The organism is Acinetobacter brisouisimilis (assembly GCF_000368265.1).
GTDB lineage: Bacteria > Pseudomonadota > Gammaproteobacteria > Pseudomonadales > Moraxellaceae > Acinetobacter.
Window position 1 is genome coordinate 485947 of sequence record NZ_KB851219.1, and the last position, 57671, is coordinate 543617.

Sequence of the window (57671 nt, forward strand, 5' to 3'; positions counted from 1 at the left end):
CGTGGTTGCAGATGGAAAATTTGCTGAAGTTTGCACAGGCATAATTACTGGAGCCATCACTACATCCTTAACAGGTCAACATCCTGACCTTGAATCTGAAAAATAAACAATAAAACGATCAAGCAGATGCAGGCTTATAGCGCTACAGTTAACTCTTCAACTTCGGCTTGTGCTGCACCACGAAATGCAGTCACTTCAAGTTCCATTTTATAAACGGTTGAACCGAGGGGTGGGCAAGTCACGGTTGTTGCAGGGTTAATGCCTCGGAATTTCTCACCGACAATATCCATTACCGTTGGGACATCTGCTGGGTCTTGAATATAAACACGCGAGAACACCACATCAGCAAGACTTGAATTGACTGCTGCTAAAGCCTGTTCAACATTGGCAAACACTTGCAAAGTTTGCTCGGTTAAATCTTCAGGAATTTCTTTGGTTTGTGGATTACGTCCTGCTGTATTTGATACATAAATCCAGTTATCCACCGCAACTAAACGTGAATAGCTGGCTTTCTCTTCAAATTTTGAACCTGTTTTGAGTTTGACAATCTTGGTCATGGGATTACCTATTTTGAAAATGTGGGAAGACAAAAGAAGCTTGGCGAGAAGGGCAGTACCTTCCCGCAGCGTGAATTAACGTAAAGTTGGCGTGTCCCAAAGGTTTAATTTGACACCAATGCCTTGTTCAACCGCATTGCGATACACCACAGTTGCCCATGCCACATCTTCAACGGGCATACCGCCAACCGACATGATGATAATTTCGTCATCATTTTTACGGCCTTGAGCTTCACCGACAATCATTTTGCCAATGTCTTCAAGCTCGTCATGCTGCATTTTGCCTTCAGCAATCATGTCCATGAAACGCACGCCAATCAGCGGAATGGTTTTGTGCGCAGGTTTTGGCACTTCTTCGTACCATGCTTCGTACATGCCAAGATTGTCGACCACTTTACGCACGTCAGCTTGTTCCATACCTGCATCAATGTTGCAAAGTGCAGGCATTGCAAGGAATGCACCTGCTTTGACCCATTCACGTTTTACGATTGGGTAAGTGTCAGGATCGCCCACTTCACCCGAGTTACAGTAACTGACGATGTCTGAATCGCGTACCAAAGCTTCGATGCTGTCGACCACTTCAATATTGGTAATTTGCGGATAGTTAGCTTTCACCCAATTGATAAATTCATCAATACTTTTTTGACCACGACCTTTGATTTTAATGGTGTCGATTTGTGGACATACCGCGATAAATGCAGCAACGGAAGTACGTCCCATCACGCCTGGACCAAGTAAACCAATCACTTTAGAATCTTTACGTGCCAAATAACGTGCGCCAACACCCGGAATCGCACCTGTACGATAAGCCGATAGTAAGTTGGCTGACATATGCGCTAAAGGTGCACCTGTCACTACATCATTCAGGGTGAACATCAAAATTGAACGAGGTAAACCTTTTTGACGGTTTTCAATGTTGGAGCAGTACCACTTCACCCCAGCCGTACCGAAGCTGCCACCGAGGTACGCAGGCATTGCCATTAAACGACGGTCTGCGGTCGGTTTTGGCATGGTCGAAAAAGGCGAGTTTTCAGGAAATGTCACCATAGCGCCGTGTGAGTCGCTATTTGGACCTGCCATGCGATAGTCGCCTTTGTACAGTAGACCAAACATTTCCTCCATCGTATCCACGCAAGCGGGCATATCAGTTACGCCTGCTTGGATCATGTCCTGTTCAGAAAGATAAAGAAAATCAATTTTTGTATCGTAGACCATGTCACCTAACCTCTAAAACGTGTATTTGTGCTAAACCGTTGAATTCACCTCGGTGATTGCGAGATTTTTATGACAAATACTTTGGCATCCTTTTGTATTAACAAGATTTTTAAAAATATTGTTAATTTTCAAATACATTATTCGGTGTAATATAGGTGAAACAATGGGTGATGCCTATCGTTCGCGAGGATGATTTTTTTGGGAAATTAGGTACATCAGGCTTTGCAAGAGATTTTTGGTGCAGAGCAGTTGTAGCAGTTACGTGATATAGTGTGTTATCGCCTTGACGTGTATTAAGTTTTAGTTGATTGATTGCTAGAGAATCAGATGTTCTCTAGCAATTTAAATATTAATGTTCTATATAGACAGTGCCTCTTCGGCATACATGTCCGCAATAATTCTCCAGCCCTGCATTGTTTTTCCAAACAAACAGGCTTTTCATGCTAAATCTCGAGCCTGAAGATGCCAGTTGGCCCAACTCAGTATAATTTCAGGGCTAGGCTGTGAGTAACTGACCAGTTCCAATTTTGCTGTTTCAGCATGTTCCAATAAAGATTGTACTAACTCCAACAGTTCACTCTGACCCGAAAAAAGCTGGATTGTACCCTGACCGCTAATCTGTGTCGTTGCATTATAGAGCTGATGATAAATTTCAGTCCCTTGCTTTTGTATCCATAGTTGCTCGAGTGTTTGCAGTTTTTGATGAAGCATCTGCTGGGTTTGATTAACGTCTTCCCTTGATAAATCCTTGTAGTTGATGTGAAATCTTTGTAGCGGTGAGTAAGAGTGTTTTAAAGTGCTCTTTACCTCAAACATTGGCTTTGGGAATTGAACTAATCACACCCCAATATTTCGAGCCTTCCAGCATGCCATCAGCAATCACATGGCTTGGCGTGATCCAAAAACCTGAATAACCCTGAACATAAAACACATTTTATGCTCAGGATGATTGCCCATTTGCGGGAACAAGGTTGCCGAGCATTCCATTGGTCCTCCCCAAGCCAGATCGATGTGAACATCTTTCAAATAGGGAAAAACTTTGAGCATTAATTTCCGATTCCATTGTTTTAGGTCAGTTGGAACATATTCGGAATATGCAGTGGCTGAGCCGAACAGCAGCCGATTTTCATTGGTTACGCAGTAATAATCGATGACAGGGCGAATGTCGCTAAATGCACCACGAATCGGACTAATCCGATGAATCATCTCTTCAGATAAAGGTTCAGTCACCAGTTGAAAAGCATAGGTATTAATGGTTTTTTTATGTAGAAATGGTTCTAGTCGATTGAGAAATGCACCACAAGACCAGAGCAGTTTTTTAGCACTGATTGAACCTTTTGCTATTCTGACACGGATCTGATCGCCGTATTCAACTTCAACAGCAGGCGAATATTCATAGATTTCCACCTTGCTGCAAAAATGCCTGTGTAGAGCCAAGCAGCATGTTTAATGAGTGAAAATGCCCGTTACCCATATGTTTGAGGGCACAGCTATAAGCATCTGAACCCACAATATTTTTAACTGCCTGGCCCTCTAAAAATTCAATTTCGATATCAGGGTTAATGCTTTTGTATTCGTTTTCCCACTGCTGTAGCAGGCGTGTCTGTCGCTGGTTAAAAGCCAGCACTAAAACAGGAATGAGCAAGAACGCGCCCATAAATTTGGAGACCTTGACCGCCACATCAATGCCTTTTCGGTTGAGTATCCAAAAGAACAGAATAATGATGATGGCAAAAATCTGGGGTAGTTCGATATGCGACAGACCAAAACCGATCTGAAACTCTGAATGGGCAAACCACTGTGCCTGAATAATCGAGCCTGCACTGACACCGACAATAAGTACTGCCGACCAGCCGATCCAGTAGCCGAAGGAGGCAAGCGGCCCTGCCAGTGCAAATTTGTCTTTCCAGCCTTCGGTGGCAATCAGGGCGATCCCGCCTGGCTTGTCGGGAAACATCGTGGCAGCTTCCAGAAAAAACCAGTTCTGAAAGCATCCGATAATTGCAGCAAAAACCCAGACGAAAATTGCAGTAATTGCACCCAGATACCCAAGTGCAAAGCCAAAAGAAGCGAAAATTGCGCCCGACACACTCATTGAAAGTGCGAAGGCATCTGTCCATTTTAGGGTTTTTTCCAAATGCATATTTTTGTCCTTTAAAAAACGCATCCGGTTATTTAATCCTAGTCTTCCAATAAAAAAATCACCCCGATGGGTGATTTTATATTTTGATTATTAATCATTATCTTAATTTGAATCATGGAAATTTTTTAAGTCCATTCTGGATTTGATATTGAGTTTTGAATAGATTGAACTGGTGTGCGTTTTAATGGTATTCAAACTAATATGCAGTCGCTCAGAAATGTCATAATAAGAATAATCTTGCTTGAGCAGATTAAAGACTTCATGCTCGCGTCGGGTTAAATGAAAATCCCGAATCGGGCTGAGCACTTTAATATTGTTCATACGGTTAATTTCATGCAGAGAGATGTACCTTGAAAGACATTCCAGCATCTTCATGTCCGCGGAGCTTAAGTTGTTGTTCAGAAAATTAATTAAGCCAAAGATATGTTTTTGATAGGAGCGATGCGGCGAAATAATGTTGTAGGCATCGATTTGCTTGAGAAAATTTTTATAATAAAAACTGTTTTCATAACTGCGCTGGTCAACCAGATCCAGCTCGAAAATCACATTGCGGGTCATCTGATGCTGAATCTTTTTGGGATGCATTACATCCAGATTTTTAAATTTCTGATTATATACAAGGACATAACTGGCATCTGTTTCTAAGCTATGCACATATTGCAAATCGCCATGATCTGTAACATCCCAGTAAATCATCGGGACGTCATAGACTTCCTTCTGCATGAACTGTAAGAGTTGGGATTTATTGAGTGAATCAGATGCATATAAATCATCTAATCCACTGATTATATAATCAAAATCGAATTTTATACCCATATTTACATCCTTCAAATTCCTTGCATTTTTCTGGTCGAGAAAAATGGATGTGCTGTATTTGAATCCTTTCATACTAAAACAAAATCAGGACGACGCATTACCCATAAAGAGGTAAGGGAAACGTTACGCTATTGAGAAATCTCATGTGTCTGACGTAGCTCCGAAGGGCGAACGCCTGCATGCCGCTGAAAGAAGCGACTAAAATAGGCTGGGTCTTTAAACCCGAGCTGATAACAAATATGGTTAATTGGAATATCAGTAAAAATCAGTAAACGCTTGGCTTCTTGCATTAAGCGATCATGAATAATTTTTTTAGATGATGTATTGGCAATCCGACGACAGATTTCATTCAGCCGCATTTCAGTGACTGCTAAAATTTCGGCGTACTGGGTCAGTGACCAGTGCTCGGTAAAGCGCTGCTCGATCAGTTCATTAAATTTACGAAAAATATGCAAATCGCTGCTTATGTTTTTCTGGAAGGGCTGATTTAAATGCGAAAGTTGCACAATATGAATAAAGATCAGATTGAGTAAATTCTTCAGGGCAAAGTCACGAAACTCTTGTGTCGATGCAAACTCCTGCTTGATTTTATTTAAATAGTCCTGAATCTGTATCAGGCTGTATTGGTGCTGTTCTTGCTGTAACTGACTCATTTGAATACAGATCGGATTGAGGTGCTGGACTTTTAGATGCACCTGTAGCAGTGGCCAAATCAGGCCTTGCTGGATAGTTAAAACATGCCCTTCACAATTGGGATCGGTAATAAATGTATGTGGTACAGAAGGTGGGGTGAGAAAGAATGCGGGCGCGCTACAGTTAAACTGCACGTCATCTAAAAAGACCCGCACATTGCCCTTTGTAATGAAATGTAATTGAAAGAAGGCGTCATGGCGATGCACGGCAACATGCTCACCAAAAAAAGATGCCATCTTATTGATTGATTCATAATGAATTTCTGCATCGATATATTTTTTGTCATAAATCTCACCGATTCGCAAATCGGGGATATTCAAAGTTTTCATCGGTTTTTTTTATCCATAAAACGCATTTTTTTATTTTGCCAAACGCAAAACGGCTTGCTTTTAGTTAATAAATTAACTATAAAGTTAATATATTAACTAATGTGCTTGATGTCTAGCTGTTCCCTAGCTAAAAACATCATCGAGAGTGTCTATGAGCAGTTTAGCTAAAATCAATAGCCAAGGAAATATTTTTGGCGTAGCGCTGAATTATCAGTGCCTATATGCAACTTTACAGCAAGGTTTTCAAGAAAAACCGTATGTTGCAGAACCTAAAAATGTGGTGTTGTTTGTCAAAACGCCAAATACCCGCAGTGTCTCAGGTCAGACGATTTTTAAACGTCAGGGCGACGTGGTTCAGGCAGGACCGTGTGTGGCTGTCGTGATTGGAAAGACCACAACGCGTGTGGATGTGGCACAAGCCGAACAGTCGATTGCAGGTTTTGCTGTGGTGAATGAACTGAGCTTGCCAGAAGAAAGCTATTACCGCCCAGCCGTAAAAGCCAAGTGTCAGGACGGTTTTTGTGTGATCGGCGATGTGGTTGCAAAAGCCGACGTGACTCAGCCAGAACAGCTTGAACTACGTGTGTTTGTCAACGGTGAATTAAAGCAAACAGGGACAACCGCAAACTGGGTACGCTCACCTGCACAACTGATTTCAGAAATTTCTCAGTTTATGACTTTGCATGAAGGTGATGTGATTTTGACAGGTACGCCATTGGATCGTGTTGAAGTGCAGTCGGGCGATGAAGTCCGCGTCGAAGTTGACCAATTGGGTTCAGTGACCAACCGTATTCAAGCAGAGGAAGTGGCAGCATGAAAACCGCACGTATTCGTCATCAGGGGCAAGTGCTCACGGTTCAGGTGAATGATCAAGATCAAGTGATTTTGGCAGATGGTAGTGTTTTGACAGAACAGGATGTGGAATGGCTACCGCCTGCTGAAGGCACCATGTTCGCCTTAGGCTTGAACTACGCTGATCATGCGCGTGAGCTGGCATTTGAACCACCAAAAGAACCATTGGTATTTGTGAAAGCCAATAACACTTATACAGGTCACAACCACAACACATGGCGTCCAGACAACGTCGACTATATGCACTATGAGTGCGAGTTGGTGGCGGTAATTGGCAAGCCTGCAAAAAATGTAAAACGTGAAGACGCGCTGGGTTATGTTGCGGGTTATACGCTGTGCAATGACTATGCGATCCGTGACTATTTGGAAAATTACTACCGTCCGAATTTACGTGTGAAAAACCGTTTAGCAACCACACCAGTTGGACCATACATTGTTGATCGTGCTGATGTGCCTGAGCCAAATAACCTGACTTTACGCACTTGGGTGAATGGTGAGTTACGTCAGGAAGGCACAACTGCAGACATGATCTTTGATGTGCCATTCTTGATCGAATACTTATCTTCATTCATGACCTTACAGCCAGGCGACATGATTGCCACAGGGACACCTGAAGGTTTGTCGGATGTCGTACCAGGCGATGAAGTGGTGGTAGAAATCGAAGGCATTGGTCGCCTGCGTAACTACATTGTTTCTGAAACAGATTTTTTTAAGACAGCATAAGAAAGGGATTGACTCATGATTAAGCATTGGATTGATGGTAAAGAAGTTGCGAGTGACGAAAGCTTCACTAACTATAACCCTGCAACCAACCAAGCAATTGGTGAAGTGGCGAGTGGCGGACAAAAAGAAATTGATCTTGCCGTTGCTGCTGCGAAAAAAGCCTTCCCGAAATGGGCAAAAACCCCTGCTAAAGAACGTGCGCGTTTAATGCGTCGTTTGGGTGATTTGATTGATCAGAACGTGGGGAAAATTGCTGAGCTTGAAACTTTAGATACAGGTTTACCAATTCACCAGACCAAAAATGTGTTGATTCCGCGTGCATCGCACAACTTCAACTTCTTTGCGGAAGTGTGTACCCGTATGAACGGACATACTTACCCAGTTGATGACCAAATGTTGAACTACACCTTGCATCAGCCAGTAGGTGTTTGTGGCCTGGTATCACCTTGGAATGTTCCGTTTATGACGGCTACATGGAAAACAGCACCATGTTTGGCACTCGGCAATACTGCAGTTCTAAAAATGTCAGAGTTGTCACCACTGACTGCCAATGAACTTGGTCGTTTAGCATTGGAAGCGGGTATTCCTGAAGGCGTATTTAACGTGGTTCAAGGTTATGGCGCAAATGCAGGCGATGCTTTGGTGAAACATCCTGACGTACGTGCCATTTCATTTACAGGCGGTACGTTGACTGGTCGTAAGATCATGGCAAATGCAGGATTGAAAAAGTATTCAATGGAATTGGGCGGCAAATCTCCAGTGGTGATTTTTGAAGATGCTGACCTTGACCGTGCTTTGGATGCTGCGCTATTTACCATTTTCTCGTTAAATGGCGAGCGTTGTACTGCGGGTAGCCGTATCTTTATTCAAGAATCTGTGTATGACGAATTTGTGAAAGAGTTTGCACGTCGTGCTAAAAATCTGATCGTTGGCGATCCGCAAGATCCAAACACTCAAGTTGGTTCAATGATCACTCAAGCACACTATAACAAGGTGACAGGTTACATCAAGATCGGCATTGAAGAAGGTGCGAACTTGGTGGCAGGTGGTTTGGAGCGTCCAGCCAATCTTCCAGAACATCTGAAAAATGGTCAGTTCATTCAGCCAACCGTATTTGCTGATGTCGACAACCGCATGCGTATTGCCCAAGAAGAAATCTTTGGTCCAGTCGTGTGTCTGTTGAAATTTAAAGATGAAGCTGACGCTTTACGCCTTGCGAATGATGTGGAATATGGCTTGGCATCGTATATTTGGACACAAGACATTGGTAAAGCACATCGCATTGCCGCAGGCATTGAATCAGGTATGGTGTTTATTAACAGCCAGAACGTGCGTGACTTGCGTCAGCCATTTGGCGGCGTAAAAGCATCGGGTACAGGTCGTGAAGGCGGCGAGTACAGCTTTGAAGTGTTTACCGAAGTTAAGAACGTTTGTATTTCAATGGGTTCACATCACATTCCACGTTGGGGCGTGTAAGCCAAAATAAAAAATTAGGGAAGAAAGCATATGGGTAAGTTGGTTCTTGCAGCAAAAATTACACACGTACCATCGATGTATTTGTCTGAATTACCAGGACCTCATCAAGGTTGCCGTCAGGCAGCCATTGATGGGCATATTGAAATCGGTAAACGCTGCCGTGAACTCGATGTTGACACCATTGTGGTGTTTGACAGTCACTGGCTGGTAAATAGTGCATTTCACATTAACTGCGGTGAACACTTTGAAGGCGTGTATACCAGTAATGAATTACCACACTTCATCAAAGACATGCCATTTGAATATGATGGCAACCCAGTTTTGGGTCAGTTGATGCAAGAAGAAATTGCCAAAACAGGCGTACGCATCCAAGCCCATAACATCAAGAGTCTTGAGCTGGAATACGGCACACTGGTGCCAATGCGTTATATGAACCAAGACCGCCGTTTCAAAGTGGTTTCGGTGTCTGCATTTTGTACCTCGCATTCATTGCAAGACAGCCGCAAGCTTGGTGAAGGCTTGATCAAAGCCATTGAACGTTACGAGGGCAATGTTGCGATTTTTGCCAGCGGTTCATTGTCACATCGTTTCATTTGGGACTGGGAAGCACATCGCGGTATGGACTCTTATACCCGTGAATGGGATCGCCAAGTGGATAAGCATGTGGTGAAAATGTGGGAAAACGCTGAGTGGCCAGAGTTCTGTGCCATGTTGCCTGAATATGCCGAATACTGTTTCGGTGAAGGTGGTATGCATGACACAGCAATGTTACTGGGTGCAATGGGGTGGGACAGCTATAACCAACCTGTTGAGATTATTACCCCAGCATTTCCAAGTTCAGGCACAGGGCAAATCAATGCAATTTTCCCACTGATGCCAGCCGCAGAATAAGGAGCAGTCCATGCCACACTTTATTGCAGAATACAGCGCCAACTTGCAGGACTCGGTCGATTTTCAAGACCTGTTCGAACAAGTAAATGATTTTTTGGGCAATACGGGCGTGTTTCCTTTAGGTGGAATTCGTAGCCGTGCCATCCGTTTAGATCAATATCGTGTGGCAGATGGCAAGCATGATTATGCCTTCGTGCATATGACCCTCAAGGTCGGTTCGGGACGGGATCTGGAAACACGGCAAAAGGTGGCTACCGAGTTGTTTGCTGTGATTGAACAATTCTTTCAGCCACTCAAAGCTGAGCGACTGTTGGCAGTTTCCTTTGAAATGACCGAACTCGATCCTGTGCTGAATTTCAAATCCAACAATATACACCAGTTTTTAAAAAATCAGGCTTAATGCAGGGAAGTCATATGTTAGATCAAGCAAAAGTACAAGAGTTGGCATTACAACTCGATCAGGCTGAAAAAACAGGGCAGCAAATGCGCCAGTTTTCTTTGCAATATCCTGAAATTAGCATTGAAGATGCCTATGAAATCCAAAAAGCATGGGTAAAACATAAAATTGCGGAAGGACGTAAGTTGGTTGGACACAAGATTGGTCTGACTTCACGTGCCATGCAGGTGTCATCCAATATTACTGAACCTGACTATGGCGCATTGCTGGATGACATGGTGTTTGAAGAAGGTTCAGACATTCCAATGTCACGTTTTATCGTGCCGCGTGTCGAAGTTGAGCTGGCATTTATTTTAGAAAAACCTTTATCAGGGCCGAACTGCACTATTTTTGATGTGCTGGATGCAACTCGTTATGTCATTCCTGCGATTGAAATTATTGATGCGCGTTTACATAACGTTGACCCTGAAACTCAAATCACTCGTAAAGTATTTGACACCATTTCCGACAATGCCGCCAATGCAGGCATTGTGCTCGGTGGTCGTCCAATCAAAGCAACCGATTTGGACTTGCGCCGTATTTCTGCAGTGTTGTATCGCAATGGCGTGATTGAAGAATCAGGCGTGGCTGCGGCAGTCTTAAACCATCCTGCCAAAGGTGTGGCATGGCTTGCCAACAAATTGCACCCATACGGTGTGACCCTTGAACCAGGACAAATTATCTTAGGTGGTTCATTTACCCGTCCTGTGGCTGCGCGTGCAGGGGATACTTTCCATATTGATTACGATCAATTGGGTTCAATTGCATTCCGTTTTGTTTAAGGGAGAAAGCGTGTGATCGATACAGTCAATTACTTTAAACAAAAGTTAAAAACCGAGCAGCAAATCGGGATGTGGGTCGGTCTGGCAGACAGCTACTGTGCTGAAATTGCTGCCAATGCAGGCTATGACTGGTTACTGATTGATGGGGAACATGCCCCAAATGATGTCCGTAGCATTTTAGGGCAACTACAAAGTGTCGCGGCTTATCCAAGTCAGGCTGTGGTGCGTCCTGTAACGGGCGATGTGGCTTTAATTAAGCAGTTATTAGATATTGGTGCACAAACTTTACTGATTCCAATGGTGGAAACTGCTGAACAAGCTGAACTGATGGTGAAAGCAACACGTTACCCACCTGAAGGCATTCGTGGTGTGGGCGCAGCTTTGGCGCGTGCCTCGCGTTGGAACAACATTAGCGACTATTTACAAACTGCCGATGAACAAATTTGTGTATTGGTGCAAATTGAATCTAAACGTGGTTTGCAAAACCTAGACGAGATTCTACAAGTCGAAGGGGTCGATGGTGTTTTCATTGGTCCTGCGGACTTGTCAGCAGCACTGGGTCACTTGGGCAATCCAAATCATCCTGATGTTCAAAAAGCTATTGTAGAAAGTATTCAAAAAATTCGTGCTGCAGGTAAAGCCGCAGGGATTTTATCTGCCGATGAAACACTGGCAAAACAATACTTGGCGCTTGGCACTGAGTTTGTTGCGGTTGGGGTGGATACTTCATTGCTGATGAAGTCAATGAAACAGCTATTGGCAAAATATAAAGACGTGGATGTCACCACGACCACACAATCTAGCGTCTATTGAGGAGTGCTATAGATGCAACTGAATAATTCCAGTTTATTGCAACAACATGCGTATATTGATGGTGCTTGGGTCGCAGGCGAAAAAAGCTTTGCAGTGACCAACCCTGCAACAGGTGAAGTACTCGGTGAAGTGGCTTCAGTGTCACGTGAGCAAGTGAAACAGGCGGTCGATGCTGCACAAACTGCATTTGAAACATGGAAACTGACCACTGCCAAAGAACGCTCAGCGTTGTTGCGTAAATGGTATCAATTGATTTTAGATAACCAAGAAGACTTAGCGACCATTTTGAGTTTAGAACAGGGTAAACCACTGGCAGAAAGTCGTGGTGAAATCTTGTATGGTGCAAGCTTTATTGAATGGTTTGCCGAAGAAGCGAAACGTACTTATGGCGATGTCATTCCGCACGACAAACAAGGTCGTCGCTTGGTGGTAATTAAGCAACCTGTGGGTGTAGTCGCAGCGATTACCCCATGGAACTTCCCAAATGCCATGATTACCCGTAAAGCAGGCCCTGCTTTGGCTGCAGGCTGTACCATCGTGATTAAACCTGCATCGGAAACCCCATTGTCTGCACTGGCTTTGGTGGCTTTGGCAGAACAGGCAGGCTTCCCGAAAGGCGTGGTCAATGTGATTACAGGCAGTGCACGTGACATCGGTGCGGTATTGACCGAGCATCCTGCAGTACGCAAAGTATCATTCACTGGTTCAACCGAAATCGGTAAGTTGTTGATGCAGCAAAGTGCTGCAACCATGAAAAAAATCAGTATGGAACTTGGGGGCAATGCACCATTTATCGTGTTTGATGATGCTGATCTCGATCAAGCGGTAGAAGGGGCGTTGGGATCTAAATTCCGTAATAGTGGTCAAACTTGTGTCTGTACCAACCGCGTCTTGGTACAAAGAGCAGTCTATGACACCTTTGTGGAAAAACTAGCGGCTGCGGTTGCTAAACTCAAAGTGGCTCCTGCCTTTGAACAGGGTGCACAACAAGGGCCATTGATCAACGTCAAAGCGGTTGAGAAAGTCGAAGAACATATTCAAGATGCAGTGGCTAAGGGTGCAAAAGTGGTTGTTGGTGGGCAAAAGCACGCACTCGGTTATAGCTTCTTTGAACCAACAGTACTTGCAGATGTTACCCCTGAAATGCTGGTTGCCAAAGATGAAACCTTTGGTCCGCTTGCGCCAGTATTCAAATTTGAAACTGAGCAACAGGCGATTGCCATGGCAAACGACACTGAGTTTGGTTTGGCATCGTATATTTATACCCAATCTTTAAGTCGCGCTTGGCGTGTTGGTGAAGCTTTAGAATACGGCATGGTCGGTATTAACGAAGGCTTGATTTCAACAGAAGTTGCACCATTTGGTGGGATTAAAGAGTCTGGCTGTGGCCGTGAAGGTTCAAAATACGGTATCGAAGATTACCTTGAACTGAAATACATGTGTATGGGTGGCATTTAATCATCACCACACAGATTTGGATAAAAGGTCAGCTTGTCTGACCTTTTATTTTACCTGAAATATGCTGTGGCAACTGGCGCAGTAAATACAAACAGAGCAGCATTGTGAGAGTGTTAATTGGTTACCAATACTCTCCTAGAAAAATTTCGTCTAAGCTACCAATGATTTGAAATCAGACTTCAAACTCAACTCAGTCAGCCTTCTTACTGGGTGATGCCTGCAAGACTTAGACAGAGTATGTTGGTATAAGTCGAGTTAGAGTAAAATTCAGCTGGACTGCAACATTCAGAACTGTTTTGCCAAAACTTATGTTTGTTCTGTGATTTGTTCTAATAGATTCGGATATCGTTAATATTTACACCTTATTTAAAAAGTCAAATTAAGTGTTCTTTGTATTGAGTTCAAAAAAGAATTTGTGATTCTTCACTTCTGCTGGAACATCTACCTTCTGGCTGAAAATACCTTAATGGGCAATTAAACTAAAATTAATCCAATTCATCATTTATATTATTTATAATTGCACTAATGAAGGTTTATTGTACTTAGCCCTAAATCAAAGCAATAAGTTTAGTTTTATATGTATTATTAATAGTGCTATGGTATATAGAGCTATATAATTAATTCATATGAAAAGCCCAACTTGTAAATATTGAGATTTTCACATTGGTAATTTAAGTGGCCGATTTAGGTTTGTAATAAATATCTTTTATATACCAGATATTATTACCTTTAGGTGTGTGTACTTGAATCTCATCATCTACAGATTTGCCTAAACAGGCTTTAGCTATAGGTGATTCAAGTGACACATAGTCTGTTTGGCCATAAATCTCTTCATCTCCAACAATACGAAATTTGATGATTTCGCCTTCATCATTTTCCAATTCAACCCATGCTCCAAAATAAGCTTTCCCGTCCTGTTCCGGACTATATTCAACTTTATGTGCTACCTCAAAAATTTTAGTTAAGTATCTAATTCTACGATCTATTTCACGTAATTTTCTTTTGTTGTAGTGGTAATCTGCATTTTCCGATCTATCGCCGAGACTAGCAGCCCACGATACTATTTTTGTAATTTCAGGACGTTCTTTACGAACCAAAGTATTCAGCTCATCTTGTAAACGCTTATACCCTTCAGCAGTTAATAATTTACGGTTCATGATAAATATCCCAAAGCTTTACGCAATCCATCTAGAGTCGTTACCTTCTTAAATACAGGTAGGTTTTTTTCATCTACTCAGACTCCGTATTTTATGGATTTTCAATTCCATTTTTCCGAAAGTTAGTTGATAGAAAATATTATAAAGCTAGAACTTCTTGATCTGTTAATTTAAATCATTCGTAAGATATCATATGCTTATGGTTATAAATATCAATTCTTTGTTTTGGGGAATAATCTCTCGAAGAATCAGTTGTACTTTTTTTAACTCTTTGTTTACATGTTTTTAAAGTCTTTAAAATCAAAAAAGGATAAATAAAAGATTATAAGTTTTGGTTCACAAAACATTTCTTATGTTGGAATGTTTTGTCATTTTATGCCTCCTAATTTTTATTGAACTTTTTCCAAAAAAGTTTTATTAGACCAAACAAGAGGTAGGGCCTTTATGATGCATTGCTTTTTGGGTTGCTATTTGATCTATACTTAAAACTATATGCATGTTACTTGTACCAAGTTCTTTTTTTTTTAGATTCTGGCTAGGCCAATTCGTTCTACCGCATTTTTATGAAGTCTTTAGAAATTTTTGATAGTTTCAGGTAGGCAAGTCTATCATACGCCAAGTGGTCGGAAGAATTGGTATGTTATTGGAGTATCTTATTGATAAATAAAATATTAAATAAAAAATCTTATTTTAATCATCTATATTGAATTGCTTACATATAGCAGCATTTTATCCATGTTTTCACCATCTGTTTCACGTATAACATTCAGCAGTTTTTCAAAGAGGAGAGCAAATTTATTTTAGCCTGCCAGAGATTTAAAAGTTTGACTTTTAATTTCTATGTCGATATTATGCGCAACTCTTATTTATTACTGGTTATTTTTTGATCTATGTCGTTGGTTTTTATGTGACTTAGTTTTCATTTGTCTATTCATGTCATTTTAAATGACGTCATGACTGCCCCCTAAACATACGTTGATCAACTAATTGAAGTCTGGGCTTGCTCTACTTCATTGGGTAGTTAATTCCCTGTCGCGGAGTCACCATGCACAATCCAGCAACATTGGCAGATAGGAGGCGTTTTCGCCTACACAATCTCAAACTTTCCTTGCCAACCAAAGCCCTTGCTTTCGGGCTTGCTATGTTACCTTTACATGCGATTAATGCCAGTAAAGCCAGCAATCAATATGCTCAGGTCATCAACAGCAATACACTGACGGTTGTAGCAGTAAAAAGCCCAACAACTGTTTTTAATGATGGACAGTATTTTCATGGTTTCGGCTATGACTTAATGCGTAATTATGCACAAAGTTTAAATGTGCAGCTTAATTTTCAAATTGTTGATAGTAATGCCACAGCCTTAAAATGGGTTGCTAAAGGCAAAGCCAACCTTGCATTGACCAATGCTGATATGCAAAGCATTGACCAAAAAAGCTTAATGTCATTTTCGGCAAGCTGTGGTGATGCGACTGTTTTACAGAAAAATGGGTTAGATACCCAGTTAAATTTGGTCTTTAAAGATGCTGAAGATCATTTAACGCAAACTGCAAGTAGCTTTATTTGCCAGTCCAAAAGTAATGGTGCAATTCAGCATTTGGCATCATTTTACAATCATCATGTAGTCAATGAAGGCTCTTGGGATACGATTGAGCGCGATTTGCAGCAACGTATGCCGATTTATCGTGCCAGCTTCGAGCGGGCAGCTGAACAGTACAATTTGAATTGGCACATGCTGGCTGCAATGGGCTATCAGGAGTCTTATTTAAAGCCAAATTCAGTATCACCAACAGGTGTGCGCGGTCTAATGATGCTGACCAGTGATACTGCAAAAGCAATGGGAATTGAAAACCGTACTGACCCTGAGCAAAGTATTCAAGGTGGTGCAAAATATTATGATTCGCTTTTGAGCAAATATGAATACATCCCCAATCCAGATCGTCACTGGTATGCCTTGATTGCCTATAACATGGGCCCTGGTGCAGTGACTCTCATTCAGAAGCGATTGGAGAAACAGGGAGAAGACCCAAATAATTGGTTGAACATGTATGCTTATTTGCAGCGACATCAAGCCAGTAATGCACGGTATTTTCAAGCTTTGCAGTATGTAACCCGCATCCGTGCTTATTTAGAACATATTCAAAATCAGCAGTTGATTAATATCTAACAAAAAAGGGAAGTTATATAAATAGCTTCCCTTTTTATCGCAATTGCAGATTGGATTATGCAGTATGCTGAAGAATTTCTTTATAGAGCGTTTTTTGTTCTTGGCTTGGACGTGCAGTTTGTAGAGCCATCAGTTGTGACATATCACCTTGAACTTTTATTTTGCCTGTCATAAATGCTTGCATGGCAGCAGTCATGTCAAATTCAAGAAACACTTTACGCAAGGTCTCTGCATCCATATTTAAAGTTGTTTTAGCGTTGTCTACTAAGCCTTTTTGAATTTTCCCACCATGAAGAGAAAGTTCAGTATTTCCACTGGTTTGGTTGACGACAAAATTAATCGCTAGATTTTCTAATGCTGGCGGTAAATTCAAGTCTCCAGCTTGAGCAGTAAGTTGTTCTACTGTAGAAAACCAATCTTCCGATAGAAAAGCAGGCATTGTTATTCCTCTAATATTTGTTTATTTCTAGATGTATATGCATTTTTTGCACATCGTCCGTACTCTGCCTTGTTATAACATGATCTTGTCGAAAAAAATGGTTTTTTTGTAGACGAGTGAGACAAATTACACAGAAATAGTAAGAAAGTATAATAGAGGCACAACTTTTTCGTGGTTGTGCCTTCTTATGCGGTTTCTCTTAATTTTAGTCCGCTGCAAAGCTTAAATTAACCACATCCAGACGTTTTTTCATGTCTTCTGGATCTTTAAAATCAAATTCACGTTGTGAATCTAGCGCTTCAAAGTCGAACAGTTCACGGTCAGCCAGTTGAGATGGCGATACATTCTGTAGTGCGCCAAAAATGCTATGTAAGCGTTTCGGGTACTGTTTGTCCCATTCACGTAGCATTTCATTCAACATGGCACGTTGCAGGTTCTCTTGCGAACCGCACAGATTACATGGAATGATTGGAAACTTACGCATTTCTGCATATTTAATGATGTCTTTCTCTTCCACATATGCCAGTGGGCGAATCAGGATATTTTTCTTGTCTGAAGACAATAGTTTTGGTGGCATGGCTTTTAGGCTGCCGCCATGAAATAAATTCAGGAAGAATGTCGCAAGAATATCATCGCGGTGGTGACCCAGTGCAACCTTGGTCGCCCCAATTTCTTGTGCAAAGCCATACAGTGAGCCACGACGTAGGCGTGAACAAACGGCACAGTAAGTTTTGCCTTCAGGGGTTAGGCGCTTAGTAATGCTATATGTATCTTTTTCAAGAATATAATATGGAATGTTATTTTCTTCTAAATAACGTGGCAAAACTTCTTCAGGAAAACCTGGTTGCTTCTGATCGAGGTTGACAGCAACTACATCAAAATTAATCGGTGCAATGCGCTTAAACTGCAACAAAATGTCGAGCAGGGTATAGCTGTCTTTCCCCCCAGAAATACAAACCATGACCTTATCGCCGTCCTCGATCATTTTAAAGTCACGAATGGCGTGGCCGACTTGACGACGAAGTTTTTTCAAAAGGCGATAATAAGCTGAACTGGTTGGAAGTTCAGGTTTGAAATTAAATCCTTGACTGGATTCAACAGGAGAGTACATAGACAGCAAACTCTTGGCAAAAATATCGCGCAATTTTAGCCGATTCGAGGGTACTTCGCATCTGTACATACAAATTTATTCACATATTTTTTCGTGTCATCAAAATGTTCTAAAAGGTTTCTAAACTATTTAAATCAATAGTCAGATTCTGAAATTGATGAATTTTTTCGCAATTCACAGTTTTCCACAAAAAATGTGGATAAGGCTGTGGATAACTATACCCTTGACAGGGGGGATCGTCCGTTGACTAAGGCTTAGAAACAAATTGGTTGTTTTTTAACCTTTTTTAATTTTATTTATTTATCAGTAGTTTATTTATGTCAAGAGACCATGACTTAAAAAAAATTTAATTTTTTTTGATGATTACTGAAACAATTTGACTTGATTTTTTAAAGGAAGCTTGTTAAAAAGCTCAGCATGCACAGTTTTACTGTTACAATCAAATACAATTGTTTGCACAGAACATTCACTGGTAAACACAACAATGAAAATACTAAACAAAATTGCACTACTGTCTCTTTATTGTTGCGGAAGTTGCCTATGGATAGCTTCTGTAACACATGCTGGGCAAATTTATACCTATGAAGACCGTAATGGCACGCCCTTGCTCACCAATCATAAGCAAAGTGGTTCACACTTGACCAAAGTCAAAGTGACTTATTATGCTGATAGTAACATTCACAGTTATCACAACTGGGGTGGGTCTGAGGCTGCGGTTTTGCCGAGTTATAGTAAAAATAAAGATGCCTTTGACCAGATGATTCATCATGCCGCACAGCAGCATGGTCTGTCCGAAGGTTTAATCAAAGCCATCATGCACACTGAGTCAGGTTTTAATAGTAATGCTCACTCTCCTGTTGGAGCACAAGGGTTAATGCAACTGATGCCTGCAACAGCAAAACGTTTTAATGTCAGCAATCCTTATGACCCGCAGCAGAATATTTTGGGTGGTGCAAAATATCTGAGTTTATTGCTAAAGCGCTATAGTGGTAATACGCATTTGGCACTGGCAGCTTATAATGCTGGCGAAGGTAATGTGGATAAATACGGCGGTGTTCCTCCTTTTCGGGAAACGCAAGATTATGTACGCCGTGTAATGAGTCGCTACAATAACTTGTATGCTAGCGGCATCCGTATTGACTCTGCTAGGAATAAGGAGAGTGAACCTGCTTCTTCTGCAATTACCTCAGCATCAACTAAAAACAGCAGCCCAGTATTTACTTCTCATAAAACTGCCAGTAGCCGAAAAATTATCCAGCTATCGAATGGAACATTTACTGATATTGCGGTAAGAAACTAAGAATTTACACATTTTGGAAACACGATTTTGGTGTGTTTTCACGGATTTATTCTTGAATTTTCCCTGACAAGGTCGCATATTAACGACATGATTTATTGAATAGATAAATCATGTTTTTTTCTATTATAAGAGGATTTTCCTAATGATGCGGATTGGTTTGTTTTTGCTTACCAACCTCGCGGTACTGGTTGTCGCTGGTCTTATTTTGTCAGTTTTGGGTGTCGGAAGTTACCACGGTGCAGGTGGTTTAAACTTGGGCAACCTGCTTGTGATCTGTTTTGTATTTGGTATGGTCGGTTCTTTGATTTCACTTTTCATGTCGAAGTGGATGGCGAAAAAGACCACAGGTACAGAATTGATCGATCCAAATGCTCCTCGTAATCAAGCAGAAGTTTGGTTATTACAAACGGTTGCAGACCTTGCACAGCGTTCAGGAATTCGTATGCCTGAGGTGGGTGTTTTCCCATCTTATCAGTCGAATGCTTTTGCAACGGGTTGGAACAAAAATGACGCGCTTGTCTCAGTGTCTACAGGCTTGCTTGAGCGTATGAATCAAGATGAATTACGTGCAGTACTGGCGCATGAAATCGGTCATGTTGCCAATGGTGACATGGTGACTTTATCCCTGATTCAGGGTGTGGTGAATGCTTTTGTCATGTTCTTTGCTCGTGTAGTCGGAGACTTTATTGACCGTAATGTATTTGGCCGTCAAGACGATGAAGCACCAGGTATTGGTTATATGGTCATTAGCATGGTACTTGATATCGTATTTGGTATTTTGGCATCGGCAATTGTCATGTGGTTCTCACGTTACCGCGAATATCGCGCCGATGAAGCAGGTGCACGTTTAGCAGGTAAACAAGCGATGATTTCGGCTTTGTTACGTTTACAGGCGGAAAGTGAAATGCCTGATCAAATGCCGAAAGAAATGAAAGCTTTAGCAATTGCAGAAGGTAAGGAACAAGGTTTTAGTTTAGCTGCTTTATTCCAAACTCACCCAAGCATTGAGCAGCGCGTTACAGCTTTACAGCAGCTCAACTGCCCATAATTAAAAAGTTTTTATCACGATACTATCAGCCAGTTAAGCAATTGACTGGCTTTTCTTTTTTAGATTTAAGATGTTATACATTTCATGGAAATGCTATTAGCGATTGTTCTGGGCAAAAGTTTTGTAAAAACCGCTGTTTTTATGATTTATATTTGAATGAACAAATTTGCCGATTTTTGTGAGTAAGAATACGTTTGTAAAGATACATTCTTTGTTCCAGTTTCACTTTTTATGTAGCAGAACACAAAATTATCTTGTTGAAGATGATGAATTATAAAAATTTTAAGCTTGAATTAAATAGAAAATTAAGGAGATGATGAGACATCTCCTTAACTAATGATGACTGTGTCAGCGCGCTTTTTTATACGTTAAGCTTGAGGCAAGTCAAACCAAATCATTTGAGTGTCTTGTAGAGCCTGTACTTGAGCATCTTCTGCAAAAAGTAGAGCGTCACCACCGCGAACCAATTGCTCACCAATCATGACCTGTCCAGAAATGACATGTACATAATTTAGTGCATGTGTAGCATGAACTTCAAGCTGATTGCCTTCAGTCAAATAAGCCGCTTTAACTTCGGTATCTTGTCGAATCACCATCGGTGCATTTTGACTTCCAACAATCAAGTGCCATTGATTGGGTTGTTGCTGTGGGTCGCACTGGATTTGCTGATAGTTTGGCTCAGCATTTAGTACATTCGGATGAATCCAGATTTGTAGCATATGTACAGCTTCATCACCCTGATTAATTTCACTGTGTTGAATACCTGTGCCTGCACTCATAAGTTGCCATTCACCCGCAGAAATCTGGGTCTGATTACCCATGGTATCTTTATGGCTAATCGTACCTTTCAGCACGCAAGTTAAGATTTCCATGTTGTCGTGTGGGTGTGTACCAAAGCCATTGTGAGCAGCAATCGTATCATCATTGATGACACGCAAAACGCTTACGCCCATATAGTCCGGATTGTACCAACTACCAAACGAAAAACTGTGGTAAGTATCAAGCCAGCCTGCTTTGACGTGCCCACGTTCTTCACTGCGATGTAAATAACTTTGCATAATTTTGTCTCCACATGACATTTCATGTTGTCTATGGCTTATTTTAGGTGTTTTATAAAATGTGATAAATGTCGTTAAATACAACTGAATATCCTAAAAATGAAACAATAATAGTGATGTCTCTTAGTTAGTGCTTAAGTTGCGATTGATAAGATAGCTTGATCAGAGATTAAGATTATGGATGAGTCAGGCGATATGTATGGCGTTATAGATCGTGTTATTCGTCTATCGCATCTGAATGGTGATTACCTTTAGCTTATGGTTTATGTTGACCTAATTTAGTCAATATTAAATCAACCCCTGCAAATACTACGCTACCAATCGTAGCAAGCAGCATGTCTTTATGGGCATCCCAAACATCACCTTGTTGTCCATTATAATTTTCGGCGGCTTCAGGAGAAAGATGAATAGCAATCCACCATTCAATCAGTTCATATAGCATGCTAGACGCCATGACCAATTGAATAACTAAAAAACATAATTGATATGGGCTGGCTTGAGGAAATGTTGCTTGAAATAGGCGTTTAAAAAAAGGATATAGCAAAAAGCCATAAGCAAAATGTACTAAACGATCATACATATTGCGCGACCAGTGCATACTGGCATTTAAGTCGAAACCTAGTAGGTATTTGATCCAGTCATTGTATGGGACATAGGAATATAAATAATGCGCTCCAATAATGTGAATAATAAGAAAGATGATATAAAAGCTAAAGCTTAGGAAGTTTATTCCAATTTTTTTGAAACAATATCCCAAGAAGACCAACATGGCTAATGTACCTGACTGATGCAGCAGATAATCAGGGTATTGAAGTGGATGAATACTGGCAATAACCAACGTGGCTGCGAGTATTGTAAATATGATGGCGTGTTTAAAAGTGTATTTTTGTTCGAGCATATTCTGTGTATTTGGAATTATGAAGGGAAAAAGCGAAGCCGAGGCTTCGCTTTTTGAGCTAATATCGTTTAAAACTTAAAGTTTGTTGATTAAAGCTTTAATTTGTTTTGCTTGTTCAGCAGCATTGCCTGTATAAGTTGCAGGAGTTAATTCTGCAAGGCGAGCACGTTCATCACTCGGTACTTGTGCAAGCTCATCACCCTTAACGAAGTTCACCATCATTTCACGAGTCATAGCTTGACCGCGAGTTAATGCTTTCAATTTTTCGTAAGGTTTTTCAATGTTGTAACGACGCATTACAGTTTGAATTGGTTCAGCAAGAACTTCTTGAGCGTGATCAAGATCTTCAAGAATACGTGCAGCATTTAACTCAAGTTTACCAATACCTTTAGAACACGCTTCAAATGCGATTAAGCTTTGTGCGAAACCAACACCCATGTTACGAAGAACTGTCGAGTCAGTAAGGTCACGCTGCCAGCGAGAGATTGGTAATTTTTCGCCCAAGTGAGCCAATACTGCATTGGCAATACCCAAGTTACCTTCAGAGTTTTCAAAGTCAATTGGGTTAACTTTGTGCGGCATAGTTGAAGAACCAACTTCACCTTCTTTTAAGCGTTGTTTGAAGAAACCTAAAGAAATGTAACCCCATACATCACGGTTAAAATCGATCAAGATTGTGTTGAAACGACGTAGTGCATCAAAAAGTTCCGCCATGTAGTCATGTGGTTCGATTTGAGTGGTATATGGGTTAAAAGTTAAACCTAAAGATTCAACAAAAGCTTGCGAGTGAGCAGGCCAGTTGATAGTTGGGTAAGCAGAAAGGTGAGCGTTGTAGTTACCTACGGCACCGTTAATTTTACCCAACAATTCAACCTGTTTGAATTGTTTGATTTGGCGTGCTAAACGGTAAGCCACGTTTGCCATTTCTTTACCCAAAGTTGTTGGGCTTGCAGTTTGACCATGTGTACGAGACAACATTGGTTGTTCTGCATGAGTTTCAGCCAAAGCAACGATTGAATCGATGATTTGTTGCATGGCAGCAACTAAAACGTCACGACCATTTTTCAACATCAATGCATGTGACAAGTTGTTGATGTCTTCAGACGTACATGCAAAGTGAATGAATTCACCTGCATTTTTAAGTTCGTCGATGTGTGCAATTTTCTCTTTTAAGAAATACTCAACTGCTTTTACATCATGGTTAGTCGTACGTTCAATTTCTTTAATACGAAGCGCATCTTCTTCAGAGAAATCAGCAACAATCGCATCCAATGCCTGATTGGTTGCAGCACTGAATTCATTAACTTCAATAATTTCAGGGTGTTTTGCGAGTGCTTGCAACCAACGGACTTCAACAGTTACACGCGCATGAATTAAACCAAACTCAGATAAATAAGGACGTAAAGCATCACACTTACTGGCATAACGTCCATCTAAAGGTGAGAGTGCAGTTAAAGCGTTCATAAAGTTTCCTTCAATGTGGTGCAAAACACCTAAAACAAAAAGCGGGATTAAATTTGACCAAGCTCATATTGCATTTGTGCAAGTGCTTGGATCTCTTGCAAAAGTTTGCGTTTACCGAATATTAGCTGCAATGAGCTACCACCGAGCTGTCGCCACAGGTGCGCCATTTGCAGACCTGTGAATAACGAAGCACGGATTCGGTTGGTATGTTGGGTATCTTTAAAAGCTTCAGCATTGCCACGAACTAAAATGCGTGGGTTGATTTGCCCTGCGGTTTCGACATAGGTTTGCGCAAGGTTAGCTAAAATGCTGGGGTGTAAATAATTTTGGTCGAAAAAAGAAAGTTGTTTAAGAATTTGTTGCTGGGACTTTGCAATTTTCTGGACAAAATCATGGTTACGGTAAACTTTCTTTTCAAGCTGTAATAGTGACATGGCATAGGTCATTGGTAGCTTGGCTGTCGCAAGTTTAGGAATCTTGCTTTTAGGCGTCGGAGTAAAAGGCTGGGTGATACTTTGCTCTAGAATTTTTAAACCCAACGATAAATCTGTGATCTGCGCAAAAAAATCGAGTGTTTGTGAAGAATTGCTTTCGGCTGGTCTGATATTTAAACTGGCTTTAATCAATTGTTCAAAATAAAAATTGCCACTTTCGCCTATATTATTCAGTCCCATCATCGCGGTCATGTGGGTTAGCTGGGACGCTTGAAAAACCCCTGCTAACGCCAAGACACGATTTTGACGGACGGTTAATTGTTGAGGCTGTTGAAAGGGAAGATCAACCATGCCTAAGAATTCCTAAAGAAAAGCGGGTTTAGGTGCATTGGTATGATGAATCACGCCGCCGCCTAAACAGTTATCATTGATATAAAACACAACACTTTGACCTGGCGTTACAGCGCGCTGCGGCTGATCAAACTCTACGCGTACACCTTCATGCTTTGAGTCATAAAAAATTGTACATGCCTGATCAGACTGGCGATAACGGGTTTTAGCTGTGCAACGTAAGCCAGTTGCAGGAATTTCTTGTTCGCCTGCAACCCAGTCAATTTTTTCACTCCACAACGTGGTACTTTGCATCAGTGGATTTTCATGCCCCTGACCTACCACAAGACGGTTGCCATCTATATCTTTATGCAGAACAAACCATGCGCCTTCATGAGCATCTTTCATTCCACCTAGACCAATCCCACCACGCTGACCCAGTGTATAGTACATTAAGCCGTGATGTTCACCAACTTCCTGACCATTTTCCAGCACAATTTTTCCGGGTTGTGCAGGTAAATACTGTTTTAAGAAGTCATTAAAACGACGCTCACCAATAAAGCAAATCCCTGTAGAATCTTTTTTCTTGGCAGTTGCCAAGTCAAGTTCAGCCGCAATTTTGCGAACTTGAGGCTTCTCAATTTCACCAACTGGGAACAAAGTTTTATTAATTTCGCGCCCATGAACAGCATGTAGGAAATAACTTTGATCTTTATTTTGGTCAACCCCACGGAGCAAAGGTGCATATGCTTCACCTTTGCTGTTGTATTGAGTTTCACCGCGGCGAGTATAATGACCTGTAGCAATAAAATCTGCACCCAAAGTGATGGCGTGATCTAAAAATGCACGGAACTTAATTTCTTTATTACACAAAATATCTGGGTTGGGTGTACGACCTGCTGCATATTCAGCAAGGAAATGCTCAAAGACACGATCCCAATATTCCATTGCAAAGTTTGCAGTATGCAATTTAATGCTGAGTTTATCTGCAACGGCTTGGGCATCTGCGAGGTCTTCAAGTGCCGTACAGTATTCCGTTCCGTCATCTTCTTCCCAGTTCTTCATAAACAAGCCTTCGACCTGATAACCTTGTTGAAGAAGTAAAGCAGCAGAAACAGAAGAATCTACACCACCAGACATACCGACGATGACACGTTGTTGCATAGGACTAGGCATCCAAATTTGAAGTTAGATTGGGAGAGAAGGGATGTTCATGAATCATGGATAAAGGATATTTCTGACCTGTTAAGCTATCTTGAATCGCTTGAATGACTAAAGGGCTGCGCGCGCGTCCAGAATTTTGCAACTCATCAAAAGATAACCATGTCGCCTGAATAATGCCTGTATCGAGTTTAGCGTGTGGATGCTCTTCGACTATGTGCGCTAAAAAACAGAAACGAAAATAAGTACGATCTGGGAACATTGGGGGAGTATAGGTATAAATTCCTAATAAATGATCGATTTGAATATCATGTCCTGTTTCTTCGCGTGTTTCACGAATGGCTGCTTCAACTAAGGTTTCGCCAGCTTCGACATGTCCTGCAGGTTGGTTAAACACAGCATGGGTAAACCCTTCCGAATGTTCTTCAACAAACAGAAATTTACCGTTTTTTTCAACAACGGTTGCAACCGTGACATGTGCTGCCCAAGCTGTCATAACAAGCACCATGATTTAAAAGGTGTATTCTACAAAATTTAGTGAAGAATGGCTAGGCAGGTTGCAAAGGATCAAGTTCAGTTTATAAAGAACATAGAGTAGATATTTTAGGTATAGTGATTTCTCGTAAGTTCATTCTATGTCTTCCATAAGCGGCAATAAAATGGGTGAATAGAAGAGGTCTATTATTTTATAAATAGGCCTCTTTCATAAATCATTTTCTGTTGTTATTTTATTGAATAATTACCAGCCACTTTCACATAATGTCGAGCCGAGTAAGCTAGGAACGCTTTTTCTTCATCAGTGAGCGGTCTAACCTTTTGAACTGGGCTGCCCACATATAAATAACCACTTTCCAAGCGCTTGCGTGGTGGTACTAGGCTCCCTGCACCAATCATCACATCATCTTCGATCACCACATCATCAAGAATTACAGTATTGATGCCGAGCAAAACCCGATTTCCAATGGTACAACCATGTAATGTCACATGATGTCCAATTGTGACATCTTCACCGATAATCAATGGGGAACCATTTGGTTTGGTTGGTTTTTTATGGCTCACATGTAGCATACAGTGGTCTTGCACATTACTGTTTTTGCCAATTTGAATGGAATTGACATCGCCACGAATGACGGCAAATGGCCAAACCGAAACATTTTCTCCAAGGTGTACATCGCCAATCACAACCGACATGGCATCAATATAACAACTGTCATCAATTTGAGGGGTATGTTCTAAATACGGGCGGATATTATTCATCATGTAGACTGCAGTGTTTGAAATATGCTTGAGTATAAAATAAAAAAAGCATCCATAATCATGTCATAGATGCTTCTGTTGAGCTTATATTTTTAATTAAAACAATTTGCTAAAGAATTGTTTGATATGGTCAACCAGACGAGAGAAGAAACCTGCTTCATTGACTGCTTTGAGTGCAACAACAGGTTTTTCAGCAATCACTTTGCCATCTAAGGTCGCGACTAATTTACCGATGGGTTGACCTTGTTTTAGCGGTGCATTGACTTCAGAAGAAATCTGTAAGCTGGTTTTAATCGCACTTGCCTGGCCTTTTGGCATAGTGACACTGAAGTCTTCAGTTAAACCTGCCGGTACTTCATTTTCTGTGCCATACCAAACACGAACATTTTTGAGGGGTTGATTGGCAGCTTGTACTTTTACAGTTTCATAGTTTGCAAAGCCCCAGGCCAATAATGCACGAGTTTGTGATGCACGTTCGTTGACACTTGGTGTGCCAAAAATCACCGAGATTAAGCGCATTGGACCACGTTTACTTGATGTCGTCAAACAGTAACCAGCTTCATCTGTATGACCTGTTTTTAAACCATCCACACTTGGGTCAGTATATAACAACGGGTTACGGTTACCTTGTTTAATACCGTTAAACGCAAACGCTTTTTCTGAGTAAATTGGGTAATATTTGGCACTATCATGAATAATGTGCTGTGCCAATATTGCCATATCTTTCGCACTAGAGTAATGACCATCTGCAGGAAGACCCGTAGCATTCATGAAGTGAGAGTTATTCATACCAATGCGTTTGGCTTCTTGGTTCATCATGTAGGCAAATGTGCCTTCATTACCCGCAATGTGCTCAGCCATGGCTTTAGACGCATCATTACCTGACTGAATAATAATACCGCGTAACATTTCAAGCACAGTTGCCGTGCCATTTAAAGGAACATACATACATGATTCGGTGCTGCTGCCTCGACACCATGCTGATTCGTTCATACGAACTTTTTCACCTTCGGTGAGCTGACCTTTAAGTAATTTTTGTTCAATGATGTAGCTGGTCATCATTTTGGTCATAGAGGCAGGTGCTAGCTTTTCATTTTCATTCTTCGCAGCAAGCACTTGTCCTGTTTCGTAATCCATTAACACATACGATTTATTATTTAAATCTGGTGGCGAAGATAAGACTGTTGCTGCATATGAGAAGGATGGTAAAAGTAATAGGGCAGCAAAGGCACTTTTTCGGCTCATTCTGTATATTCCAGTGATTGTAGCGGCAAACAAAGTCTAGCATTTTAGGATAAAGCCAAGTGGACTTCTAGACACGAGCTTGGCTTATTTCGATGAGTATTGTAACGAAATTAAGAATCTTTATTTAAGGTTGAAATTTCACCGCAAATATCTTTATTTTGTTGTTCACCAGCCTTTTTGGCATCGTTTTGCGCTTCAATAATATATTTTTGGAAATCTTTTTGTTTAGCACGCTGTTCTAATGCCTGTATAGGATCTTTTTCATCTGGCATGTTTTCTTTGACCAGTGCTGCATAACCTGTCTGATAGTTCGGGTCTTTATTGAAACCATAACTTGTGCATAGCTGAGATAGAACAACGATCGCAGCCAGTTCCTCAGGGGTTGTTTCGTTGTGTTCAGAAGTAACTTCAATTTTTTCTGTAGGCGCTTCAGCATAAGCCAGTGAGATGCCTAAGCTTGAACCGCAAAGTAAACCAATTATTAATTTATGTGTAATCGACTTGATCATGAGCTAAATATCATTACTAAAACAGTACATAAAGATTACCTGTTTTTAGCAAAAATAACAGCAGGAAAACTGTATTAAAGCTGTATTTTTACTCATTTTTTTAAAATGAAAACAGCAAGTTAAGTTAAATTTATAAAACAAATAAAATTTGTGCTTATTGGGCATTAAGCACTTCTTTACATGCTGCTTTTAATTCAGATTGGCTCATTTCTTGACTATTACTTTTACTTTCTGCAAGTAAGGATTGATATTCATGATCTTGCGGTAGTTCTTGAAGAGATGTTGAGCGCGACAGAATATGTTGGTTTTGGTCAATCAGGCGTTGCATATTTTGCTGAAATTGTGGATGTTTGCCGATGACCTCATGACATAGCTCCGATAGAACCTGTAAAGAGGCGAGGTCTCCTTTGCTGAGGCTCTCTTGTTCTTGTGGGGTGAAATCAGAATTTGCTGATGCAGATAACATCATACTCAAGGTAAAAGTTGCACAGAAAAGACGTTTTGCAAAATAGATCATATTGCACACAAATTTTTAGTGGATTCGATTGCGCCAGTATATATACTTCTAGGCTTAAACCAGCAAGTAGTTTTTTTCTAAGAGTTTTTTTGTGAATATTTTAATTGCCAATGATGATGGTGTGTTTGCACCAGGAATACAAGCCTTAGCACAAGCGTTAAAGCCTTTGGGGCGGGTCGTGGTTGTCGCACCAGAATCTGAACGTAGTGGATTTTCTAGTGCATTGACGCTTGATCGTCCATTACGTCCTATTGAAATTATGCCAGATGTTTGGGCGGTCAATGGCACGCCTGCGGACTGTGTTTACTTGGCAGTCAATGGTTTATTTGATGTCGAGTTTGATTTGGTTGTGAGCGGTATTAACAGTGGCGCTAACCTTGGTGATGATGTGCTGTATTCTGGTACGGTGGGTGCAGCATTTGAGGGGCGTTTAACGACACATCCTGCAATTGCAGTGTCATTGTCTGGTGCGCATGTCCGTAATTACCAGTCTGCACAGGATTATCAGGTGGCAGCACAATGGGTGCATGATTTTATTGCTCAAGGGTTACCTCAGTTGCCTGAGCGGCATATTTTAAATATTAACATTCCTGATGTTCCAGAACTTAAAGGGTCTTTAGTGACTTATCAGGGGCGTCGCCGTCAATCTAAACCGATTAGTAGTCATGTTGATCCGCGTGGGCGTCAAGTGTACTGGATTGGTCTTTCAGGGGAAGCTGTTGCTGAGCCTGCTAAAACTGAACATCATTTGCAATCCGATTTTTATGCAGTCAATCATGGCTATGTCAGCATCACCCCCATTCAGATGGATGCAACCAATTATCAAATCTTGCAGCATTTACACGAACAGCTTGTCTAAAGTGAAGAGGTTTCTTTGTGCTGCTGTGTTGAGACTTTGTGACAAATCGGATCAATTCAGTGTGTCACAATTTTTTTTTGTTAATCTTAGCCCATGAATAGAACGTTTTCTTTGATAGAGAGGAAAGTTGATGCAGGTGTTGCAACAGTATTTTGTTAAAAAACAAAAACAAACAACGTGGTTGAAGCCACTATTTTTATCTGTCGCTGCATTTTCAATGGTTGCATTTACAGGATGTGCTTCTAAGCCGCAGGTTCAGGCAACACGCTACAGCCATGCTACAGCCCCAAATTACTATACGGTACGTTCTGGGGATACCTTAAGCGGAATTGCGGCACGTTATGGACTAGATTATGTGGCAGTCGCACGTTTGAACGGGATTGCGCCGCCTTATACAATTTTTGTGCATCAGTCACTTAAATTAAAAGGTTCAGTGCCATCTTCCACAACGACATCACCCGTTACGGCACATACCAATAGCCGAATATCACAGCAAACTGCTCCAAGAGTTCAGCGCCGTGAACTGCCTATGCCATCGACTAGAACTTTAGTCGCAGCACCAGCCGCAACGCGTACACAAACTCAGCCTGCACCAGCACCTGTAAATAATGGTTTGCAATGGATACTTCCATCTAATAATCCAATTATTCAAAATTATAATCTTGCTAGCAATATTAAAGGTGTGCGCTTTGGTGGGCAGCAAGGTGATCCTGTCGTTGCAACTGCAGCAGGGCAAGTTGTTTATGCGGATAACGGTTTGAAAGAATTTGGGAATTTGGTTTTAATTCGGCATAGCAATGGCTATATCAGTGCTTATGCGCATAATAGCAAAATGCTGGTTAAGAGTGGTCAGACTGTATCTGCAGGACAAAAAATTGCCGAAATGGGTTCAACAGGAACAGATCGTGTGATGCTGGAATTTCAGATTCGCTCAGACGGAAAACCGATTGATCCAATGCAACTCATTGCAAAAAATTCATAAAGCTTAATGCAAAAGTTGAATTCTCTTCAGGTATTCAGGCGTATTATGATTAGATCACGCTTTTTTATACCGAGGGAAGGTAATGTTAGATCAACTTCGAGCAATGGGAGTGTTTGCTTGTGTTGTCAAACAGAACTCTTTTAGTGGTGCTGCCCGACAGTTGGGAATTACTACGAGTGCTGTCAGTCAGCAAATTCGCTCTTTAGAGCAGGAAATGGACGCAATCCTGCTATATCGATCAACTCGAAAACTTAGTTTGACTGAAGAAGGTCAAGTATTTTATCAGAGTTGTAAAGAGATGCTCGCAGCAGCTGAACGTGGCAAGATTCGTATGAATGAGTTACGTGATGATCTGATTGGTGAATTACACATCGCAACGACACCTGAGTTAGCCGCGAATCATATTATTCCAGCGCTATCTCAGTGGTTGTTTGCACACCGCGCTTTGAGTGTGAAGTTTGATGTTGATACACAATTAATTGATTTGCAAAAAAATAATATTGATATTGCTTTGCGTATGGCACCTAAAATTGAAGAAACGACGTTCGATACCATTCCTTTGGCTCGAGTTGAACAAGTTTTGGTGGCTTCAGCAGATTATCTCAATCAGACAGCGTCAATCAATGTCCCAGAAGATTTGAAACAGCATAATATTTTGCCTGTGTATAGCATGCAGCATTGGCATCGTTTTTTCTTTCAGCACAATTTGTCTGACCAGCGTGTTGAACTGGAAATGAAAGCACGAATGAGTAGTAATAATATTTGTGTGGTCAAAGCTTTATGTAAAAATGGTCTGGGTTTGGCTCGAGTATTGTATTTAGATGTACAAAAAGAGCTGATGAATGGCGAGTTGATCGAGGTTTTACCTGACTGGAAATTACCTAGTTATACCTTGTATGCAGTCGCTGCACCGCTAGCGCAGCGTTCAATGAAAACCCAACGTTGTATTGAAGCTTTGAAAGCATATTTTAGCCAGATCCCGGGCGGACGTTTATATAAAGAAGCTTCTTGATCAATTATGATGTTACTGTTTCTCCTAAAATAGAAGCGCCTAATGAATTTCATTGGGCGTTGTGTGTTTTAAGATAAATGCTATTCCTGAATATATAAATCCCTATCGATTCTATAACTATTTTTCTAGTCTCTTTAGCTGTTATTCTTTTATGTAATTAATGCATACTTTTTTTATATTAGTTTTATATAATTCATTGATACTTTTTTTATATTATTTTTATTTTATAGCGCAAAAGAAAATCGATGAATGAAGGACATTGAGTAAACAAAATTTTATGTATTCTTTATGCCGAAATATTTTGCCAGTAACACTCTCTATCTAGGCTCAGTTTTTTTATTTGCATCAATCTATTTATTATTATTCCTGTAAAGGCTTTTTTTTTTGATGGTTACGTTCTTAATGGTTGCTTGTTTTTAGAACACTTAATTGATTTATATATATTTTTAAATCAGAATTCTTGACTGTATGCTGCTTTATCTCTAGAATTCTGTTCCAGATTCTCCCATAGCTCAGTCGGTAGAGCGACGGACTGTTAATCCGCAGGTCCCTGGTTCGAGCCCAGGTGGGAGAGCCAAGATTCAAAAAGCCATACATTTAAGTATGGCTTTTTTTATGAATAAAAATAAGTCAAATATTACATGTGTTTGCATCTGCTAGCACTAAAAAACTACAGCAGATGTTTGCTCCAAATAGAAATATTAACTTAGGAAATTACTGCATCATTTGGCATTCTGTGGTTAAATGCCATCACATTTTATTGTATTTACTTCATGAAGGAAGAAATCATGCGCGCGTACAATTTCTGTGCTGGTCCTGCAGCATTACCAACAGCCGTTTTAGAAAAAGCTCAAAGCGAACTCCTAGATTGGCATGGTAAGGGCGTTTCCATCATGGAAATGAGCCATCGTAGTAAAGATTATGTGGCAGTTGCGGAGAAAGCAGAAGCTGATTTACGTCAGCTCATGAACATTCCTGAAAATTACAAAGTATTATTTTTACAAGGTGGGGCAACATTACAGTTTTCTGCAATTCCACTGAATTTATTAGGTAAAAATAGCCAAGCAGACTATATTCATACAGGCATTTGGTCTGAAAAAGCCATTAAAGAAGCTCAGCGTTATGGCAATGTGCATGTGATTGAAGCGGGCACACAAATTGATGGCAAAACTGCAATTACTGATCCTGCAACTTGGCAGTTTTCTGACAATGCTGCTTATGTGCACTATTGCGAAAATGAAACGATTGGTGGTTTACAGTTCAATCATATTCCTGAAACTCAAGCGCCATTGGTTGCTGATTTATCTTCAAGCATTTTGTCTGCGCCGATTGATGTCAGCAAATTTGGTTTGATTTATGCTGGCGCACAGAAAAATATCGGTCCTGCTGGTTTGACTCTTGTGATTGTCCGTGAAGATTTGCTAGATCAGGCAAAACCTGAAATTCCAAGTTTGTTGAAATATTCGGCTCAAGCTAAAAATGACTCTATGGTGAATACACCTGCAACTTATGCATGGTATTTGTCTGGTCTGGTGTTTGAGTGGTTACTTGAACATGGTGGCGTACCAGCAATGCATCAAATTAACTTGAAAAAAGCTGAGTTGCTTTACGGTTACATCGATTCTAGTGATTTTTATAATAACCCGATTGTGAAAGCGAACCGTTCATTGATGAATGTGCCATTTACTTTGGCGGATAGCGATTTAGATAAATTGTTCTTGCAAGAAGCTGAAGCCAACCATTTGTTAAACTTGGCAGGTCACCGTTCAGTCGGTGGTATGCGTGCCAGTATTTACAATGCTGTACCATTTGAAGGTGTACAGGCATTGGTAAGTTTTATGGATGACTTTGCAAAACGTCACGGTTAAGTTGAACGGTAAGCCAAAAAAAACCTCATCCATATGATGAGGTTTTTTATTTAAGTAATCTAGTGTAGAAAAAAACCAAGCAAGAACATACCAAGTACAAAAAAACAAACTGCGCCAAAATCAATCTTGAATCTGGGTTGGCTATGTTGTTGCAGCATATTTGAGGTCTGTTGTTGTGTAATTTTCATAAGACTGCAGCCTAAATTATTTTAGACCATACCCTATAGTATATTACTTTTTAGTTTTAGCATAAATATTCGCCTGAATCCATATGTTGCCTCGAATATATTGCCCAATTTCAAAATTCATATATTCAGGATTACGGCTTGCAATTCGAATTAATGTGGCTTCTTCATTGTCTTCAAGCAATAAGGTGACATCGTACAGAACATAATCTTCATTCATACATGTCGCATGTGTTTTTCCGACAATTTTGCCTTGAAACCATGCTTCATCTTCTTGTCCAGCTGTCTCACCATATAGGTAAGCTACCATTTTTGAAAAATCTACGGTGACAGGAGCATGGTCATCCTCGGTTTTTGGTTGCCATGCATCAATCAGTTCCTGCAAATTGCTTGGCGCAACACCGTTATGTGCTGCCAAAATATCATTTAAGGCACGATGATGTTTAATTGATGCAGGATCATCAACAATAATTTGCTCGTGTTCATTGACCTGTTCAAGTTCATATGCCCACGCATTTAAGTGTACACAATAGTTTTGATCTTTTACGTAGTGCTCATGGTTGACGCTATAAAGATTATCAAACGCATATACTGTTGCATTTTGTCCAATATTTAAGCGTAATACTGCCTGTGTGTTAGATTTACAGCAAATGACACGTTCAATTTTTGCTGTAGTTTTATAGGGACTTTCAAAAATCGGGAAAGCAATTTTGACACATTTAGGTTTGTTATTTTCAACGGCGACGACTTGGGAAAATTGAATTGCGGCATGATTTGGCCCTTGAATCAGCCATGTGCTAGCATCCATATCTTCTTCATTTGCACATAAACCCATTGGCATGACTGGTGCATCAAGTGCTTGACCTAACCACCGAGGAACGGTTTGTGCTGGGTCATCTGTGAGCAAACTCCAATGCTCAATATGGCTTCCAAAGTTTTGGTCATCGACAGTAATTGTATCTGGTCGGTTATTTTGCATATTCATAAGCACAATTGCAGTGGGTTTGTTTATATTTATCGAGGGTAACTTATTATTTTTCAAGTCATCGCCATGAATTTTTATTGATTGCATAAAATTTATGTGTCTATCTGCACAAAAAAACGGAAATAGACCGAAAGGTCAACACATCACAGCAGTGTCATGTGTAATTTGTTAAACTAACGTAGAACTGAATAAATTGTGAATTATTGTGGCTAATTTTAAACTTTGGGTTGATGCAGATGCCTTGCCTAAAATTTTGCGTGAAATTATTTTTAGAGCTTCAGATCGCTATTTGCTGGAAGTAATTTTTGTTGCGAACCAACCTGTGGGAATCAGCCCATCGGTACGTATTAAATCCTTGCAGGTGTTGAGTGGCGCCGATCAAGCCGATCAGGAAATTGTGAGGCAAATGGCTGCGCATGATGTTGTGATTACTCAAGATATTCCATTGGCAGCTCAGGTGATTGAAAAAGGTGGCGTTGCGATTCATCCACGCGGTGAGGTTTTTACTACAGCCAACATTAAGGCACGTCTGCATTTACGCGATTATATGGATACTTTGCGTGGCGCAGGTGTGCAAACGGGGGGTCCAAAACCACTGAATGAGCGCGATAAGCGGGAATTTTCTAGTGCGTTAGATCAGACGATTCAGCGCCAGATTCGCGTTACCAAGACGAGCTGAAAGATGCCAAAAGTACAATCGCAATTGGCATTGACCTATATGCTTTTAATCTTGATCTGGGCAACAACGCCGTTAGCAATTGTCTGGAGTGTGAAAGACCTCAACCTGTTTTGGGCATTGGCATTTCGTTTCTTTTTGGCATTACCGCTTGCTTGTAGTTTGCTTTGGATCTTTAAAATACGATTGCCGTTTAATTGGCAATCGGTGCATAGCTATATTGCGGGTTCATTTAGTTTTATCGGTTCACAAATTTTTACCTATGTTGCCACTCAGTATTTGAGCTCGGGAATTATTGCCTTGATGTTTGGCTTAACACCGATTATGGCTGGATTAATGGGCTGGGCATGGTTTAAACAATATCTGCATTTTGCACAGTGGTGTGGCATGCTGGTCGCATTGTCTGGTTTGGGCATGATTTGCTTTGCAGGGCAGCAGCATATACAGCCATTTGGTATTATCCTGATGCTCATCAGCGTTTTTAACTATGCATTGTCAATTTTCTGGGTGAAGAAAATTCGAGCGCCACTTCACCCGATGGCACAGGCAACGGGCTCAATTTTGATATCTACTTTTGTGGCTGTGCTGATGCTGCCTTTTATTTGGTCACATTTTCCAACACATATGCCAAATCTGAAATCGTTGCTAGCGCTTGCTTATACAGTGGTGGTGGCATCGTTACTGGCGATGTTTTGTTATTTTAAACTGGTGCAGAGTATTCAGCCCACAACATTGTCTTTAACCAATGTCATGACGCCGTTATTAGCATTGCTGATCGGTGCAGTATTTAATCATGAAGCTTTGGGAACACAAGTGATTTTGGGGGCTTGTGTGCTGGTTATCGGATTGTTGATCTATTTTTTTCGCGATTTACAACTTCAGCAGAAATGGCAAAAACGTTTTCGAAAAATGTAAGCTTATAGTGTGTTTATAGACTGATTTTCAAGACATTCTGCAATTTTTTCACGGTCATGTGGGTGCAAAGAAATAAAGTGACAGCCAATACGAAAACTATTTTTGGCATCATAGTTTTCGTAGACCACCTGTGCGATGGCTGCAATATGAAAAAAGTTATCAGGATGGCTCAAGGTGACGTGGATGTAGCTATCTTTAGTAATGGCATATTCAGTAAAAAAGCTTAAGCCAGCTTCAGATAAGTTAATTTGTTCAGGGGTTGGTAACATGCTTTGTACAATAGAATCATACATTGTGCCTGTTATAAGGTTTAATTTTTGGTTGAATAAGGATAAGATTTTGGCAATTTGTTGATCTTTTTCATTTAATTGTTTTAATTCGTTGTGAAGAACCTGATCAAATTGATCTAGTTCAGTAAGTAGTAGAAAATAGCGTGGCAAAACAAAGTGAGGGTCATAGGGGTCTTTTAGAGCCATTTCTTCTGAAATGACTTGATAGTTAAACCTTAAGGCAGCGTCCATACGAGACATGACCCGCCTTTCAATTTGTTCGTATTGATGCTGTAATTTTCCCATAAAATACCTCGGATTTAGGTCGTATGTTTAAACCAATCTCGCTGTACATTGGTCTGAGATATACTCGCGCACGTCGCAGTAATCATTTTATTTCTTTTATTGCACTGGTTTCCATGATCGGTCTGACGCTTGGAGTCGCTGTACTGATTACCGTATTGTCAGTGATGAATGGTTTTGACCGTGAATTAAAAAATCGTGTTTTAGGTATGATACCTCAAGCCAGTGTATCTTCAACGGAAATCATTACAGATTGGCCAGATTTAGCTAAAAAAATTGCTCAACATGAGCATGTTAAAGGCGTAGCTCCTTTTACTCAGTTACAAGGGATGTTGACTGCACAAGGTCAGGTGTCAGGCCTGATGGTCAATGGTATTGAACCACAGTATGAAAAGAATGTTTCCATTATTCAAGATCATATGGTTGCAGGAAGCATTGATAACCTGAAAAAAGGTAGTTTCGGGATTGTTCTTGGTAAACAGATGACCGATGCTCTGGGTTTAGGGCTAAATGACAGTGTGACTCTAGTTTTGCCTGAAGCGACACCGTCACCTGCAGGTGTGGTTCCGCGTTTCAAGCGCTTTAAAATTGTCGGAATTTTTAGTATTGGTGCTGAAGTTGACTCAATGATGGGTTATATCGCCCTGAACGATGCCGCTACTTTGCTCCGTTTGCCTGATGGCGCTCAGGGGATTCGGATAAAGCTAGACAATATTTTCCTTGCGCCCCAAGTTGCTCAGGATATTGTGAAACAGTTGCCAAATGGCTTTTATAGCTCTGACTGGACATATACACATGGCAACCTGTTTAGCGCGATTCAGATGGAAAAATCCATGGTGAGTTTGCTATTGTTCCTCATCGTTTTGGTTGCTGCGTTCAATATCGTCTCTTCTCTGGTTATGGTCGTGACCGACAAAAAATCTGATATTGCCATTTTACGTACACTGGGTGCTTCACCTGCCACGATTACTCGTATTTTTATGGTACAGGGCACGATTATTGGTGTCATTGGCACATTCTCAGGTGCGGTGTTGGGGGTTATTCTGGCATCGAGTATTAGTACCGTGATTGACTGGCTCAATACCCGTTTAGGTTGGCATTTGTTTGATGCGTATTTTATCAACTATTTACCTTCTTATTTAAGATGGCAAGATGTCGCTGTCATCGTGGTGGTGTCATTAGTTTTAAGTTTCTTGGCAACCATTTATCCAGCGCTACGTGCTGCGAAAATCCAGCCTGCGGAGGCATTGCGTTATGAGTAATGTGGTTTTGGAAGCTAAGCAAATCAGAAAAACCTTTACTGATGGCAAGACTGATGTCGATGTGCTTAAAGGCTTATCTCTACAAGTTGAAGCAGGCCAGTGTATTTCGATTGTCGGGGCGAGTGGTTCAGGTAAAAGTACCTTGTTGCATGTTTTAGGTGGTCTAGACCGACCATCTAGCGGTGAAGTATTTTTAAATGGACAGCGTTTTGATACATTGAGTGAAACCACTCGTGGCGAGTTACGCAACTTACATTTGGGTTTTGTTTATCAGTTTCATCATCTGCTTCCTGAATTTAGCGCGCTTGAAAACGTGGCTATGCCTTTAATGCTACGTAAAGGCAGTCAATTTAGTGAGGTCAAGAAAAAAGCGGAGTATTTACTGGAACGGGTTGGATTATCACATCGCCTGACTCATAAACCTGGTGAACTCTCTGGCGGTGAGCGTCAGCGTGTTGCATTGGCACGTGCTTTGGTGACCAATCCTAAAGTCATGCTAGCCGATGAGCCAACAGGAAATCTGGATCGACAAACGGCAATGACTATTTTTGAATTGCTGAATGATTTGAAAAAGGAATTCAATATGGCCATGCTGATTGTGACGCATGATGAACAGTTAGCACAGACCGCAGACAAGATTATGCATATGCAGGATGGTTTGTGGAAAAACCCATAAATTTATTGGGTTACATCCTCTAAAATTTCTTGTTAAAGCCCACAATGTGGGCTTTAATGCCTTTTATAGATAACAAAAACAGTTTATTAGAAACAATGAAATGGAACTTAATTTTTTTGGCATGGGTAATTGGAATCTGTACTTTAGGTTTGCCTCAAGCTCATTATTTAAGTAGTTGGTCAATATCGTGTAGTTGCATTCTACTCGGAATAGCTTTGCTGATTGGTTATGCAAAACAGTATTTTTTACAACTTAAAAACAGTCAAATTCTGATTCACCTATTGATCGCCCTGGCTGTATTTTTCGCAGCAATAGCATTTGCGGATCATCAACTTCAGCAGCGCTTAAGCCTAAGACAAACACAGGTACATCAGGCTGAGGTGGTGGTTTATGTTGATCGGATGAGTGTATTAAACAAAGATAATAAGCAGCAAATACTTCAGGTCTGGGATACCTCACATCAGCAGATGGTGCATTGGCTTGCTCGAATTCCAGCAAAACAACCTGAGTTGCAACTGGGACAGTATTATCGCTTGACTGGACAGGTACGACCTGCACACGGCTATGCGATTACAGGTGGATTTGATCAGGAAAAATGGTTTCTTCAGCAAAATCTTATGGCAAGTTTTCAGGTCAGGCAGTTTGAATTGTTGAACAAATCGCAAGCACTGACACAAAGTTCAACTTCATTTATTCAGCTACATCGGGGATTTTTGCAGGCATCACGATTATGGATTGAGCAAAAGCGCCTGAACTGTCGGAACTGGTTGATGCAATCGCCATTACGGCATCATGGGTTATTACTGGCATTGTTGACAGGAGATGAAAGCCTACTCGATGACATAACCCAGCAACAATTTCAGAACTTGGGGATCCAGCATTTATTGGCAATTTCGGGACCACATGTCTTGGTTTTTGCGATGCTACTTTGCTTCATGCTACATCATTTAATCGCAAGATTTTGCCCCGAATTATATTTACGTATGCCTAAACAGTTGCTGCTAAGTCTACCTTTTTTAATTGGCATTTGGGTGTATTGTGGGTTTGTTGGTTTTGATATTCCTGCATTACGAACTTTACTCATGAGTAGCCTGATTGTGCTTGCCATGTGGTGTCAGCGAAGGCTTTCTGTTTTCACGACTTTATTAGCAAGTGCAGCACTAATGCTACTGTTTGATCCATTTAGCATGTTATCGGTAGGTTTTTGGCTATCGTATGGTGCCTGTTTTATTTTGCTGCGAGTTTATCAGACCATACAGCAGCAGCCGCAACAAGTGCTGCTTGGTCATTTCCAGCAATGTCGTTACTATCTGCGGTTACTGTTTGAATCTCAGGGTAAGATTTTTATTGCACTGTTGCCCTTAGTGATGTTGTTTTTTCAGCAGCTTTCTTGGCTTGCACCACTTGCAAATATCATCGCCATTCCTCTGATTGGTGTTGTGATTGTACCCTTAAATATCTTGGCAACCTGCGTTTGGTTACTTTCACCAAGTCTTGCATTGCCACTGTATCATGTCGCTGATGCAGCAATTTCAATCTTGCTTGTCAGTTTGGGAACTTTACAAAGTGCAATTCCTGTTGAAGTGCAGCAACTGCATTTTACGCCGTTACAAATTGCGGCACTTACACTGGCAATTGTGATGATGTTCTTGCCGAAAGGTACTCTGCCTAAAGCATGGCTAGTTTTGGGGTGTTTGCCTGTAGCGCTTCCTGTTCATGAAAAACAGTCATTTGAATTTAATGTACTTGATGTTGGACAAGGGCAGGCAATCCATATTCGTGATCAAAACAAGCAGATTCTGATTGATACAGGTGGGACGCGTGATGAGCAAAAGTTCAGTCTGGCAGATCGGGTGCTATTGCCTTATTTCTCGAGTCGTGGAATCTCAAGTTTAGATCAAGTGATTTTGAGTCATCTCGATCAGGATCATAGCGGTGCATTTCCTCGTTTAAATGAAAAAATGCCAGTCAAGCAACTGTTAAGTAGTCAGCGCCCACAGGGTAATTTACCGAGTTTTGACTATTGTCATGCAGGACAGCGTTGGGTCAGTAAAAATATAGAAATGCAAGTATTATCGCCCCAAGAAGATGACTTGGTGAATGCTGAATATCAACCAAATGAATTGTCTTGTGTGATTTATCTGAGCTATCGGCATCAGCAAGCCAAGACCCACTTTTTGATTATGGGGGATGCTGGCATACAAACAGAACAGTTTTTGTTGCAGCAATACCCAAATTTAGCTGTTGATGTTTTAGTGCTTGGGCATCATGGTAGTCGCTTTAGTTCATCGCCCGAGTTTTTACAACGGCTAAAACCTAAAATTGCGATTGCTTCGGCAGGGTTGCACAATCGTTATGGACACCCAAGTCGGGAAGTGCAACAACGTTTACAACGAGCACAAATTCCATTGCTCAATACAGCAGAACAGGGCTCATTGTATTTTACAGTAACGGATGAGGGGTCTCTAAAGTATGTAGTGGCTCGGAATGCTCGTTTGTGGCTGCATCCTTAACATATTGTCGTTCTGTACGCACCTGATTAACTTTAGCCAGTGCTTCATCTTCAGGTAAATTATAAATGTTATTGAGTTCAGGATTAGCTTTAAAGCGTTTATAGCTCCAATGGTAATGCTGTGGATATTTGCGAATCAGATTCTCAATCATTTCATGAATGATATGCGTACCTTCTTCATCTGATCCAGCGTAAATTTGCTCAGCAACAGGTTCGATGAACATATCATACCCTGCATTGTCATTACGAATGGCATACAAAAATAAGGCACGTGCTTTGGTTTTTTGAATCAATTTTGCGGATAAATTGCTCGACGCGAGTGGAATACCAAAGTAGTCCACCATTGTTCCACCGATGTTAGGGGTATGATCTGGCAAAATGACGGTTGTACCGCCACGTTTCAGATCTTTAAAAATTTGCCGAACACCCGATTCATCGGTGGGTACAAGATGAGCATTTTCACGACTGCGAGCTTCACGCACAAACTGATCGGCAACTTCATTTTTAATTGGTTTGTACATAATGGTCATGGCGGTATGTTGTGCGAACCAAGAATTCATCACTTCCCATGTACCAAAATGAGGAACAATCAGAACGATACCTTTCTTCTGCTCTAATGCGTTATAAAAGTGCTCTTCACCCTGAATGTGATGAATACGGGCAATATTTTTATCATTACTTGCTCCCCAAACATTGAAGAACTCAAAGTAAGAGGTCATTTCATTTTTAATCGCTTCTTTGACGATATACTGGCGTGTGTCCTCATTCAGCTCAGGTAATGCAATCCGAATATTTAAGTCGGCTACTTGAGCTGTTTTTGCAATTTTAACGGTATTGGCAATAGATGCTAATACGCGTGCAAAAGCACGTGCAAAATGTAAAGGCTGTTTACTTACAAACTTTAAAACACGATAGGTAAAAGAATTTGAACTTGAATTCAGCATTGGAAAAGATTCGTACACAATTTATCGCCATTCAGCGAAATATTATAAGTGAAAACTTTTCTTTTAGACAGCGACTAGGCTTTCAGTGTATATAATGGGACAATTTTTTATCGCTAGGATGTGATTTATGTCCGATTGGCCACCAAAACCATTCAATCAAAATACAAATCAACATAATGAGCCTCAAGCTACTTGTGGACAAGAGTGGCAACTGCTTGAAAAAGTGGTGATGGCTTCTGTCACAGAGCAGCGTCGCGCACGCCGTTGGGGCATTTTTTTTAAGGCATTAACCTTCTTATATTTATTTATTGTGATCGTTGGCATTTTGCGTAGCTGTAATAATGCCAGTAGTGATGGTGTAAGTACATCTTCAAGTAGTAGTCATCTGGCTGTTGTCGATATTGTCGGAACCATCCAGTCTGGTGGTTCGAAGTCAGTTGATAGTGCAGATACGATTAAAGCGTTGCGTCAAGCATTTGCTGCAAGTGGCAGTAAGGCGATTGCTTTAAATATCAATTCACCAGGTGGATCACCTGTTCAATCTGATGAGATTTGGCAAGAAATCCGTTATCAGGAAAAACAGCATCCAGACAAAAAAGTTTACGCTGTCATTGGTGATATGGGCGCATCGGGTGCATATTATATCGCGTCAGCTGCCAACGAAATTTGGGTCAACCCATCGAGCTTAGTGGGCTCTATCGGAGTGATTATGCCGAATTATGGTGTAGCAGGGTTGGCACAAAAATTGGGTGTAGAAGATCGTACCATGACCTCCGGTGAAAACAAGGACATTCTAAGTATGACCAAGCCGATTAATCCAGCGCAGCGTACACATGTGCAAGCAGTACTTGATGACGTGCATGAGCATTTTATTGCTGCTGTGAAAGAAGGTCGTGGTGCTCGTCTAAAAAGTAATGATCCTGCCATCTTCTCGGGATTGTTCTGGAGTGGTGCACAAGCTGTGAAAATAGGTATTGCTGACCGTACAGGTGGCATTGAAAGCTTAAAAAGAGAGTTAAAACTTGATAAAACTGTAAATTATACTGTTCAACGCAATCCGCTAGAGTCCGTATTGGGCAAAATGGGGGCAGAATTTGGACAAGGTTTTAGCGAAACTGTAACGCAACAATTGCAAAGTCAAAAACAAGTGAGTTTGCAATAAATGTGAAAAAATAGACAGGATATTATGACAACCAAACCGATTATTCATTTTGCACATGCCAATGGTGTTCCATCATTGGTTTATCGAAAACTTTTTGACTTGTTGTCTGAAAATTATCAGATTATTTTTGTACCGCTACTTGGGCCAGATAAACGCTAACCTATTGATAATAATTGGGAAAGTTTGGTAAATCAGGTAATTGACAGCATTGTACAGCAGGCAAAAGGGCAGGCAGTCATCGGTTTGGGGCATTCTTTAGGTGCTTTACTCACCTATATGGCAAGTCGTAAACGTCCTGAACTTTTTCAGCAAGTAGTGATGCTTGATCCACCTTTGATTATGGGGGCGGCTTCTTTTGCTTTTGATATGGCAAAGTTGTTTTACCCAAAAATGGTCGATCAGCTTAGCCCTGCGGGACTGTCAAAACGTCGTCGTGATCAGTGGGATTCTCGTGAGCAGGCGGCACAATTGTTTCGCCCAAAACCCTTTTATCGTAATTTTGATTCTGACTGTTTTTCTGATTATCTTCGTTATGCTCTCACTGAAGATAGCATTACGGGTGGTTTTACTCTTACGATTCCTAAAGTTGATGAACTGGCAATTTTTCGCACAAACCCTTCAAATTGGTGGCGAGTTTGGCCTGAAAAGCCACCTGTCACAACACGTATGATTGTCGGAGAGAAGAGTCCGTTTTATGAGCGTAAGTTTACTGAAATGGCACAAAAACGCTTGGGGATTCCTTTTTCAGTCATGGCGGGTGGGCATATGTTCCCATTAGAACATCCAGTAGAAACCACGCATTTAGTTCAGCAGGTGATAAAAAAAAGCGCATCATGAAGATGCGCTTTTTTTTAGAACTTACAAAATTGTATCGGGCCTGACAGTGGCTTATCTTGGTATTCAACTTGTTGAGCTGATACATATTGAAGTTGCCCAGAACAGATCCATTCAACCACTTGTGGGTAAATCACATGTTCTAAAACATGAACACGTTCAGCCAAACGTTCAGCATCATCATGCTGAGTAACCGCAATTACACCTTGTGCGAGAGCTTGACCTGCATCTAGCTCATCTGTGACAAAGTGCACGGTACAACCATGCCAACGATCACCAGTATTGAGTACACGCTGATGGGTGTGCATACCTTTGTAGGCTGGTAGTAATGAAGGATGAATGTTTAACATCTTTCCTTCCCAAGCCTGTACAAATTTAGGTGTTAAAATGCGCATAAAGCCAGCAAGAATGACCAAATCTACATCCCAAGCCTGAAGCTGTTGCTGCATCGCAGCATCAAAAGCTTCACGGGTAGGGAATTTTTTATGTTCGATCACATGTGTGGCAATATTTGCTTGCTGGGCACGCTGCAAAGCGTAGGCATCTGGTCGATTTGACAAGACACCTACAATCTTGCCTGATAAATTTGCATCAATCAGTGCTTGTAAGTTACTTCCGTTGCCTGAAACCAGTACTGCAATTTTGATCATGCGATTTTCTTTATGCAAATAACACACGAACTTTTTCGTCTGCACCTTCAACAGATTCAGCATTTTCTTGGATATGACCAATTTTCCATGCTTTCTCGCCTTGAGCATTTAAAATCTCGATGGCTTTATCTGCTTCACTTGCATCTACAGCGATGACCATACCAACGCCACAGTTAAATGTGCGGTACATTTCAAAGCGTTCAACATTACCTTCGCGTTGTAGTAACTGGAACAACTCTGACCATTCCCAAGAGTTTTCGTTAATCACTGCTTGAGCGCCATTTGGCAATACGCGTGGCAAGTTACCTGGTAAGCCGCCACCTGTGATGTGCGCCATAGCATGAACATCAACCTGTTTGCAGAGTTCAAGCACTGGTTTTACATAAATGCGTGTTGGTTCCATTGCAGCATCTGCAAGTGGACGACCATCAACGATTTGCGTTAAATCAACATTTTTAACGTCTAAAATTTTACGGAGTAGCGAATAACCGTTTGAATGTGCGCCAGAAGATGCAACACCGATTAAGATATCACCAGCTTTGACTTTTGAACCATCAATGATTTTGCTTTGCTCAACCACGCCAACAGCAAAACCTGCTAGGTCGTAATCTTCACCTTCATACATGCCAGGCATTTCAGCAGTCTCACCGCCGACCAATGCACAGCCTGCAAGCTCACAGCCTTTACCAATACCAGTAACGACATTTGCAGCAACGTCAACATTCAAGTGCCCAGTTGCATAATAGTCAAGGAAGAAAAGGGGTTCTGCGCCACAAACCAAAAGATCGTTAACGCACATGGCAACAAGGTCTTGACCAATAGTGTCATGACGATTTAAGTTAAGGGCAAGGCGTAATTTTGTGCCTACGCCATCGGTGCCTGAAACCAAAACAGGCTCTTCATAGCCCTTTGGAATTTTACATAATGCACCAAAGCCGCCTAGTCCGCCCATTACTTCTGGACGAGTTGTGCGTTTTGCGACAGATTTGATGCGATCGACAAGTGCATCACCTGCTTCGATGTCTACGCCTGCATCTTTGTAGCTTAAGCCAGTATTTGAATTGGAAGTCGAGTTGCTCATATGAAGAAGTCTCCGCTTTGGCCGCAGATTATAACCTAATATACGAAATTCTTACGTTATTTATGCATGAAAATGTTATCTTTGCTTATTAAATTATCCTTAATAAATAATCTTATAAATTGAAGTAGGCAAATACATGATCGATCGTCCATTACGTCGTATCTTTATTTTGGTAATTATTGCACTATTACTGTGGCTGATTTATTTACTTAAACCTGTTGTCATTCCATTTGTCGGGGCATTTTTCATTGCTTATCTGTTCAGCCCACTGGTCGCGCGTTTGTCAAAGTTGGGGCTACCGCGCTGGCTATCAACCTGTGTGGTATTTCTAGGTATTAGTGTTGGCTTAACCTTTGCGCTTTGGTATGTCGTACCTTTGGTCTGGAAGCAGGTGATTTATGCTCGTGATAGCATTCCAGCGGGCGTGCATTGGGTCAATCATCATTTCTTGCCATGGGCAGAGCGCACTTTTAATCTTCAGCCTATGCGTATAGACACAGATCAGATGTCAAATGCGATTATGCAGTATATCAAGACCAATTATAGTATTGATAATATTCAGACTTTGGTACTTCGCCTTGCTCAATCGGGATTAAATTTTATTCAGATCGGCGGTACGGTCGTATTGGTACCCATTATTACTTTCTACTTTTTGCTAGATTGGGAGCGTATGCTCAAGCAAATGCATCGCTTGATTCCACGCCCGTACGAAAAAAATACCATGCGGATTGTACGTGACTGTCATATGGTATTGGGGGCATTTGTCAAAGGGCAAATTTTGGTCATGTTCTTGTTGGGCGTGGTTTATGCAGTTGGCTTACAGCTCATTGGTCTGGAGGTAGGCTTAATCATTGGCATGGTGGCGGGTCTAGCGAGTATTATTCCTTACTTGGGCTTTGCAGTCGGCATTATTTCAGCTGTGATCGCAACCTTATTCCAGTTTGGGATTGACTGGATGCAGTTGGTTCTTGTGGGTATTGTTTTTATGATCGGGCAGGCGATAGAAGGATATATTCTACAGCCATTTTTGTTGGGTGATAAAATCGGTTTGTCTCCAGTTGCAGTGGTTTTTGCAGTTTTGGCTGGGGCTCATTTAGGTGGTATTCTGGGGATGTTGATTGCATTGCCTGTAGCAGCAATCATTGTGGTACTCTTAAAACATGCGCGTGAGTTTTATGAAAGCACCATGTGGTATGGAAAATCAGCGCAGGTCATACTTGACGGAGAAAACGGTAAGAGTGTCCATGTCGATGCTGAAAATATTAATGTTGATATAACAATAAAAAATCAGCAAGATAGCCAAAAATCAAGTAAGATTGATTCAGATAAATTCTAGGTACATGTGCATTTATGCGTCAATTACAACTCGACATAGAACCTCAACTTGATGCCCGAATTAGTGATTTTTCAGGGCCAAGTTGGGGGCATGTCATTGATGCAATTCGCCAGCTACATGCAGGGTTAGTCAACCGTTTTTATGTTTATGGCGGTGCAGGGACAGGGAAAAGCCATCTTCTATCGGCAATTTGTGATTCTTATTGTGAAATTGGTAAAACAGCCATTCAAGTTTCATTATTGCAATTGCTGGATGCGCCAATTGAAGCAATTACTTCATTAGAACAATATGATTTGGTTGCCTTAGATGATATCGAGGCAATTAGTGGTGTAAAGCACTGGCAGAAAGCCGTATTCCACCTGATTAATAATAGTGATCAGGAAGGTCGGCAGTTGGTATTTTCATCACGTTATGCTCCTATTGAACTCAAACTTGAGTTACCTGATCTACAGTCACGCTTAACACAGGCTGTGAGTGTGAAGTTGCCCAATGGGAGTTTATATGCTGACCGACAGGCTTTGGTGCTTTCGGTATTGGGACGTCGGGGTGTCCATCTCGATCAGCAAATCATTGATTATTTATTGTTGAATGGTCCACATCAGGCATCTTTGTTATTACAGGCCGTTGAGCGTTTAGAAAAACTACTCAAAGGTGAAAAAACCAAGTTGTCAAATGCAACATTACGTCAAATTTATGCACTGATTGATGAATATCAGCAAACATCATTCTCTCATTAACTTGAGGGCGTTGGCGCTGGGTGATTGATCTGCTGGAATTTTTGCATATATTCCTGACGGATCAAATTACGCTCTTGTAGTGTTTTGGCTTTTTGCATGCGTAGTCGCATGGTTTGACGTTGCTGTATGCTCATTTGTTGCCATACGTCGCGCATACGTTGTTGTTCTTGTTCTGGTAGTTGCGTAAACCAGTCCATTCGTTGCTGAATGCTGTTACTCTGCTGAGTAGGCATCTCTTTGATATTTTGATAACGCTGAATCAGTTGTTTTTGCTGCTCCGCTGTCAACTCATCCCAGTTATCATCGACTTGAGCAGTTGTGGTACTTTTTGTGTGAAATGGCCAAAAGCGTTCAAATCCTGCAAAGCTGGTTTGCAAGAAGGCAAGTGCACAAAAAGCTAAGGTCACTTTCTTAACTGCCATGAGAATTATGATCCTCTCCAAATACCATGACCATTTCCAAATCTTCGACCATTTGTGGTGAAAGCTTATTGGCATTGTTATTGACAATTGCCTGCTGAGGATGGGTTTTCTCAGAGAAATTGAACGCAGTGGGTAATACCAAGAACCCTGTTAAGGTCGCTGCAAGTGCAAAGCCTGTCATTTTCCACATCGAGTGGCGATGAGCTTTCTCTGCATGCACTTTTTCAATGACCTGATACATCAACACATTTTTATCTTTATGTGTTTCTGCGAGGTGGTCAAGACGTTGCGTAATTTTTTTTGCAAAATCATCATTCTTCATGTGATGATCCTCCAATATGTGGATTAAGGTGTGCTAATGCTGTTCTTAAACCTTGTATAGCGCGGTGATAGTGGGTTTTTACACTACCTTCGCTACAATTCATAATTTGAGCAGTGGTTTGGGTATCAAAGCCTTCCCAAGCGCGCAGCATGAAGGCTTGCTGTTGACGTACAGGGAGTTGGCGAATTGCCTGTTGAATTTCTTCAATCGTCACTGCCTGATCTAGTGTATCAAAAGGATTGAGCTGTTGCTGATCCTCAATTTCAAGTATTTCTTCACTGTCATCATCAAGACTGATTTTCTTGAAAAGTGAAAAAGGTTGTGATCTTCGTGCTTCTTTGCGCCGCCAATCTTGTAATTTATTGTTTAAAATAGTGTAGAACAACGGGTACCATTCATTAATTTCTTTATCAGCATAAGATTTGTGCAAGGAGATAAAAGCTTCCTGTACCAGATCCATTGCAATACCTTGTTGTCCCTGTGTCGCATTTTCCATCATGACCAAGGCACGACCAGTCACGTCTTGCATAAAAAACTTAAGACGTTGTTCAGTCGTTTTTGACTGACTAAGTTCAGACTTGGTCTCTTTTGGTGTTAGATCCATAGAGATGGAAAATCCTGTCATGGGATACCCACCATATTGTTTCAACAATGTATTTCTAATAACGTTCAAACAACATGGAAGGTTGACAATTCTACTAAATTTTTTCAGTGTAAAGTAATTTGAGTAAAAAAGGGCTTAAAGTAAAATAAATGAAACGATTTATTGGCGTTGGCGCACCATCTCAAATAAGCAGATCGAACCTGCGATTGCAACATTTAAAGACTCTTGTCCACCTGGTTGTGGAATAGCAACTGCTTTGGCATGAGCTAAAGCATATTCAGAAGCACCTTGTCCTTCGTTGCCTAGAATCCATACACAAGGTGTGCTGAGGTTTTGAGCATATAAACTTTCAGAACGATGTGAGCTGGTGACATAAACTGGAATTTTGAAATCAGGTAATAATAAGCTGAGATCAGCATTTTCAAAGCATAATAGTGAGAATTGAGCACCCATACCTGCGCGTAAAACACGAGGAGACCAAAGTGCAGCAACGCCTTTGGTACAGATGATCTGTTTGACATTTGCCGCTGCCGCCGAGCGCAGTAAAGTACCGACATTTCCAGGATCCTGAACATCATCAAGAATAAGGGTGTCTGCTTTTAAATCAACAGTTTGGGCATGCTTTGGAATATCAATAATCGCAAGGCATGCTAGAGAAGTGCCTAGTGTGCTGAGATCTTTATATAAACTTTCACTAATAATAAAAATTTGCCCTTGATACTGCTCTTGGATTTTTTCCAGATCAGGGTGTTCTAGAGCTGCTTCGGTGGTAAAAAGTGAAACAATATTTTTATGTGTTTGCAACCATGCTAGACACAAATGTGTGCCTTCAAGAACGGTTTGCTGATGTTTTTTACGATATTGGTTTTGCTCAATCAGTGAACGCAGGTGTTTAATTTTTGCGTTGTCTTTTGAAGCAAGAAAAGTCATGGACATAGTAATAACCGCTTAGATGTAAGGCTTAGCTTACATCTAAGTCTAAAACAAGAAAAGATAAATCAATTAATGGTAGCTAGTAACAAGTTCAACTTCATCTTTACTACCCAAAATCACAGGTACACGTTGATGTAATTCAGTTGGCTGAATGTCCAGAATACGAACACGACCAGTCGTTGCTACACCACCAGCTTGTTCAACGAGCATGCTCATCGGGTTTGCTTCATACATCAAACGTAAACGACCTGCTTTTTTCGGATCTTTCAAGTCATATGGATACATGAAAATACCGCTACGACATAAAATACGATGAACATCACCTACCATACAAGCGACCCAACGCATGTTAAAGTCTTTACCGCGAATGCCTGTTTTACCTTCAAGCAATTCATTAATATAACGTTTTACAGGTTGTTCCCAGTGGCGCTGGTTAGATGCATTAATTGCAAATTCCTGAGTTGTAGGGCTAATGCTAATATCTTGTTTTGTTAATACAAACTCTTGACTATCAACATCATAGGTAAAGAAAACAGTACCTACACCTACAGACAGTGCCAACATGGTCGATGGACCGTACATGACATAGCCTGCTGCAACTTGGTCAACACCTGCTTGCATGAAATCTTCCGCTTGGGTCACGGCATTTTTTGCAGGAAGAATTGAGAAAATTGTGCCAACACACATATTAATGTCAATATTGCTTGAACCATCAAGAGGGTCAAACAAAACGAGATATTGACCATTTTCCTGTGCTGAAGTAAAAGTATCCAGTTCTTCAGATGCTAAACCACCCACGTGTGGATGAACTTGTAGAGCATCAATTAAGATTTGGTTAGAAATCACATCAAGTTTCTTTTGCGTTTCGCCCTGAACATTTTCGTGTTCTGCACTACCCAAAATCCCTGCAAGGGCACCTTTTTGTAATGCCTGATCAATCGTTTTGCAGCTCTCAATAATCGTTTCAATGACACTGGCTAGTTCTGGTGTAAGATTTCCCTGTTGTTGTTTTAGATAGTGGGATAATGTGGCAGTTGACATAATGAGGTTGCTCCAAATTTTGTGCAATATGTTCTTGGCTAGAACGGCTGGGGCATATTTTAGATGAGAACCGCAAAAAATAAAAATTTTATAGACACAATTGACATTATTTTTCAGCTTGCAAGTCTTGTAGAACATGCTATTTTAAAATCATAACAAGAGGAAAGAGGATATCGTTATGACAACAAAGACTTTTGATGCCATGCCGACGCCAAGTGAAGCGATTGATTTTAATGAAATTACTGATGAAAATGTCAAATCAGCTTGGGCGAATTATGAGACTAAACCTGAATACAAAGAATTTAACAAACATGATCTGATTGAATCGATGCAATCATGCAAAATTGATGAAACTACGAAAAAAATACTCGATCATTAAAAAAGCGCTCCATTTTGAGCGCTTTTTTATTGTCAGGGTTACTTATTTAAGTAGAGGAGGCACTGCTTCGTAGTTTAATTCTACGCGACGGTTTTCTTTCCATGCATTTTCATCATGCCCTGGATTGATTGGCATTTCTTTACCATAACTTACAGTATCTAGTTGGGTTGGATTAACACCGTAAGAAACAAGATAGTTAAATACCGATTTTGCACGGCGTTCGCCGAGTGCCATATTGTATTCACGTGTACCACGTTCATCGGTATGACCTGTTAGTGCAATCTTAGAACCAGAGTTTGCTTTTAAAAAGTCAGCATGAGCTTGAAGTGTTTGATAGTCAGTAGATGACAAGTCACTGCTGTCATAACCAAAATGTACAACACGTTGAGCAAGAAATGCTCGGTTAGCATCTGTAACACCTTTGGCTGAAGCACCTTTTAAGTTCTTCGCATCAAGTGCTGCGTCGTCGCTTAAACCTGCAGTATTGACTGTTGTTGTACCTGATGGGTTGGTTGTAGGATTAACTTGAGTTGTTGGCTTGCGACTCGCACATCCTGTAAAAATTACAGTAGATGCCAAAACTGGAAGGATAAGAAGTTTTAAAGTTTTCATGATGGATACTCCACATATCACGATATGTAATAAAAACTGAAATTATTTAGGTGCCCATGCAGGTTCACGGACTTCACCTTGCTCACTTGGAAGGTTCATACGGAATTGGCCATTGGTCGAAATAATCGACAACAAACCGCGATTGCCTTCATGAGTGGCGTACACCACCATTTGCCCGTTTGGTGAGAAACTTGGTGATTCATCTAGGTCAGTTGGGGTGAGTACATTGAGCACGCCAGAATTGAGATCCTGAATCGCAACTTTAAAGCTACTGCCTGCAGGTCGATGTACCATCGCCAGTTTTTGACCATCAGCACTGAGCGTGCCGCGTGCATTAAACGTTCCTCGGAAGGAGATACGTTTACTTGAACCATCGGCAAATGTATAGCGATAGATCTGTGGTGAGCCACCTCGGTCAGAGGTGAAAATAAAAGACTTACCATCTGGTGCATAACGCGCTTCGGTATCAATTGCTGAATCATTGGTAATGCGTTGATATTGGTGAGTCGCGAGATCCATACGGTAGATATCAGGATTCCCATCCATAGATGATGTAAACAACATTGATTTACCATCTGGTGAGAAGCTTGGCGCGCCGTTTAAACCTTTGAAGTTAGTGAGTACCTGACGTTGTCCTGTCGATAAATCCTGTAAATAAATTGCAGGGCGTTTGGTTTCAAACGAAACATACGCAATTTGTTTACCATCTGGTGTCCAAGCAGGCGACAGAATTGGATAGTGTGAAGACAAAACTGTAAATGGTCGCTCACCATCTGTATCTGCAATTTGCAAAGTGTAGCGTTTGTCCGAATTACTTGGATCTCGTAAGACATAGGCAATACGTCCACTGAAATCCCCTTGAATGCCTGTGAGTGCCTGATAAATGGCATCACTCATCATATGGGCGGCTTGACGTATGCGAGAAGTCGGTACGGTTAAAACTTCATTGAGTAAGTATTTTTGTTTATCTACATCGTAGAGCTGATAATGAACTTGATTGGTATTGGCATCGATTGTGGTAATTTTACCTACGACTACATAAGGAATACCTGTAGTTTTCCAGCTGGCGGCATTGATATTGTCAATACTGCCACTGGTTGGTAAGTTTTGTGATGCACTGCTAAAGCGTCCCGAACGATTCAGATCAGTCTCTACGATTGGGTAAATGCTTTGATCATTGCTAAATGGCACAATCGCAATTTTAGGTGCTTGTTCAGGTGCTTTGGCAATTTCAAGGTGCAGTTGAGCTGAGGTCGTTGTGGATAGGGTAGCGCCCAATCCTGCAACAAAAGCTAAGGCAAGAAGATGCTGACGTTTCATTTCCATCATTGTTATGCAGATCTTAGGGTGAAAAGGTTTTACACAATCTAAACCATGCGAGTTAAATAAACTATTACTTTGCTGTAAAAGTTATATAAAAAAATTGTCGATATTGAATGGCATCGGGGAGTGGATAAGGGGCTGATTGTAAAATTGCCTGACGAATACTGTCTTGCATTTCTTTTGAAGAATTTTGAATCTCGATATTTAAAACATTGCCTTTAGAGTCAAGTTGAATGGCTACTTTTGCGGTTTGTCCTGAACTATGTGGAGGAACATTCCAAGCATTCATAATTTTACGTCTATATAAATTCTTCCATGCCTGAATGGCTTCAATTTCAGCTGTTGTCAGTTTAGTGTTGAATCCCTTTGGATGTTTAATATTAGTGTCAGTTTGTTTTATTGCTTCTCGTGCAGTTTGTTGTGGAGTATTTGCTTGGGGGTGTTCGGAAGCTTCTAGTATAGAAGTGGTTTGTTTCGCAAATACAGAATGACCTGAACTTAGAATGATAAGTGTCATTAAACGGATTGAAAGATATTGAAAAGTTGATTTTAAATTAAGCATGATTTTAAGTTTAAGTATGACCTTCTTGAGAAGATCATACTTGTTTTGAGATTATCTTGCTGTAAATGTGGCACTAAAGCTTTGTGCTTCTCGACGTGCATCGAGGTCACTTGGCATCGGGTAAGGTGCAGCACGGCGAACAGCAGCTTCTACACTGGCTTTTACATCTGGATCACTTGAACTGACAAGGACTGATGCCACAGAACCTGATGCTGTTAAGGTTACACGCACACTGGCTGTTTTCCCTATAGAACCTGATGGAACATCCCAAACACTTTTGATTTTATTTTGAAAATCACGCTTTGCAGTTGAAGCAATATGCTTAGCTTCTGCCTTTTTATTGGCAGCATCTTTAGTGGCTTGAGCTTTCGCATCTGCATCTGCTTTGGCTTTCGCATCAGCCACCGCCTGTTTTTTGGCTTCTAATGCAGCTTGATGTTTAGCGTCTGCATCGGCTTTGCGTTTTTCATCAGCAGCTTTGGCTTTCGCATCAGCAGCCGCCTGTTTTTTAGCTTCTAATGCCGCTTGATGTTTTGCCTCCGCAGCCGCTTTAAGTCGTGCATCAGCAACGGCTTGTTTTTGTGCATCAAGAGTGGCTTGGCGTTTAGCATCCGCTGCAGCCTGTTTTTTGGCTTCTAATGCAGCTTGATGTTTAGCGTCTGCATCGGCTTTGCGTTTTTCATCAGCAGCTTTGGCTTTCGCATCAGCAGCCGCCTGTTTTTTAGCTTCTAATGCCGCTTGATGTTTTGCGTCTGCGTCGGCTTTACGTTTTGCATCAGCAGCCTTGGCTTTCGCATCAGCAGCCGCCTGTTTTTTAGCTTCTAATGCTGCTTGGTGTTTTGCCTCCGCAGCCGCTTTAAGTCGTGCATCAGCAACGGCTTGTTTTTGTGCATCAAGAGTGGCTTGGCGTTTAGCATCCGCTGCAGCCTGTTTTTTGGCTTCAAGTGCAGCTTGGTGTTTTGCTTCGGCTGCTGCTTGTTTTTGTGCCTCGGCAGCCTGATGTTTTGCGTCAGCATCAGCCTGCTTTTTAGCTTCTATAGCGGCTTTTGCATCTGCTTGTTTTTGAGCATTTAATGCTGCCTGATGCTTGGCGGCTTCGGCTGCCGCCACTGTTGCAGCAAGTGCGGCAAGCTGTTTAGTATCAGCAGAGCTTGATTTGGCTTGTGGCTCAGGTGTTGGCTCTGGTTTTTCTACAGCCTTGGCTGCAGCTTGAGTTGAATCTTGTTCAGGTGCGGTGGCTGTTTCAGTATTTTCTGTTTGTGGCAAAGTACTTGGATCAACCAAATAAGTTTTTAATTTTTTTGGCGGTTCAGGTGGTTTGCTTAAGCCTAAATACAATAATCCCACAACAGCAATCACGTGTATGCCAAGGGTAAATCCGATGGCGATCGCTTTTTGCTGAAAAGGTGGTTTTTGAATCTGTTTCATAAGTTACTTCACTGGCTCAGTGAGTAAGCCAACTTGTTCTAATCCTGCTTGTTGCAAGTTTGCCATGAGTGTGACCACATCGCCATATGGGCGTGATTTGTCACCATTAACCAATACATTAAGCTGAGTATGGTTTTGGCTGGCTTGCTGCTGGGCCTTGCTCAGAATATCTTTGAGTTGATCAAGCGAAAGTGGCTGATCATTATGATGATCCTGATAGTTTAAATAATAATTTCCATCTTTATTTAAACTGACAATAGCAGGGGTGTCTTTAGATTCAAACGGGGTGCTGCTGGCTTGAGGTAAATCTACCTTTATGCTGCTGGTAATCATTGGCGCAGTCACCATAAAAATCACCAGCAAAACCAGCATGACATCAATGTAAGGTACAACATTCATGTCACTTTTTAGAGGTTTTTTAATACGCTCGAAGCGTCCAGAACGTTGGATTGCCATTATTCAGCATCCTGTGTGGTACTGAAAGATTGACGTTGCAGAAGTGCAATCATTTCTTCTGAAAATAACGCGCGGTCTGAGTACACTGCTTCACTTTTTGCAGTGAAATGGTTAAATGACAGTACAGCAGGAATCGCAGCAAATAAGCCAATTGCGGTTGCAACCAAGGCTTCTGCAATACCAGGAGCAACGGTTGCCAAAGTGACTTGTTCAACCGCAGCCAAGCCAATAAAGGCATTCATAATGCCCCAGACTGTGCCAAATAAACCAATATATGGTGCAACCGAACCGATACTTGCTAAAGCACTGAGTCCAGATTCCATATAGCTTTGATCACGACTTAAGCCAACACGTAAAATGCGTTCTGTGCCTTCTATAGTTTGTACCAAAGGTGCATGGCGTTTCTTAAGTTTTAAAAACTCTCCAAAGCCTTGATAGAAAATATCTTCTAAACCATGACGTTTTGAATTGAGCTGTGCATTATTGTACAGGGTACTGAGTTCAGCGCCCGACCAGAAAATTTTCTGAAAATGTTCATCTTGTTGCTGGGCTTTTCTAAAGCCTAAATATAATCTGGCAATCAAGTACCAGCTATATAGCGAAGCCAAAAACAGTAGCAGCATAACAGCTTGAACAACGGGGCTTGCTTGCAAAACTAAATCGGAAATATGCAGGGTAGCAGTTACTTGATTTGCCATAGTACAACAGGTCACTTATGCTTTTTCTTGATCCAATTGTTCTTGAATCAACTGACGGAGATAATCGGGAAGTCGACGTGGACGCATCTCTTTGCTTAGGCACGCGAGTTCAACTTCACCAGAAGCCAGCAAGATTTCATCACGATAAATTTCTTGTTGCAATACAAATGACGCAGTTTTACAAGAAATAACACGCGCAGTTACAGTGATCAGGTTATCCATCAGAATAGGACGGTGATATTTGATATCAATTTTATGGACAACAAAGTTGTAATCGGTTTGATGCCAGTAATGATCAATGCCTGAAGCACGTAACCATTCGGTACGAGTACGCTCCATATAACGAATATGGTTGGCATGATAAACA

General features: G+C 41.1%; 62 protein-coding genes, 1 tRNA gene and 2 pseudogenes (2 of these 65 only partly in view). 26 read left to right on the forward strand and 39 right to left on the reverse strand.

Going from position 1 to position 57671, the window contains the following annotated elements; genetic code table 11:
• From F975_RS05925 to hpaA, 8 genes are all read right to left on the reverse strand, one after another.
• Positions 1-57: the beginning of an NAD(P)/FAD-dependent oxidoreductase gene (locus tag F975_RS05925; RefSeq protein ID WP_004751307.1), read on the reverse strand. It extends 1239 nt beyond the left edge of the window; 57 of the gene's 1296 nt are visible here — the first part of the coding sequence; it begins with the start codon at positions 55-57; its stop codon lies off the left edge, out of view.
• A 77-nt stretch (positions 58-134) separates the two neighbouring features.
• A complete protein-coding gene (locus tag F975_RS05930) occupies positions 135-557 on the reverse strand; it encodes a RidA family protein (protein WP_004751311.1) in 423 nt (140 codons plus the stop codon).
• A gap of 75 nt (positions 558-632) precedes the next feature.
• Positions 633-1772: an ornithine cyclodeaminase family protein gene (locus F975_RS05935; RefSeq protein ID WP_004751313.1), complete on the reverse strand. Its 1140-nt coding sequence runs from the start codon at positions 1770-1772 to the stop codon at positions 633-635.
• Between the two features lie 438 nt (positions 1773-2210).
• Entirely contained in the window at positions 2211-2483 is a 273-nt protein-coding gene (locus tag F975_RS05940) for a hypothetical protein (RefSeq protein WP_004751315.1), read from the reverse strand.
• A 168-nt stretch (positions 2484-2651) separates the two neighbouring features.
• Complete coding sequence (locus F975_RS15995) at positions 2652-3179, reverse strand: NAD(P)/FAD-dependent oxidoreductase (RefSeq protein ID WP_004751318.1); 528 nt, start codon at positions 3177-3179, stop codon at positions 2652-2654.
• Positions 3166-3915 carry an amino acid permease gene (locus tag F975_RS15900; protein ID WP_004751321.1) on the reverse strand — a complete coding sequence of 250 codons (750 nt, stop codon included), beginning with the start codon at positions 3913-3915 and terminating at the stop codon, positions 3166-3168. Before F975_RS15900 ends, F975_RS15995 begins: the two co-directional genes overlap by 14 nt.
• 102 nt (positions 3916-4017) lie before the next feature.
• Complete coding sequence (locus F975_RS05955; RefSeq protein WP_004751323.1) at positions 4018-4731, reverse strand: response regulator transcription factor; 714 nt, start codon at positions 4729-4731, stop codon at positions 4018-4020.
• 128 nt (positions 4732-4859) lie between these two features.
• Positions 4860-5753 carry a 4-hydroxyphenylacetate catabolism regulatory protein HpaA gene (gene hpaA, locus F975_RS05960; protein WP_004751325.1) on the reverse strand — a complete coding sequence of 298 codons (894 nt, stop codon included), beginning with the start codon at positions 5751-5753 and terminating at the stop codon, positions 4860-4862.
• 151 nt (positions 5754-5904) lie between these two features.
• Between hpaA and F975_RS05965 the strand changes: the two genes are divergently transcribed.
• From F975_RS05965 to F975_RS06000, 8 genes are read left to right on the forward strand one after another with little or no spacing between them, the layout of a single operon-like run.
• Positions 5905-6570: a fumarylacetoacetate hydrolase family protein gene (locus tag F975_RS05965; protein WP_004751327.1), complete on the forward strand. Its 666-nt coding sequence runs from the start codon at positions 5905-5907 to the stop codon at positions 6568-6570.
• Entirely contained in the window at positions 6567-7328 is a 762-nt protein-coding gene (locus F975_RS05970) for a fumarylacetoacetate hydrolase family protein (RefSeq protein WP_004751328.1), read from the forward strand. The genes F975_RS05965 and F975_RS05970 overlap by 4 nt, the downstream gene beginning before the upstream one ends.
• A gap of 15 nt (positions 7329-7343) precedes the next feature.
• Positions 7344-8804, forward strand: a complete 1461-nt coding sequence (gene hpaE, locus F975_RS05975; RefSeq protein WP_004751330.1) for a 5-carboxymethyl-2-hydroxymuconate semialdehyde dehydrogenase — start codon at positions 7344-7346, stop codon at positions 8802-8804.
• 30 nt (positions 8805-8834) lie between these two features.
• A complete protein-coding gene (gene hpaD, locus F975_RS05980) occupies positions 8835-9695 on the forward strand; it encodes a 3,4-dihydroxyphenylacetate 2,3-dioxygenase (RefSeq protein ID WP_004751332.1) in 861 nt (286 codons plus the stop codon).
• Between the two features lie 10 nt (positions 9696-9705).
• A complete protein-coding gene (locus tag F975_RS05985) occupies positions 9706-10095 on the forward strand; it encodes a 5-carboxymethyl-2-hydroxymuconate Delta-isomerase (RefSeq protein ID WP_004751335.1) in 390 nt (129 codons plus the stop codon).
• A gap of 14 nt (positions 10096-10109) precedes the next feature.
• Positions 10110-10913: a 2-oxo-hept-4-ene-1,7-dioate hydratase gene (gene hpaH / locus F975_RS05990; protein ID WP_004751337.1), complete on the forward strand. Its 804-nt coding sequence runs from the start codon at positions 10110-10112 to the stop codon at positions 10911-10913.
• 12 nt (positions 10914-10925) lie between these two features.
• Complete coding sequence (gene hpaI, locus F975_RS05995; RefSeq protein WP_004751339.1) at positions 10926-11726, forward strand: 4-hydroxy-2-oxoheptanedioate aldolase; 801 nt, start codon at positions 10926-10928, stop codon at positions 11724-11726.
• Between the two features lie 12 nt (positions 11727-11738).
• Complete coding sequence (locus F975_RS06000) at positions 11739-13184, forward strand: NAD-dependent succinate-semialdehyde dehydrogenase (protein ID WP_004751341.1); 1446 nt, start codon at positions 11739-11741, stop codon at positions 13182-13184.
• A gap of 671 nt (positions 13185-13855) precedes the next feature.
• Here F975_RS06000 and greB read toward each other — a convergent pair.
• On the reverse strand, positions 13856-14341 hold the full coding sequence (gene greB / locus F975_RS06005) for a transcription elongation factor GreB (RefSeq protein WP_004751345.1): 486 nt from the start codon (positions 14339-14341) through the stop codon (positions 13856-13858).
• Positions 14342-14758: 417 nt separating this feature from the next.
• Positions 14759-14937 (reverse strand): annotated as a pseudogene (locus F975_RS16170) (gamma-mobile-trio recombinase GmtY); the annotation flags it as partial.
• 449 nt (positions 14938-15386) lie between these two features.
• On the opposite strand from F975_RS16170, the gene F975_RS06010 reads away from it, so the two are divergent.
• Entirely contained in the window at positions 15387-16505 is a 1119-nt protein-coding gene (locus F975_RS06010) for a transglycosylase SLT domain-containing protein (protein WP_004751346.1), read from the forward strand.
• A gap of 55 nt (positions 16506-16560) precedes the next feature.
• On the opposite strand, the gene F975_RS06015 is transcribed toward F975_RS06010, so the two are convergent.
• Together F975_RS06015 and ttcA are read right to left on the reverse strand one after the other, a co-directional pair.
• Positions 16561-16944 carry an SCP2 sterol-binding domain-containing protein gene (locus F975_RS06015; protein WP_004751348.1) on the reverse strand — a complete coding sequence of 128 codons (384 nt, stop codon included), beginning with the start codon at positions 16942-16944 and terminating at the stop codon, positions 16561-16563.
• Between the two features lie 205 nt (positions 16945-17149).
• Positions 17150-18055 carry a tRNA 2-thiocytidine(32) synthetase TtcA gene (gene ttcA / locus F975_RS06020; RefSeq protein WP_004751350.1) on the reverse strand — a complete coding sequence of 302 codons (906 nt, stop codon included), beginning with the start codon at positions 18053-18055 and terminating at the stop codon, positions 17150-17152.
• Positions 18056-18539: 484 nt separating this feature from the next.
• Between ttcA and F975_RS06025 the strand changes: the two genes are divergently transcribed.
• Both F975_RS06025 and htpX read left to right on the forward strand, forming a co-directional pair.
• Positions 18540-19355, forward strand: a complete 816-nt coding sequence (locus tag F975_RS06025; protein ID WP_004751352.1) for a lytic transglycosylase domain-containing protein — start codon at positions 18540-18542, stop codon at positions 19353-19355.
• A 142-nt stretch (positions 19356-19497) separates the two neighbouring features.
• Positions 19498-20403, forward strand: coding sequence for a protease HtpX (htpX, locus tag F975_RS06030; protein WP_004751354.1), 906 nt, complete (start codon positions 19498-19500; stop codon positions 20401-20403).
• A 368-nt stretch (positions 20404-20771) separates the two neighbouring features.
• Here the strand turns inward: htpX and F975_RS06035 are convergent, their stop codons facing one another.
• The 10 genes from F975_RS06035 to F975_RS06080 all read right to left on the reverse strand — a co-directional run bounded on the left by F975_RS06035 (position 20772) and on the right by F975_RS06080 (position 29276).
• Positions 20772-21461: a pirin family protein gene (locus F975_RS06035; RefSeq protein ID WP_004751355.1), complete on the reverse strand. Its 690-nt coding sequence runs from the start codon at positions 21459-21461 to the stop codon at positions 20772-20774.
• A 256-nt stretch (positions 21462-21717) separates the two neighbouring features.
• Entirely contained in the window at positions 21718-22359 is a 642-nt protein-coding gene (locus F975_RS06040) for a DUF2238 domain-containing protein (protein WP_004751357.1), read from the reverse strand.
• Positions 22360-22434: 75 nt separating this feature from the next.
• Positions 22435-23823: an adenylosuccinate lyase gene (purB, locus tag F975_RS06045; RefSeq protein WP_004751359.1), complete on the reverse strand. Its 1389-nt coding sequence runs from the start codon at positions 23821-23823 to the stop codon at positions 22435-22437.
• 47 nt (positions 23824-23870) lie between these two features.
• Positions 23871-24608: a high frequency lysogenization protein HflD gene (hflD, locus tag F975_RS06050; protein WP_004751361.1), complete on the reverse strand. Its 738-nt coding sequence runs from the start codon at positions 24606-24608 to the stop codon at positions 23871-23873.
• Between the two features lie 12 nt (positions 24609-24620).
• Positions 24621-25751, reverse strand: coding sequence for a tRNA 2-thiouridine(34) synthase MnmA (mnmA, locus tag F975_RS06055; RefSeq protein WP_004751362.1), 1131 nt, complete (start codon positions 25749-25751; stop codon positions 24621-24623).
• Positions 25752-25755: 4 nt separating this feature from the next.
• Positions 25756-26244, reverse strand: coding sequence for an NUDIX hydrolase (locus tag F975_RS06060; protein ID WP_171063142.1), 489 nt, complete (start codon positions 26242-26244; stop codon positions 25756-25758).
• A gap of 227 nt (positions 26245-26471) precedes the next feature.
• Positions 26472-27008, reverse strand: coding sequence for a gamma carbonic anhydrase family protein (locus F975_RS06065; RefSeq protein ID WP_004751364.1), 537 nt, complete (start codon positions 27006-27008; stop codon positions 26472-26474).
• Between the two features lie 93 nt (positions 27009-27101).
• The gene (dacC, locus tag F975_RS06070) at positions 27102-28250 is read right to left on the reverse strand and encodes a D-alanyl-D-alanine carboxypeptidase PBP5/6 (RefSeq protein WP_004751365.1); all 1149 of its coding nucleotides are present in this window, start codon (positions 28248-28250) and stop codon (positions 27102-27104) included.
• 110 nt (positions 28251-28360) lie between these two features.
• A complete protein-coding gene (locus tag F975_RS06075; RefSeq protein WP_004751366.1) occupies positions 28361-28759 on the reverse strand; it encodes an MCR_0457 family protein in 399 nt (132 codons plus the stop codon).
• A 154-nt stretch (positions 28760-28913) separates the two neighbouring features.
• On the reverse strand, positions 28914-29276 hold the full coding sequence (locus F975_RS06080; protein WP_004751367.1) for an MCR_0457 family protein: 363 nt from the start codon (positions 29274-29276) through the stop codon (positions 28914-28916).
• Between the two features lie 91 nt (positions 29277-29367).
• Between F975_RS06080 and surE the strand changes: the two genes are divergently transcribed.
• The 5 genes from surE to serC all read left to right on the forward strand — a co-directional run bounded on the left by surE (position 29368) and on the right by serC (position 33997).
• Positions 29368-30135: a 5'/3'-nucleotidase SurE gene (gene surE / locus F975_RS06085; protein ID WP_004751368.1), complete on the forward strand. Its 768-nt coding sequence runs from the start codon at positions 29368-29370 to the stop codon at positions 30133-30135.
• A 130-nt stretch (positions 30136-30265) separates the two neighbouring features.
• Positions 30266-31117, forward strand: coding sequence for a peptidoglycan DD-metalloendopeptidase family protein (locus F975_RS06090; protein ID WP_004751369.1), 852 nt, complete (start codon positions 30266-30268; stop codon positions 31115-31117).
• A gap of 82 nt (positions 31118-31199) precedes the next feature.
• On the forward strand, positions 31200-32129 hold the full coding sequence (locus F975_RS06095; protein WP_004751370.1) for a LysR family transcriptional regulator: 930 nt from the start codon (positions 31200-31202) through the stop codon (positions 32127-32129).
• A gap of 501 nt (positions 32130-32630) precedes the next feature.
• A tRNA-Asn gene (locus F975_RS06100) sits at positions 32631-32706 on the forward strand.
• A gap of 211 nt (positions 32707-32917) precedes the next feature.
• On the forward strand, positions 32918-33997 hold the full coding sequence (gene serC / locus F975_RS06105) for a 3-phosphoserine/phosphohydroxythreonine transaminase (RefSeq protein WP_004751372.1): 1080 nt from the start codon (positions 32918-32920) through the stop codon (positions 33995-33997).
• A gap of 231 nt (positions 33998-34228) precedes the next feature.
• On the opposite strand, the gene F975_RS06110 is transcribed toward serC, so the two are convergent.
• Positions 34229-35167 carry a hypothetical protein gene (locus F975_RS06110; RefSeq protein ID WP_034425804.1) on the reverse strand — a complete coding sequence of 313 codons (939 nt, stop codon included), beginning with the start codon at positions 35165-35167 and terminating at the stop codon, positions 34229-34231.
• Positions 35168-35372: 205 nt separating this feature from the next.
• On the opposite strand from F975_RS06110, the gene F975_RS06115 reads away from it, so the two are divergent.
• Entirely contained in the window at positions 35373-35846 is a 474-nt protein-coding gene (locus tag F975_RS06115; RefSeq protein WP_004751378.1) for a YaiI/YqxD family protein, read from the forward strand.
• 3 nt (positions 35847-35849) lie between these two features.
• Positions 35850-36758, forward strand: coding sequence for a DMT family transporter (locus F975_RS06120; protein WP_004751380.1), 909 nt, complete (start codon positions 35850-35852; stop codon positions 36756-36758).
• Between the two features lie 2 nt (positions 36759-36760).
• Here F975_RS06120 and F975_RS06125 read toward each other — a convergent pair whose 3' ends face one another.
• Entirely contained in the window at positions 36761-37333 is a 573-nt protein-coding gene (locus F975_RS06125; protein WP_004751382.1) for a PilZ domain-containing protein, read from the reverse strand.
• A gap of 23 nt (positions 37334-37356) precedes the next feature.
• On the opposite strand from F975_RS06125, the gene F975_RS06130 reads away from it, so the two are divergent.
• From F975_RS06130 to F975_RS06140, 3 genes are all read left to right on the forward strand, one after another.
• The gene (locus F975_RS06130; RefSeq protein WP_004751384.1) at positions 37357-38592 is read left to right on the forward strand and encodes a lipoprotein-releasing ABC transporter permease subunit; all 1236 of its coding nucleotides are present in this window, start codon (positions 37357-37359) and stop codon (positions 38590-38592) included.
• Positions 38585-39268, forward strand: a complete 684-nt coding sequence (lolD, locus tag F975_RS06135; protein ID WP_004751385.1) for a lipoprotein-releasing ABC transporter ATP-binding protein LolD — start codon at positions 38585-38587, stop codon at positions 39266-39268. Before F975_RS06130 ends, lolD begins: the two co-directional genes overlap by 8 nt.
• A 116-nt stretch (positions 39269-39384) precedes the next feature.
• On the forward strand, positions 39385-41781 hold the full coding sequence (locus F975_RS06140) for a DNA internalization-related competence protein ComEC/Rec2 (RefSeq protein ID WP_228127412.1): 2397 nt from the start codon (positions 39385-39387) through the stop codon (positions 41779-41781).
• Here the strand turns inward: F975_RS06140 and F975_RS06145 are convergent.
• Complete coding sequence (locus F975_RS06145) at positions 41711-42724, reverse strand: lysophospholipid acyltransferase family protein (RefSeq protein ID WP_004751388.1); 1014 nt, start codon at positions 42722-42724, stop codon at positions 41711-41713. The genes F975_RS06140 and F975_RS06145 overlap by 71 nt on opposite strands.
• A gap of 127 nt (positions 42725-42851) precedes the next feature.
• Here F975_RS06145 and F975_RS06150 point away from each other — a divergent pair, with 127 nt between their 5' ends.
• Together F975_RS06150 and F975_RS06155 are read left to right on the forward strand one after the other, a co-directional pair.
• Entirely contained in the window at positions 42852-43886 is a 1035-nt protein-coding gene (locus F975_RS06150) for a S49 family peptidase (RefSeq protein ID WP_004751390.1), read from the forward strand.
• A gap of 24 nt (positions 43887-43910) precedes the next feature.
• Positions 43911-44723, forward strand: a pseudogene (locus F975_RS06155) (alpha/beta fold hydrolase).
• A gap of 14 nt (positions 44724-44737) precedes the next feature.
• Here the strand turns inward: F975_RS06155 and purN are convergent.
• Positions 44738-45370, reverse strand: coding sequence for a phosphoribosylglycinamide formyltransferase (gene purN, locus F975_RS06160; RefSeq protein ID WP_034426176.1), 633 nt, complete (start codon positions 45368-45370; stop codon positions 44738-44740).
• Positions 45371-45380: 10 nt separating this feature from the next.
• A complete protein-coding gene (gene purM / locus F975_RS06165; RefSeq protein ID WP_004751398.1) occupies positions 45381-46451 on the reverse strand; it encodes a phosphoribosylformylglycinamidine cyclo-ligase in 1071 nt (356 codons plus the stop codon).
• A 136-nt stretch (positions 46452-46587) separates the two neighbouring features.
• On the opposite strand from purM, the gene cxpE reads away from it, so the two are divergent.
• The gene (gene cxpE, locus F975_RS06170; protein WP_004751400.1) at positions 46588-47787 is read left to right on the forward strand and encodes a chloramphenicol efflux transporter CxpE; all 1200 of its coding nucleotides are present in this window, start codon (positions 46588-46590) and stop codon (positions 47785-47787) included.
• Positions 47788-47801: 14 nt separating this feature from the next.
• Positions 47802-48524, forward strand: coding sequence for a DnaA regulatory inactivator Hda (hda, locus tag F975_RS06175; RefSeq protein WP_004751403.1), 723 nt, complete (start codon positions 47802-47804; stop codon positions 48522-48524).
• Here the strand turns inward: hda and F975_RS06180 are convergent.
• The 5 genes from F975_RS06180 to F975_RS06200 all read right to left on the reverse strand — a co-directional run bounded on the left by F975_RS06180 (position 48521) and on the right by F975_RS06200 (position 51846).
• Positions 48521-48946: a DUF3106 domain-containing protein gene (locus F975_RS06180; protein WP_004751406.1), complete on the reverse strand. Its 426-nt coding sequence runs from the start codon at positions 48944-48946 to the stop codon at positions 48521-48523. The two genes, hda and F975_RS06180, sit on opposite strands and share 4 nt — an antisense overlap.
• Positions 48936-49268, reverse strand: a complete 333-nt coding sequence (locus F975_RS06185; protein ID WP_004751408.1) for a hypothetical protein — start codon at positions 49266-49268, stop codon at positions 48936-48938. The genes F975_RS06180 and F975_RS06185 overlap by 11 nt, the downstream gene beginning before the upstream one ends.
• The gene (locus F975_RS06190) at positions 49258-49872 is read right to left on the reverse strand and encodes an RNA polymerase sigma factor (RefSeq protein ID WP_004751410.1); all 615 of its coding nucleotides are present in this window, start codon (positions 49870-49872) and stop codon (positions 49258-49260) included. The genes F975_RS06185 and F975_RS06190 overlap by 11 nt, the downstream gene beginning before the upstream one ends.
• 159 nt (positions 49873-50031) lie before the next feature.
• Positions 50032-50808 carry a TrmH family RNA methyltransferase gene (locus tag F975_RS06195; protein ID WP_034425808.1) on the reverse strand — a complete coding sequence of 259 codons (777 nt, stop codon included), beginning with the start codon at positions 50806-50808 and terminating at the stop codon, positions 50032-50034.
• A 66-nt stretch (positions 50809-50874) separates the two neighbouring features.
• Complete coding sequence (locus tag F975_RS06200) at positions 50875-51846, reverse strand: class 1 fructose-bisphosphatase (protein ID WP_004751415.1); 972 nt, start codon at positions 51844-51846, stop codon at positions 50875-50877.
• 178 nt (positions 51847-52024) lie between these two features.
• On the opposite strand from F975_RS06200, the gene F975_RS06205 reads away from it, so the two are divergent.
• A complete protein-coding gene (locus F975_RS06205; RefSeq protein ID WP_004751417.1) occupies positions 52025-52225 on the forward strand; it encodes an NF038105 family protein in 201 nt (66 codons plus the stop codon).
• A 42-nt stretch (positions 52226-52267) separates the two neighbouring features.
• On the opposite strand, the gene pal is transcribed toward F975_RS06205, so the two are convergent.
• The 7 genes from pal to ybgC form a co-directional block, all read right to left on the reverse strand.
• Positions 52268-52837: a peptidoglycan-associated lipoprotein Pal gene (gene pal, locus F975_RS06210; protein WP_004751420.1), complete on the reverse strand. Its 570-nt coding sequence runs from the start codon at positions 52835-52837 to the stop codon at positions 52268-52270.
• A 42-nt stretch (positions 52838-52879) separates the two neighbouring features.
• Complete coding sequence (gene tolB / locus F975_RS06215; protein ID WP_034425810.1) at positions 52880-54163, reverse strand: Tol-Pal system beta propeller repeat protein TolB; 1284 nt, start codon at positions 54161-54163, stop codon at positions 52880-52882.
• 67 nt (positions 54164-54230) lie between these two features.
• Complete coding sequence (locus F975_RS06220) at positions 54231-54722, reverse strand: TonB C-terminal domain-containing protein (RefSeq protein WP_004751424.1); 492 nt, start codon at positions 54720-54722, stop codon at positions 54231-54233.
• Positions 54723-54773: 51 nt separating this feature from the next.
• Complete coding sequence (tolA, locus tag F975_RS06225) at positions 54774-56150, reverse strand: cell envelope integrity protein TolA (protein WP_004751426.1); 1377 nt, start codon at positions 56148-56150, stop codon at positions 54774-54776.
• A gap of 3 nt (positions 56151-56153) precedes the next feature.
• Positions 56154-56606: a protein TolR gene (tolR, locus tag F975_RS06230; RefSeq protein ID WP_004751428.1), complete on the reverse strand. Its 453-nt coding sequence runs from the start codon at positions 56604-56606 to the stop codon at positions 56154-56156.
• On the reverse strand, positions 56606-57304 hold the full coding sequence (gene tolQ / locus F975_RS06235; protein WP_004751429.1) for a protein TolQ: 699 nt from the start codon (positions 57302-57304) through the stop codon (positions 56606-56608). Before tolQ ends, tolR begins: the two co-directional genes overlap by 1 nt.
• 15 nt (positions 57305-57319) lie before the next feature.
• A protein-coding gene (gene ybgC, locus F975_RS06240) for a tol-pal system-associated acyl-CoA thioesterase (protein ID WP_004751432.1) crosses the window boundary here: on the reverse strand, positions 57320-57671 show its 3' portion. 62 nt of this gene lie beyond the right edge of the window; 352 of the gene's 414 nt are visible here — the last part of the coding sequence; its start codon lies off the right edge, out of view — the gene reads right to left on this strand; the stop codon is at positions 57320-57322.

Coding starts and splice junctions, on each gene's coding strand:
- F975_RS06035 (WP_004751355.1), bottom strand. CDS start 21,461: ATGCAAAGTTATTTACATCGCAGTGAAGAACGTGGGCACGTCAAAGCA.
- F975_RS06015 (WP_004751348.1), bottom strand. CDS start 16,944: ATGCCTGCTTTTCTATCGGAAGATTGGTTTTCTACAGTAGAACAACTT.
- F975_RS05930 (WP_004751311.1), bottom strand. CDS start 557: ATGACCAAGATTGTCAAACTCAAAACAGGTTCAAAATTTGAAGAGAAA.
- tolB (WP_034425810.1), bottom strand. CDS start 54,163: ATGGAAATGAAACGTCAGCATCTTCTTGCCTTAGCTTTTGTTGCAGGA.
- cxpE (WP_004751400.1), top strand. CDS start 46,588: ATGATCGATCGTCCATTACGTCGTATCTTTATTTTGGTAATTATTGCA.
- tolQ (WP_004751429.1), bottom strand. CDS start 57,304: ATGGCAAATCAAGTAACTGCTACCCTGCATATTTCCGATTTAGTTTTG.
- dacC (WP_004751365.1), bottom strand. CDS start 28,250: ATGAGCCGAAAAAGTGCCTTTGCTGCCCTATTACTTTTACCATCCTTC.
- F975_RS15900 (WP_004751321.1), bottom strand. CDS start 3,915: ATGCATTTGGAAAAAACCCTAAAATGGACAGATGCCTTCGCACTTTCA.
- hpaD (WP_004751332.1), top strand. CDS start 8,835: ATGGGTAAGTTGGTTCTTGCAGCAAAAATTACACACGTACCATCGATG.
- F975_RS05955 (WP_004751323.1), bottom strand. CDS start 4,731: ATGGGTATAAAATTCGATTTTGATTATATAATCAGTGGATTAGATGAT.
- F975_RS06065 (WP_004751364.1), bottom strand. CDS start 27,008: ATGATGAATAATATCCGCCCGTATTTAGAACATACCCCTCAAATTGAT.
- htpX (WP_004751354.1), top strand. CDS start 19,498: ATGATGCGGATTGGTTTGTTTTTGCTTACCAACCTCGCGGTACTGGTT.
- tolR (WP_004751428.1), bottom strand. CDS start 56,606: ATGGCAATCCAACGTTCTGGACGCTTCGAGCGTATTAAAAAACCTCTA.
- ttcA (WP_004751350.1), bottom strand. CDS start 18,055: ATGTACTCTCCTGTTGAATCCAGTCAAGGATTTAATTTCAAACCTGAA.
- lolD (WP_004751385.1), top strand. CDS start 38,585: ATGAGTAATGTGGTTTTGGAAGCTAAGCAAATCAGAAAAACCTTTACT.
- F975_RS06075 (WP_004751366.1), bottom strand. CDS start 28,759: ATGATCAAGTCGATTACACATAAATTAATAATTGGTTTACTTTGCGGT.
- F975_RS05970 (WP_004751328.1), top strand. CDS start 6,567: ATGAAAACCGCACGTATTCGTCATCAGGGGCAAGTGCTCACGGTTCAG.
- hda (WP_004751403.1), top strand. CDS start 47,802: ATGCGTCAATTACAACTCGACATAGAACCTCAACTTGATGCCCGAATT.
- F975_RS06150 (WP_004751390.1), top strand. CDS start 42,852: ATGTCCGATTGGCCACCAAAACCATTCAATCAAAATACAAATCAACAT.
- F975_RS06025 (WP_004751352.1), top strand. CDS start 18,540: ATGAAAATACTAAACAAAATTGCACTACTGTCTCTTTATTGTTGCGGA.
- F975_RS06090 (WP_004751369.1), top strand. CDS start 30,266: ATGCAGGTGTTGCAACAGTATTTTGTTAAAAAACAAAAACAAACAACG.
- F975_RS06130 (WP_004751384.1), top strand. CDS start 37,357: ATGTTTAAACCAATCTCGCTGTACATTGGTCTGAGATATACTCGCGCA.
- F975_RS06095 (WP_004751370.1), top strand. CDS start 31,200: ATGTTAGATCAACTTCGAGCAATGGGAGTGTTTGCTTGTGTTGTCAAA.
- F975_RS06180 (WP_004751406.1), bottom strand. CDS start 48,946: ATGGCAGTTAAGAAAGTGACCTTAGCTTTTTGTGCACTTGCCTTCTTG.
- F975_RS06125 (WP_004751382.1), bottom strand. CDS start 37,333: ATGGGAAAATTACAGCATCAATACGAACAAATTGAAAGGCGGGTCATG.
- hpaE (WP_004751330.1), top strand. CDS start 7,344: ATGATTAAGCATTGGATTGATGGTAAAGAAGTTGCGAGTGACGAAAGC.
- F975_RS05985 (WP_004751335.1), top strand. CDS start 9,706: ATGCCACACTTTATTGCAGAATACAGCGCCAACTTGCAGGACTCGGTC.
- serC (WP_004751372.1), top strand. CDS start 32,918: ATGCGCGCGTACAATTTCTGTGCTGGTCCTGCAGCATTACCAACAGCC.
- F975_RS06120 (WP_004751380.1), top strand. CDS start 35,850: ATGCCAAAAGTACAATCGCAATTGGCATTGACCTATATGCTTTTAATC.
- F975_RS05965 (WP_004751327.1), top strand. CDS start 5,905: ATGAGCAGTTTAGCTAAAATCAATAGCCAAGGAAATATTTTTGGCGTA.
- F975_RS06080 (WP_004751367.1), bottom strand. CDS start 29,276: ATGATCTATTTTGCAAAACGTCTTTTCTGTGCAACTTTTACCTTGAGT.
- F975_RS06110 (WP_034425804.1), bottom strand. CDS start 35,167: ATGAATATGCAAAATAACCGACCAGATACAATTACTGTCGATGACCAA.
- F975_RS06040 (WP_004751357.1), bottom strand. CDS start 22,359: ATGCTCGAACAAAAATACACTTTTAAACACGCCATCATATTTACAATA.
- hflD (WP_004751361.1), bottom strand. CDS start 24,608: ATGGTTGATCTTCCCTTTCAACAGCCTCAACAATTAACCGTCCGTCAA.
- purN (WP_034426176.1), bottom strand. CDS start 45,370: ATGATCAAAATTGCAGTACTGGTTTCAGGCAACGGAAGTAACTTACAA.
- F975_RS06190 (WP_004751410.1), bottom strand. CDS start 49,872: ATGGATCTAACACCAAAAGAGACCAAGTCTGAACTTAGTCAGTCAAAA.
- F975_RS05935 (WP_004751313.1), bottom strand. CDS start 1,772: ATGGTCTACGATACAAAAATTGATTTTCTTTATCTTTCTGAACAGGAC.
- F975_RS06195 (WP_034425808.1), bottom strand. CDS start 50,808: ATGTCCATGACTTTTCTTGCTTCAAAAGACAACGCAAAAATTAAACAC.
- mnmA (WP_004751362.1), bottom strand. CDS start 25,751: ATGCAACAACGTGTCATCGTCGGTATGTCTGGTGGTGTAGATTCTTCT.
- F975_RS06000 (WP_004751341.1), top strand. CDS start 11,739: ATGCAACTGAATAATTCCAGTTTATTGCAACAACATGCGTATATTGAT.
- tolA (WP_004751426.1), bottom strand. CDS start 56,150: ATGAAACAGATTCAAAAACCACCTTTTCAGCAAAAAGCGATCGCCATC.
- F975_RS05940 (WP_004751315.1), bottom strand. CDS start 2,483: ATGCTTCATCAAAAACTGCAAACACTCGAGCAACTATGGATACAAAAG.
- F975_RS06200 (WP_004751415.1), bottom strand. CDS start 51,846: ATGTCAACTGCCACATTATCCCACTATCTAAAACAACAACAGGGAAAT.
- F975_RS06185 (WP_004751408.1), bottom strand. CDS start 49,268: ATGAAGAATGATGATTTTGCAAAAAAAATTACGCAACGTCTTGACCAC.
- hpaH (WP_004751337.1), top strand. CDS start 10,110: ATGTTAGATCAAGCAAAAGTACAAGAGTTGGCATTACAACTCGATCAG.
- hpaA (WP_004751325.1), bottom strand. CDS start 5,753: ATGAAAACTTTGAATATCCCCGATTTGCGAATCGGTGAGATTTATGAC.
- F975_RS06220 (WP_004751424.1), bottom strand. CDS start 54,722: ATGCTTAATTTAAAATCAACTTTTCAATATCTTTCAATCCGTTTAATG.
- F975_RS06010 (WP_004751346.1), top strand. CDS start 15,387: ATGCACAATCCAGCAACATTGGCAGATAGGAGGCGTTTTCGCCTACAC.
- purM (WP_004751398.1), bottom strand. CDS start 46,451: ATGAGCAACTCGACTTCCAATTCAAATACTGGCTTAAGCTACAAAGAT.
- F975_RS06145 (WP_004751388.1), bottom strand. CDS start 42,724: ATGCTGAATTCAAGTTCAAATTCTTTTACCTATCGTGTTTTAAAGTTT.
- F975_RS06060 (WP_171063142.1), bottom strand. CDS start 26,244: ATGACAGCTTGGGCAGCACATGTCACGGTTGCAACCGTTGTTGAAAAA.
- pal (WP_004751420.1), bottom strand. CDS start 52,837: ATGAAAACTTTAAAACTTCTTATCCTTCCAGTTTTGGCATCTACTGTA.
- greB (WP_004751345.1), bottom strand. CDS start 14,341: ATGAACCGTAAATTATTAACTGCTGAAGGGTATAAGCGTTTACAAGAT.
- F975_RS06205 (WP_004751417.1), top strand. CDS start 52,025: ATGACAACAAAGACTTTTGATGCCATGCCGACGCCAAGTGAAGCGATT.
- purB (WP_004751359.1), bottom strand. CDS start 23,823: ATGAACGCTTTAACTGCACTCTCACCTTTAGATGGACGTTATGCCAGT.